Origin of the sequence: Flavobacterium muglaense, from assembly GCF_014305155.1 — a bacterium.
GTDB classification, from domain to species: domain Bacteria; phylum Bacteroidota; class Bacteroidia; order Flavobacteriales; family Flavobacteriaceae; genus Flavobacterium; species Flavobacterium muglaense.
This window is the reverse complement of the sequence record NZ_JACRUK010000024.1, coordinates 1-52,465: the sequence shown is the minus strand read 5'-3', so window position 1 is coordinate 52,465 and position 52,465 is coordinate 1. Positions and strand designations below refer to the sequence as shown.

General features: G+C 34.5%; 40 protein-coding genes and 1 tRNA gene. 18 read left to right on the top strand and 23 right to left on the bottom strand.

Annotation, left to right across the window (positions count from 1 at the left end; genetic code table 11):
* Positions 1-71: 71 nt before the first annotated feature.
* Positions 72-917 (bottom strand): AraC family transcriptional regulator, encoded by an 846-nt coding sequence (locus H8R24_RS10865; protein WP_187018899.1) that lies wholly within the window; start codon positions 915-917, stop codon positions 72-74.
* A gap of 180 nt (positions 918-1,097) precedes the next feature.
* Between H8R24_RS10865 and H8R24_RS10860 the strand changes: the two genes are divergently transcribed.
* The 8 genes from H8R24_RS10860 to H8R24_RS10825 all read left to right on the top strand — a co-directional run bounded on the left by H8R24_RS10860 (position 1,098) and on the right by H8R24_RS10825 (position 14,516).
* Entirely contained in the window at positions 1,098-2,012 is a 915-nt protein-coding gene (locus H8R24_RS10860) for a dihydrodipicolinate synthase family protein (RefSeq protein WP_187018898.1), read from the top strand.
* A 73-nt stretch (positions 2,013-2,085) separates the two neighbouring features.
* Entirely contained in the window at positions 2,086-3,660 is a 1,575-nt protein-coding gene (locus tag H8R24_RS10855; protein ID WP_187018896.1) for an aldehyde dehydrogenase (NADP(+)), read from the top strand.
* Positions 3,661-3,674: 14 nt separating this feature from the next.
* Complete coding sequence (locus H8R24_RS10850; RefSeq protein WP_187018894.1) at positions 3,675-4,685, top strand: 4-hydroxyproline epimerase; 1,011 nt, start codon at positions 3,675-3,677, stop codon at positions 4,683-4,685.
* Positions 4,686-4,761: 76 nt separating this feature from the next.
* Positions 4,762-5,997 carry an NAD(P)/FAD-dependent oxidoreductase gene (locus H8R24_RS10845; protein WP_187018892.1) on the top strand — a complete coding sequence of 412 codons (1,236 nt, stop codon included), beginning with the start codon at positions 4,762-4,764 and terminating at the stop codon, positions 5,995-5,997.
* A 1-nt stretch (position 5,998) separates the two neighbouring features.
* Positions 5,999-7,297: an aminopeptidase P family protein gene (locus H8R24_RS10840; protein WP_225876809.1), complete on the top strand. Its 1,299-nt coding sequence runs from the start codon at positions 5,999-6,001 to the stop codon at positions 7,295-7,297.
* Positions 7,298-7,303: 6 nt separating this feature from the next.
* Positions 7,304-9,463 carry a S9 family peptidase gene (locus tag H8R24_RS10835; protein ID WP_187018890.1) on the top strand — a complete coding sequence of 720 codons (2,160 nt, stop codon included), beginning with the start codon at positions 7,304-7,306 and terminating at the stop codon, positions 9,461-9,463.
* 386 nt (positions 9,464-9,849) lie between these two features.
* The gene (locus H8R24_RS10830; protein ID WP_187018888.1) at positions 9,850-13,044 is read left to right on the top strand and encodes a SusC/RagA family TonB-linked outer membrane protein; all 3,195 of its coding nucleotides are present in this window, start codon (positions 9,850-9,852) and stop codon (positions 13,042-13,044) included.
* Between the two features lie 14 nt (positions 13,045-13,058).
* The gene (locus H8R24_RS10825; RefSeq protein ID WP_187018886.1) at positions 13,059-14,516 is read left to right on the top strand and encodes a SusD/RagB family nutrient-binding outer membrane lipoprotein; all 1,458 of its coding nucleotides are present in this window, start codon (positions 13,059-13,061) and stop codon (positions 14,514-14,516) included.
* A 206-nt stretch (positions 14,517-14,722) separates the two neighbouring features.
* Here H8R24_RS10825 and H8R24_RS10820 read toward each other — a convergent pair whose 3' ends face one another.
* From H8R24_RS10820 to H8R24_RS10810, 3 genes are all read right to left on the bottom strand, one after another.
* On the bottom strand, positions 14,723-15,934 hold the full coding sequence (locus H8R24_RS10820) for a M24 family metallopeptidase (protein ID WP_187018883.1): 1,212 nt from the start codon (positions 15,932-15,934) through the stop codon (positions 14,723-14,725).
* Positions 15,935-16,087: 153 nt separating this feature from the next.
* On the bottom strand, positions 16,088-17,152 hold the full coding sequence (locus H8R24_RS10815; protein WP_187018881.1) for a proline racemase family protein: 1,065 nt from the start codon (positions 17,150-17,152) through the stop codon (positions 16,088-16,090).
* Between the two features lie 10 nt (positions 17,153-17,162).
* Positions 17,163-18,125 carry an ornithine cyclodeaminase family protein gene (locus H8R24_RS10810; RefSeq protein ID WP_187018879.1) on the bottom strand — a complete coding sequence of 321 codons (963 nt, stop codon included), beginning with the start codon at positions 18,123-18,125 and terminating at the stop codon, positions 17,163-17,165.
* Positions 18,126-18,277: 152 nt separating this feature from the next.
* On the opposite strand from H8R24_RS10810, the gene H8R24_RS10805 reads away from it, so the two are divergent.
* On the top strand, positions 18,278-19,555 hold the full coding sequence (locus tag H8R24_RS10805; RefSeq protein WP_187018877.1) for a S28 family serine protease: 1,278 nt from the start codon (positions 18,278-18,280) through the stop codon (positions 19,553-19,555).
* 49 nt (positions 19,556-19,604) lie between these two features.
* On the opposite strand, the gene H8R24_RS10800 is transcribed toward H8R24_RS10805, so the two are convergent.
* The 6 genes from H8R24_RS10800 to H8R24_RS10780 form a co-directional block, all read right to left on the bottom strand.
* The gene (locus H8R24_RS10800) at positions 19,605-20,600 is read right to left on the bottom strand and encodes a metal-dependent hydrolase (protein WP_187018875.1); all 996 of its coding nucleotides are present in this window, start codon (positions 20,598-20,600) and stop codon (positions 19,605-19,607) included.
* 118 nt (positions 20,601-20,718) lie between these two features.
* Positions 20,719-20,792, bottom strand: a tRNA-Arg gene (locus H8R24_RS10795).
* A 110-nt stretch (positions 20,793-20,902) separates the two neighbouring features.
* A complete protein-coding gene (locus H8R24_RS18180; RefSeq protein WP_225876808.1) occupies positions 20,903-21,043 on the bottom strand; it encodes an SsrA-binding protein in 141 nt (46 codons plus the stop codon).
* An 86-nt stretch (positions 21,044-21,129) separates the two neighbouring features.
* Positions 21,130-22,824 carry a M56 family metallopeptidase gene (locus tag H8R24_RS10790; protein ID WP_187018871.1) on the bottom strand — a complete coding sequence of 565 codons (1,695 nt, stop codon included), beginning with the start codon at positions 22,822-22,824 and terminating at the stop codon, positions 21,130-21,132.
* Positions 22,825-22,827: 3 nt separating this feature from the next.
* Entirely contained in the window at positions 22,828-23,187 is a 360-nt protein-coding gene (locus H8R24_RS10785) for a BlaI/MecI/CopY family transcriptional regulator (protein ID WP_187018869.1), read from the bottom strand.
* A 224-nt stretch (positions 23,188-23,411) separates the two neighbouring features.
* Positions 23,412-24,632, bottom strand: a complete 1,221-nt coding sequence (locus H8R24_RS10780; RefSeq protein ID WP_187018867.1) for an MDR family MFS transporter — start codon at positions 24,630-24,632, stop codon at positions 23,412-23,414.
* A 97-nt stretch (positions 24,633-24,729) separates the two neighbouring features.
* On the opposite strand from H8R24_RS10780, the gene H8R24_RS10775 reads away from it, so the two are divergent.
* From H8R24_RS10775 to H8R24_RS10755, 5 genes are all read left to right on the top strand, one after another.
* The gene (locus H8R24_RS10775) at positions 24,730-25,332 is read left to right on the top strand and encodes a DUF1684 domain-containing protein (protein WP_187018865.1); all 603 of its coding nucleotides are present in this window, start codon (positions 24,730-24,732) and stop codon (positions 25,330-25,332) included.
* Entirely contained in the window at positions 25,332-25,994 is a 663-nt protein-coding gene (locus H8R24_RS10770; protein ID WP_187018863.1) for a TatD family hydrolase, read from the top strand. Before H8R24_RS10775 ends, H8R24_RS10770 begins: the two co-directional genes overlap by 1 nt.
* A gap of 56 nt (positions 25,995-26,050) precedes the next feature.
* Positions 26,051-26,761 (top strand): tRNA threonylcarbamoyladenosine dehydratase, encoded by a 711-nt coding sequence (locus H8R24_RS10765; RefSeq protein ID WP_187018861.1) that lies wholly within the window; start codon positions 26,051-26,053, stop codon positions 26,759-26,761.
* 46 nt (positions 26,762-26,807) lie between these two features.
* Positions 26,808-27,467 carry an HAD family hydrolase gene (locus H8R24_RS10760; protein WP_187018860.1) on the top strand — a complete coding sequence of 220 codons (660 nt, stop codon included), beginning with the start codon at positions 26,808-26,810 and terminating at the stop codon, positions 27,465-27,467.
* 74 nt (positions 27,468-27,541) lie between these two features.
* The gene (locus H8R24_RS10755; protein ID WP_187018858.1) at positions 27,542-28,384 is read left to right on the top strand and encodes a DUF2911 domain-containing protein; all 843 of its coding nucleotides are present in this window, start codon (positions 27,542-27,544) and stop codon (positions 28,382-28,384) included.
* Positions 28,385-28,446: 62 nt separating this feature from the next.
* On the opposite strand, the gene H8R24_RS10750 is transcribed toward H8R24_RS10755, so the two are convergent.
* The 12 genes from H8R24_RS10750 to H8R24_RS10695 all read right to left on the bottom strand — a co-directional run bounded on the left by H8R24_RS10750 (position 28,447) and on the right by H8R24_RS10695 (position 41,354).
* Positions 28,447-30,174 (bottom strand): sodium:solute symporter, encoded by a 1,728-nt coding sequence (locus H8R24_RS10750; protein ID WP_187018856.1) that lies wholly within the window; start codon positions 30,172-30,174, stop codon positions 28,447-28,449.
* 124 nt (positions 30,175-30,298) lie between these two features.
* On the bottom strand, positions 30,299-32,821 hold the full coding sequence (locus H8R24_RS10745; protein WP_187018855.1) for a PIG-L family deacetylase: 2,523 nt from the start codon (positions 32,819-32,821) through the stop codon (positions 30,299-30,301).
* A 147-nt stretch (positions 32,822-32,968) separates the two neighbouring features.
* On the bottom strand, positions 32,969-33,535 hold the full coding sequence (locus tag H8R24_RS10740; RefSeq protein WP_187018853.1) for a hypothetical protein: 567 nt from the start codon (positions 33,533-33,535) through the stop codon (positions 32,969-32,971).
* Positions 33,536-33,696: 161 nt separating this feature from the next.
* On the bottom strand, positions 33,697-34,134 hold the full coding sequence (locus H8R24_RS10735) for a hypothetical protein (protein ID WP_187018851.1): 438 nt from the start codon (positions 34,132-34,134) through the stop codon (positions 33,697-33,699).
* A 147-nt stretch (positions 34,135-34,281) separates the two neighbouring features.
* Positions 34,282-34,590 carry a hypothetical protein gene (locus H8R24_RS10730; protein WP_187018850.1) on the bottom strand — a complete coding sequence of 103 codons (309 nt, stop codon included), beginning with the start codon at positions 34,588-34,590 and terminating at the stop codon, positions 34,282-34,284.
* A 157-nt stretch (positions 34,591-34,747) separates the two neighbouring features.
* Complete coding sequence (locus H8R24_RS10725; RefSeq protein WP_225876807.1) at positions 34,748-36,469, bottom strand: hypothetical protein; 1,722 nt, start codon at positions 36,467-36,469, stop codon at positions 34,748-34,750.
* A gap of 166 nt (positions 36,470-36,635) precedes the next feature.
* A complete protein-coding gene (locus tag H8R24_RS10720; protein ID WP_187018846.1) occupies positions 36,636-37,793 on the bottom strand; it encodes an AI-2E family transporter in 1,158 nt (385 codons plus the stop codon).
* A gap of 157 nt (positions 37,794-37,950) precedes the next feature.
* The gene (locus tag H8R24_RS10715) at positions 37,951-38,481 is read right to left on the bottom strand and encodes a mechanosensitive ion channel domain-containing protein (RefSeq protein WP_187018844.1); all 531 of its coding nucleotides are present in this window, start codon (positions 38,479-38,481) and stop codon (positions 37,951-37,953) included.
* Positions 38,482-38,493: 12 nt separating this feature from the next.
* Complete coding sequence (locus tag H8R24_RS10710; protein ID WP_187018842.1) at positions 38,494-39,078, bottom strand: Maf-like protein; 585 nt, start codon at positions 39,076-39,078, stop codon at positions 38,494-38,496.
* On the bottom strand, positions 39,065-39,997 hold the full coding sequence (locus H8R24_RS10705) for a geranylgeranylglycerol-phosphate geranylgeranyltransferase (RefSeq protein ID WP_187018840.1): 933 nt from the start codon (positions 39,995-39,997) through the stop codon (positions 39,065-39,067). The genes H8R24_RS10710 and H8R24_RS10705 overlap by 14 nt, the downstream gene beginning before the upstream one ends.
* A 72-nt stretch (positions 39,998-40,069) precedes the next feature.
* On the bottom strand, positions 40,070-40,597 hold the full coding sequence (locus H8R24_RS10700) for a KdsC family phosphatase (protein ID WP_187018839.1): 528 nt from the start codon (positions 40,595-40,597) through the stop codon (positions 40,070-40,072).
* A complete protein-coding gene (locus H8R24_RS10695; protein WP_187018837.1) occupies positions 40,581-41,354 on the bottom strand; it encodes a Rossmann-like and DUF2520 domain-containing protein in 774 nt (257 codons plus the stop codon). The genes H8R24_RS10700 and H8R24_RS10695 overlap by 17 nt, the downstream gene beginning before the upstream one ends.
* Before the next feature lie 198 nt (positions 41,355-41,552).
* On the opposite strand from H8R24_RS10695, the gene ccsA reads away from it, so the two are divergent.
* The 4 genes from ccsA (at position 41,553) to H8R24_RS10675 (ending at position 51,080) form a co-directional block, all read left to right on the top strand.
* Positions 41,553-44,744: a cytochrome c biogenesis protein CcsA gene (ccsA, locus tag H8R24_RS10690; protein WP_187018835.1), complete on the top strand. Its 3,192-nt coding sequence runs from the start codon at positions 41,553-41,555 to the stop codon at positions 44,742-44,744.
* Between the two features lie 228 nt (positions 44,745-44,972).
* Complete coding sequence (locus tag H8R24_RS10685; protein WP_187018833.1) at positions 44,973-45,446, top strand: T9SS type A sorting domain-containing protein; 474 nt, start codon at positions 44,973-44,975, stop codon at positions 45,444-45,446.
* 214 nt (positions 45,447-45,660) lie between these two features.
* The gene (locus H8R24_RS10680) at positions 45,661-48,276 is read left to right on the top strand and encodes a hypothetical protein (RefSeq protein WP_187018831.1); all 2,616 of its coding nucleotides are present in this window, start codon (positions 45,661-45,663) and stop codon (positions 48,274-48,276) included.
* 71 nt (positions 48,277-48,347) lie between these two features.
* Complete coding sequence (locus H8R24_RS10675; RefSeq protein ID WP_187018830.1) at positions 48,348-51,080, top strand: right-handed parallel beta-helix repeat-containing protein; 2,733 nt, start codon at positions 48,348-48,350, stop codon at positions 51,078-51,080.
* A 127-nt stretch (positions 51,081-51,207) separates the two neighbouring features.
* Here the strand turns inward: H8R24_RS10675 and H8R24_RS10670 are convergent, their stop codons facing one another.
* Complete coding sequence (locus H8R24_RS10670; protein WP_187018828.1) at positions 51,208-52,152, bottom strand: tRNA dihydrouridine synthase; 945 nt, start codon at positions 52,150-52,152, stop codon at positions 51,208-51,210.
* Between the last annotated feature and the right edge of the window lie 313 nt (positions 52,153-52,465).

Here is a 52,465-nt window from a genome sequence, read left to right as displayed (position 1 = left end):
TGAAAGTGATTATTTGGTGAAATTAAATCCAGTTATATGAAAATTGAGAATACTTTTTCAGCAAGCCCTAATTAGAGGTTTAATTTTTTGTATTGTAATGGGGAAGTATGTTTTAATTCCTTAAATTTCCGATTGAAATTAGAGATATTATTAAAGCCGCATAATTCGGCAATTTCTAAAACAGAAAGCTCATTATCATCAGCTAATAATTTAGAAGCTCGTTCAATACGTACCTCTATGAGAAACTGAAAAAACGACTTATTTGTTCGAACTTTAAAATAGCGGCAAAAAGCATTTTTAGTCATACTTGCAATTGATGAAATTTCGTCCAATGTGATGTTTTTATGAAAGTTAGCCATTACATGTTCAAACACATTTTGCATTCTATTGCTTTCGTTATCAGTAATTTTTTTTTCATATAAATAATGAGAGAGCGGCTCTTTCTCGTTGTTAGAAAGCCATTTTATAATGGTTAAAAACAAAATAAAACGCTCATAGTTATCAACTTTTTTTAATTTTTTAAATGATTTAGTAATTTTTTTTGGAGCATTACGTAATATGTAACCATTTTTGCTACTATTAATAAATGGCTGAATACTTTTAAAAGTGCTCAAAGTAAAAAAATCTTGTCCAAATGAATTCATTGTAAAGAATATCGTCTGCATTATTGAAGTTTCATTCTCACGTACATCACTTCTAAAAACATGGGGTAAATTACTACCAATTAGCAAAATGTCTCCTTTTTTATAATTTGAAATAGTATCCCCAGCAAAGATAGCACCTTCTCCTTTTTCTATAAAACTGATTTGGATATCCTCATGTTGATGTAGTTTGTCGTAAAACATGATTTCTATATCTTCTTGATATATAAGAGGTTCTTCTCCAGATTTAGGAATTTTAAAAGGAAAAATTTTCATGTTACTTTGATTAATTACATTACAAATGTATTCAAATTACCTTCAAAAGCGGTATTATATTAATCTGTTTTTTCAATATGTACAGTATATAGGGTAATATAGTATTAATTTTGGGTAATTTATTAGCTAGATAATTTCATTTATATAAATAATTTTGATCCGTAATTAAAATATTATATTATGAGTATTCAATGGAAAGGTGTAATGCCAGCAGTTACTACAAAATTTACTGCGGATGATAAGTTAGACTTCAATATGTTTGAGGTTAATATAAAAGCACAATTAGAAGCTGGTGTTGAAGGTATTATTTTAGGAGGGACATTAGGTGAGGCTAGTACATTATTAGAAGAAGAAAAAAGAGAGCTGGTTAAAGGTACGGTGAGTATGGTGAACGGACAAGTACCCATTATTATGAATATAGCTGAACAGACTACTCGCGGAGCAATTTTAGCTGCTAATAAAGCGGAACAAGATGGAGCAAAAGGTTTGATGATGTTGCCTCCAATGCGATACAATGCATCTGATTATGAAACTGTTGTTTACTTTTCAGAAGTAGCGAAAAATACTTCGCTTCCTATTATGATTTACAACAATCCCGTTGATTATAAAATTGAGGTTACACTGGATATGTTTGAAGAATTATTGAAATACGATACCATTCAAGCGGTAAAAGAATCTACAAGAGATATATCGAATGTGACTCGAATGATTAATCGTTTTGGGGATCGTTTGAAGATTTTGTCTGGTGTAGATACTTTAGCTTTAGAGAGTATATTAATGGGGTCAGACGGATGGGTTTCTGGTTTAGTAGATGCTTTTCCAGCTGAAACCGTAGCCATTTACAAATTAGCGAAAGCTGGAAGAATCGAGGAAGCACTAAAAATATACAGATGGTTTTTACCATTGTTAGAATTGGATATAAACGCCTTCTTGGTTCAAAATATCAAATTAGCAGAAGTTGCAACCGGAATTGGAACAGAGCATGTACGTGCGCCAAGATTACCACTTCGAGGTGCTGAAAGAGAAAGAGTTTTGTCAATCATTACGGAAGGTTTACGAACAAGACCAACATTGCCAGACTATAAAAATTTATAATTGTATACTCACAAGATTGCCTTTACAGTTTTTATTTAGAGTTGTAAAGTGTTCATCTTTAAAAACAATAAACATGATTACAGGAAAAAATTATATAGGAAGCCAACTAAAAGCTAGCGGATCAAAAACCTTTAAAACGTTCAACCCACAATTGAATGAGGAAAATCCGTGGGTTTTTACAGAAGCTACTCCGGATGAAATTGATGAAACAGTTGCTTTGGCGAACAATGCCTATAAAGTATATAAAAACTGTACAGGTACGGAAAAAGCAGCTTTTCTAAATGCCATAGCCGATGAAATAATGGCACTAGGTGACGAATTGTTAGCCGTATATTGTGCTGAGTCTGGTTTCCCAAAAGGTAGAGCCGAAGGAGAAAGAGGGCGCACGATTTTGCAATTACGCTCTTTTGCCGATATGGTAGCTGAAGGAAATTGGGTAGAAGCAACAATAGACACCGCTTTACCAGAAAGGCAGCCCATTCCTAAAATTGATTTGCGTAAAATGTTAGTTCCTTTTGGTCCCGTAGTAGTTTTTGGAGCTAGTAACTTTCCTTTTGCTTATTCCACAGCAGGAGGTGATACCGCATCGGCATTAGCGGCTGGTTGTCCAGTAATTGTAAAGAGTCACTCTATGCATGTTGGAACCGGGGAGATGGTAGCATCGGCAGTGATTAAAGCAGCACAAAAAACAAATATGCCAGAAGGGGTGTTTTCTAACCTGAATGGTGGTGGTGTAGTTGTAGGAGGTAGTCTTGTGAGACATCCCTTAGTAAAAGGAGTTGGTTTTACAGGAAGTATTAAAGGAGGGAGAGCCTTGTTTGATTTGGCTTCACAACGCCCAGAACCAATTCCTGTTTTTGCTGAAATGGGAAGTATCAATCCTGTAGTTTTATTGCCTCAGGCGATAGAACAAAAAAGTGCTTCTTGGGCAACTGCTTATGCGGGTTCCATCACTTTAGGAACTGGTCAGTTTTGTACTAATCCAGGATTGCTTTTAGGAATAAAGAGTGATGCTTTGAGTAGTTTTGTAACGCAATTATCTGAAGAGATTGAGAAAATTTCTCCGTCTTGTATGCTGCATCCTACGATTTTAAAAAATTTTACTAACGGCAAAAAGGAATTACAACAGCAGGATGGAGTTAGGACTGTTGCTGAAATTAAATCGGAAATAGCACCTAATTATGCTGCACAAACAGTGTTAGTTGTAAATGGGAAAACATTTTTAGAAAACACAAGGCTTCATCAAGAAGTATTTGGGCCTTTTTCACTCATTGTTGAATGTGAGAATGAAGCGGAACTTATTGCTATAATAGAAAAATTAGAAGGGCAATTAACAGGAACTATCATTGCAGAGGAAGCTGAAATCATAAATTATACTGGTGTGATAGCTGCTTTACAAAATAGAGTAGGACGATTGATTTTTAACGGCGTGCCAACGGGTGCCGAAGTGTGTCCTTCAATGTTGCACGGTGGACCGTATCCTGCTTCATCTGATTCTCGATTTACAGCAGTTGGAATTCATGCAGTAAAACGATGGGTACGACCAGTAAGTTATCAAAATTGGCCCAATGCATTATTACCAGCCGAATTGCAAGATGATAACCCATTAGGGATTTCAAGATTAGTAAATAACAAACAAACAATCTAATTCATCTATAAAGTATGTCAAAGAAAACTTTTTTTTGCGTAGATGCACACACTTGTGGGAATCCAGTAAGGGTTGTTGCTGGAGGTGGTCCTAACCTTGTTGGGGCCAACATGAGTGAGAAGAGACAACATTTTCTTGCTGAATTCGATTGGATACGTAAAGGATTAATGTTTGAGCCTCGTGGTCACGATATGATGAGCGGTAGTATCTTGTATCCGCCTAGTAATCCAGAGAATGATTTTGGGATTTTATTTATAGAAACATCAGGCTGTTTACCTATGTGTGGTCATGGAACTATTGGAACCATTACTATTGCTATCGAAGAAGGTTTGGTAACCCCAAAAATCCCAGGGAAAATAAAAATGGAAGCACCGGCAGGATTGGTGAATATTGAGTACCAACAAACGGGGCAAAAGGTTGATTGGGTACGTTTGACTAATGTGAAATCATATCTCGCTGCAGAAGGATTGACTATCGAATGTCCTGAGTTGGGCGAAATTACTTTTGATGTGGCTTATGGCGGAAATTATTATGCAATTGTAGATCCACAACAGAATTTTTCTGGGATTCAAGATTTTACGGCAAGTAAAATTATTCAATTCAGTCAAGAGGTACGAAAGTTGATCAACCAAAAATACCCGGATTATTTTATCCATCCTGAAAACGACACCATCCGAGATGTAACCCATATGTTGTGGACTGGTGAGCCATTAGATCCTACATCATCAGGACGAAATGCTGTTTTTTATGGAGACAAAGCGATTGATCGTTCGCCATGCGGAACAGGGACTTCTGCTAGAATGGCACAATTACATGCCAAAGGGAAATTAAAAATGGGTGAAGATTTTATTCACGAAAGCTATATCGGTAGCAAGTTTATTGGTCGAGTAGTCGAAGAAACAACAATTGGAGAAATACCTGCAATTGTGCCCAGTATTCAAGGTTGGGCAAAAGTATACGGTTACAACAATATCATAATTGATGAAATCGATGATCCTTATGCACATGGTTTTCAAGTTTTATAGATAACATAATAAATATATATAAATTCATTGATGAGTCTTAGTCCGACTTGTCAATGAATTTTCTAATTCAATTTCAATGAAAAGAGTAAGTATTGTTGGTGGAGGTATTATAGGATTGTGTTCGGCCTATTATCTTGCTAAAGAGGGATATGAAGTAACCGTTTTTGATCAATCGGCTATGGATGATGGCTGTTCTTATGGTAATGCAGGAATGATTGTTCCTTCTCACATCATTCCGTTAGCGCAACCTGGAATGATTGCCCAAGGGATGAAGTGGATGTTTGATAGCCAAAGTCCGTTTTATGTAAAACCGAGACTGAATTCTGACTTGATTAAATGGGGACTTCAATTTTATAAACATGCAAATGCAAACCATGTTGAAAAAGCAATGCCTGCTTTGCGTGATTTATCGCTATTGAGTAAAGAACTGTATCAAGATTTTGCCAAAGAAAACGATTCTTTTTTTTATGAAGAAAAAGGGCTACTGATGTTGTATAAAACGGATAAAGTTGCTGATGAAATGTTTCATGAAGCCAAAGAAGCAGAACGTTTAGGTTTAGAAGTTGATTATCTAACCAGAGCCGAAGTTGCTGGATTAGAAAAAGGTACAAAAACGGATGTCTTGGGCGGAATACATTATAAAAGTGATGCCCATTTGTATCCTCAAAAATTCATGAAATTCCTCAAAAAAGAATTACAACGGTTAAAAGTTGAAATTCATTTGAATACTACTGTTCAAGATTTCATTTTTGATAAAAATAGTATTGTAAAAATCGTTACTGATAAAGGTTCGTTTGCAACAGATGAGGTAGTTTTGGCTGCAGGAGCATGGAGCCCGACTTTGGCTAAAAAATTAAATATTTCAATTTCAATTTTGCCCGGTAAAGGTTATAGTTTTACTTTAAAAGATAAAGACCATAAACCTTCGATCCCGACTATTTTATGCGAAGGAAAAGTAGCGGTAACACCGATGAATAATGATATTCGTTTTGGAGGAACTATGGAAATAACCCATACTGGAGATACAAAAATAAACCAAAACAGATTGCAGGGAATCGTAAATAGCATTAACGAATTTTATCCCGAAATGGAAGTTGGAATGCCTAAAGTAGAAGAAACGTGGTTTGGATTTAGACCTTGTACGCCTTCTGGAATGCCAATAATCACTAGAGATAAAAAAGTAGTAAATTTGACCTTCGCAACAGGTCACGCTATGATGGGTCTAAGTCTTGCACCCGCAACAGGGAAAATTATTACCGAAATTATTTCAGGTAAAAAGATTTCTGTAGATACTAAAATGTTCCAATTATAAAATGATGAGATACGAGCCAATTCCAGTTTCTTTATTCGCAAATAACCGAAAACGTTTCATTGCAAAAATGAGCAGTAACAGTTTGGCGATTTTAACTTCAAATGATGTAATGCCTAATAACGCGGATGATGTTATGGGTTTTGCACAAAATAATGATTTGTTTTATTTAACAGGAATTGAACAGGACGAAACTATTTTGGTGCTTTATCCAGATGCTTTTAAAGAAGAAAATCGAGCTATTTTATTTGTAAAAGAAGTTAACGAACAAACTTTAATTTGGGAAGGTGATTTTTTGACCAAGGAGCAAGTTACAGCTATTTCTGGAATTAGAAATGTAAAATGGACACACGAATTCGAAAAGACAATTCAGCTTTTTGCCTTTGAATCAGATGCGATTTATTTAGGACATAATGAACACATCAAAAGAGTAACTTCGGAAATGAGTACACGACAAGATCGGATGATTCAATGGTGTAAAGAAAAATACCCCTTGCACCAGTACGAGCGCGTTGCAAAAATCACTCGGGATTTACGCCCCATAAAATCAGAGGAAGAAGTGGCTTTGATTCAGCAAGCAATTGCAATTAGTGTCAAAGGTTTTAAGGGATTATTAAATGCGGTAAAACCTAATAAAAAAGAATACGAATTAGAGGCGGAGTTGGCTTATGAATATATTAAAAATGGAGGAACACGTCATGCGTTCAAACCTATTATAGCTTCTGGCAAAAACGCCTGCGCACTGCATTATAATACAAATGATGCTGTTTGTAAAGTCGGGGAAATGATTTTGGTAGATTTTGGTGTTTGTTATGCTAATTACAATTCGGATACCACACGTTGTGTCCCGGTTAACGGAAAATTCAGTCCTCGCCAAAGAGAAGTCTATGAGTCCGTTTTACACTGTTTAAAAGAAGGTTCTAAATTATTAAAACCAGGCGTTTTATCGAAAGAGTACGAACTAAAAATGGCTAAATTAGTTGAGGAAGAATTGATTAAGTTAGGATTGATTACGCTGGAAGAAATTGCCAATCAAGACCCTGATAATTCGGCGTACAAAAAATATTTCATGCATGGAACGGCACACTATTTAGGGCTAGATGTTCATGATGTTGGTTTATACTCAAGACCTTTTGAAAAAGGAATGGTACTTACTTGTGAACCCGGAATTTATATTCGGGAAGAAGGAATAGGTTGCCGATTAGAGAATGATTACCTTTTGACAGAAAATGGGAACATCAATTTATCAGCAGCAATGCCAATTGAAATTGACGAAATAGAACAGCTAATTAATTCCAAATAACCAATTATGAAAAAACATTTTTTACTATTACTTCTTATTTGTTCGAGTGTTTTTGCTCAAAAAAACATTGATATTAACCGATTAAATTGGTTGCCTAATTCTCATTCGTTTTGGGTAAATGAGCAAGATAATATTGTTGTTTATGATATCGATAAATTAGATCAAAACAAGACAGTTCTTACCAAAGAGCAATTAAAAAATGCCGGTTTCGAAGGAAAAATCGAAAAATTGGTTTGGAATGAAAATAAGACAAAAGCACTGGTTTACACCAATTCCCAAAAAGTATGGAGAGCTAATACCAAAGGGGATTATTGGTTTTTTGATTTAAAAACTGGAAAGGGAAAACAACTAGGAATAACCTTAGAAAAATCCTCATTAATGTTTGCTAAATTTTCCAGTGATAATGAAAATGTGGCTTATGTTTCCCAACATAATATTTATCTTGAAAATCTAGACTCAGGAAAAATAACGCCTTTGACAAAAGACGGAACAGATAAGGTTATCAATGGTACTTTTGATTGGGTTTATGAGGAGGAGCTGGCTGCACGTGATGGATTTAGATGGAGTCCTGACGGAAAAAGTATTGCTTTTTGGCGCGTAGACGCTTCCGAAACAAAGTTCCATTTAATGATTAATAATACGGATTCTCTTTACCCTTTTACTGTTCCTGTTGAATATCCAAAAGCTGGAGAGAAGCCTTCTTCGGTTAAAATTGGAATTGTTGACATTAATTCATTAAAAACAAATTGGCTCAATATTCCGGGAGAACCTGATAATAATTATTTGGTTCGCATGGAATGGGTTGCCAACCAAGAGGTAATGGTGGTGCAACTCAATAGAAATCAAAATCAAGTTTCCATATACAATTGCAATACGCAATCCGGTAAAGCAAATCTAATTTATCAAGAGAAGTCAGATACTTGGATTGATGTTTTTGATATTTCTTCAGGGGAATATGATGGTTTTCCGTGTCATTTTGTCGATAACGGAAAGGCTTTTTTATGGAGTTCTGATGCCGATGGTTGGATGCATATTTATAAAATTAGCAGTGATGGGAAAAAGAAAGAATTAATTACAACAGAGAAATTCGATGCTTATTTTAAAGCATATAATGATCAAACGAAGTCAATTTATTACATCGCAAGTCCTAAAGATGCTACGCAACGTTATTTGTATGAGACGAATTTGAATTCTAAAAAAACGAAGCGTGTAACTCCAGAAGAATTTGAAGGAACTAATACGTATCAATTTTCTACAGATGGAGCTTACGCAAAACATACTAATTCGAACATCAATCGTAGTTTTAATACTCGTTTAGTTTCATTATCCAATCATAAAAAAATCCTACCTGAAGAAGCAGATTCTTTTTCGGTACCCAAGCGTAATTTTTCATTACAAAAATTTAAAGTCACGACTGTTGACGGTGTTGAAATGGATGGAATTATGGCAAAACCATTAGATTTTGATCCAACTAAAAAATACCCATTATTTTTTTATGTCTATGGAGAACCCATGTCATCTGTTGCCAATGATATGCCTTATTTTAATGGTTTTATCGATTTGTTGATTCCAAAGGGATATATTGGTATTGCAATGGATAACCGAGGAACTCCAGTCCTAAAAGGAACAAAATGGAGGAAATCGATTTATAAGAATATTGGAATCATTAATACTCGCGACCAAGCGATGGCTGCAAAAGAAATTTTGAAATGGAATTTTATTGATACCGATAGAGTTGCTGTCCACGGATGGAGCGGTGGAGGAGCAGTAACCTTAAATTTAATGTTTCAATACCCAGAAATATACAAAACGGGTGTAGCTATAGCGGCGGTTACAGACCAACATTTTTATGATAATATATATACCGAAAGATACATGGGATTGCCTGACGAAAATGAGGCTGCATACATTCAGGCTTCCCCTGTGACACATGCTAAAAACCTAACAGGAAATTTACTGTACATTCATGGAACAGGTGACGATAATGTGCATTATAAAAATGCCGAAGTATTGATAAATGAATTAATCAAATATGATAAAATGTTTGATTTGATGGTTTATCCAAATCGGTCGCACAGTATTTATGAAGGTGAAGGTACCAGAAAACATTTGATTGATACTTTCTTGAATTTTATTGAAATCAAATGCCCTTCAGGAGCTAGATAAAAATAAGTTTGTAAATGCTTTAATGTTTAGAGAGGGTTTCTGTAATAGAAATCCTCTTTTTTATTTGATAATATAGAATATATATATAGGCATACTTATTAAATAGAATACCAGTAAGAATTTAATATATGTGACAAAAAAACTATAGTAAAATAACGTCTACTCATGTTACGAAGGCTATTGGTGGATTAAATCTACATTTTTTTTAGAGCTAAACGCAGTAGTAGTGACAAGATACTTGTAATGAATTTTTTTTTAATAGCTATTTTTATTAATAACAATCTAAGTATTATGCGCTAATATAATCAAAGTTTTAGGTAATATAATACAATATATGTTGGTACTAAAAACGGATCTTTACATAACTAATTTTTAAAACCATATACATGAAATTTAAGTTTTTTAGAAAGAAAATTGCGATATTCTTGTTTTTACTTGTAGCGCAACTAACATTTGCTCAAGAAAGAGTAATTACTGGAATTGTTTCGGACAATGTAGGTATGCCTTTACCAGGTGTAAGTGTATTAGTTAAAGGAACTAAAACAGGAACGCAAACAGATTTTGACGGAAAGTATACCATAAAGGCAGCTTCAAGTCAAATACTTATTTTTAGCTACATTGGGATGAAGTCTCAAGAGTTAAAAGCGACATCTACATCTCAAAGTGTTAAGTTGCAAAGTTCAGCTTTGGAGCTTGACGGTGTAGTTGTGACAGCTTTAGGTATAAAAAGAGAAAAAAAATCTCTTGGATATGCCACACAAGAAGTAAAAGGAGATGACTTAACAAAAGTAAACTCTGGAAACGTTGCCAATTCAATCTCTGGTAAAGTAGCGGGTGTAGAAATACGCAGAAATGGTAATATGGGAGGATCTACTAACGTAGTAATTCGTGGTCCAAAATCTATTACTGAAAATACTCAGGCTCTTTGGGTAGTAGATGGTATTCCATTAAATAATGACAACTCAAATTCTGCTGGACAAAAAACAGGAAGAGGTGGTTTTGATTATGGAAATGCCGCTTCCGATATTAATCCAGATGATATTGAAACAATCAACGTGCTAAAAGGAGCCGCAGCATCTGCTCTATATGGATCAAGAGCGGGTAACGGTGTAATTATTGTTACAACAAAAAAAGGAAAAAAAGGAAAAGGACTCGGTGTTACAATAAGTTCAGGTATCACAACGGGTACTGTAGATAAAGCTACACTTCCTGAATACCAAAACCAATATGGTGGTGGTGATTTTCAAGGTTTTGGAGGAAATATAGATTTAGGGGAAGGTTCTTACCCAACAATATTGAGCGAAGATGCTTCATGGGGACTTCCATTTGATCAAAACAAGTTGGTTTACAACTGGAACTCGTACTATCCTTCGTTATCAACTTACGGAAAACCAACTGCATGGGTAGCTGGAAAAAACACTCCTAATTCCTTTTTTAAGCCTAGTACTACATACAATAACAGTTTAGCCATAACTGGGAGTAATGAAAATGGAAATTTCAGATTTGGTTATACTAAATTTGATCAAACGGGTATAATGCCGAATAGTAGCTTAAAGAAAGACAATTTCAACTTTTCAGCTAGCTATAAAGTTAACAGTAAAACAGAAATTACTGCTACATCAAATTACATTAAAACAGATGGTTTAGGTTTAAACTTCACTGGTTACAATGGGAATATCTTAACCAGTTTTAGACAATGGTGGCACACTGATGTTGACATTAAAGAACAAGAACAAGCGTACTTGTCAACTGGAAGGAACATTACATGGAACCCAAGGTCTTCGTCAAACACAGAACCATTATACTGGGATAACCCTTATTTTTCACGTTACAAAAACTTTAATAATTTTAACAGAGATCGTTTCTATGGGAATTTTTCACTAAACTCAGAAATTACGAATTGGTTATCTGTAACAGGTAAAGGAGCAGTAGATAATTATGCAGAAATTCAGGAAGAAAGAGTAGCAGTTGGATCTAATCAAAATTCAGCTACCGCTAGATATACAAGATTTGACAAATCATTTAGAGAAATAAATCTTGACTTAATACTTAATTTTAAGGCGAATATTGGTTCTGATTTGAAGTTCAGAGGATTAATCGGTGGTAACTCTAGAAGAAATCAAACACGAGCAATCTTTTCTTCTACTAGTGGAGGTCTTTTAATCCCAGAATTGTATGCACTTTCAAACTCTATCAGTAATATTGAAAACCCTACTGAAATTGCACAAAAAACAGGTGTAAATAGTGTCTATGCAAGTGCGTCATTTGATTATAAAGACACCTACTTTTTAGAAGGTACTTATAGAACTGATGAGTCTTCAACATTGCCTGCAAACAACAGTAAGTTCTCCTATCCTTCTATTACAGGAACTTATATATTTAGTAAGCATGTAAATGCTTCTTGGTTAGACTTTGGTAAACTTAGACTTAACTATGCAGAGACAGGGAATGATGCTAGATTTGGAGTAATAAAATCAGTTTATAGTAAAAATACTAACTTCGGTGGCAACCCTTTGTTTTCAAATGAAGACATATTGAAAAACGCGAACTTAAAAAGCGAAAGAATTATTGGCCAGGAAGCTGGATTAGAATTACAATTCCTGAAAAAACGTATTGGTCTCGAGGTTTCTGTATATAAATCTACAACAAAGGACTTGATTATGGATGTTACCACTGGTGCTGATTTTGGGTATACTGGTACTACTGTAAATGCAGGTGAACTTGAAAATAAAGGAATTGAAGTAAGTCTTAACCTTGTTCCTTTGAAGACTGAAAACTTCTCATGGACAACTAGAATAAACTGGAATAAGAATACTAGTTTAGTAAAATCGCTAGCTGTAGGCTTACCACAAGTAGTAATAGGAACATTCAATACAGGTACTAGCTTGACAGCAATTCCAGGACAGCCGCTTGGAGTAATCAAGGGAACAGGTTACAAATACCTAAATGGAGAAAGAGTAGTATTGCCAAACGGTAATTACGACAAAGTTTCTAATTCAATTATCGGTAATGTTTCTCCAGACTGGACAGGAGGAATCAATAATATTTTCAATTATAAAAATATAACTTTTAGTTTCTTAATTGATATTAAAAAAGGTGGAGATGTATTCTCACTTGATCAGTCTTACGGACAAAATTCTGGACTATATGCCAATACTGTAGGAACAAATGAATTAGGATTCCCTATCCGTAATACACTTGCAAATAATGGAGGACAAATTCTCCCAGGTGTGCAAGCAGATGGTAGTAAAAACACAGTTAGAGCAGAAGTAACGACGGCGGTAGGGGAATCAAACCTTGGCTACAGATCATTCCCTGCACAAGCTTTTGTATATGATGCTTCATATGTAAAATTGAGAGAGGTTTCTTTGAGCTATGTTTTACCATCTAAATTTTTAGTTGGTACTTTTATAAACAATGTAACTTTTGCAGCAAATGGGAGTAATTTATGGATAATCAGCAAAAAATTACCATATGCAGATCCTGAAGCTGGTTTCTCTTCTGGAAATTTTCAAGGTTTCCAAACAGGTGTTATGCCTACAACTAGAGAAATTAGTTTTAATGTAAAAGTTCAATTCTAAAAAAAAAAAGAAAAATGAAAAGATTAAAACACCCTATATTACTAGCTTTTTTAGCATTATCCTTGAATTCTTGTGAAAATCTAGAAGACCTAAACGTAAATCCAAAAGCGTATGAAACTACCGTTCCTGAGGCTCTAATGAGTAGCGCACAAGAGCAATATGCTATTTTTTTAAATACAAGTAGTGTAAACGACAACAATTTTAGATTGTACGCACAACAGTGGTCAGAAATTAACTATCCTGATGAATCAAGATACGACATGGTCACACGAAATTTAGGAAATGCTAATTGGGTTCGTCTTTACAGAGACGTTCTAAAGGATTTAGTTGACGCACAAGTTAAAATTGCCGCAAGTTCAGCATTGGGAACAGTAGAAATAGCAAAAAAGCAAAACAAAATTGCAATTTTGGAGATACAAATCGTACAAGCATACCAAAGCCTTGTTGATCTTTATGGAAATGTCCCATATTCTGAGGCATTAGACAAAAACAATATGACACCTAAATATGACGATGCTTTAACTATTTACAAAGATTTAGCAACACGTTTAAAAAGCTCAATCAGTAAATTAGACACATCAGTGGGTAGTTTTGGTTCAGCAGATTTGATTTATGGAGGGAATACTGCAAATTGGAAAAAATACGGAAATTCAATCCAAATTAGACTTGGTATGCAATTATCTGATGTAGAACCAGCTCTTGCCAAAACTTTAGTTGAAACCGCTTATTCTTCTGGTGCGATGACAAGTAATGCGGATAATGCGATATTTAAATACCAATCAGCAAGCCCGCACTTTAACCCTAATTACGAAAATTTTAAAAGTAGAAATGATTTTGCTCCATCTAAACCATTTGTAGATGCGTTAAACACGCTAAATGACCCTAGAAGAGACTTCTTATTTGATGCTTCTACTAAAATTAGTGGTGGTTACCTTGGTGCGCCTTATGGTTTTAAAACAGATGCACTTACCGTATCTGCGTTTAATCCAGATATAAAAAGAATAAATTTCGAAGGAGTTCTTTTTGATTATGCAGAAACTTCTTTCTTACTTGCCGATGCAGCAAACAGAACATTTTCTGTTGGGACAACTGCTGCTGTACATTACACTAACGGTATAACAGCTAGTATGAAATTCTGCAAAGTGGCAGATGCTGATATCGCAACTTATCTTTTACAACCTAGCGTGGCATTTGCAACAGCGACAGGAAGTAATTCCAAAGAAAGAATCGCATATCAAATGTGGATTGCTTATTACAATAGAGGTTTAGAAGCGTGGACAGCATACAGAAGACTAGATTTCCCTAATCTAGTTGCTCCATCAACTGCTGTACCAGAAGCTGCTGGAAAAGTTCCGGTAAGACTTATATATTCTCACCTTGCTTCGTCAAATAATGGAGTAAACTATACCGCTGCGTCAGATGCAATAGGTGGAGATAAAATGACAACAAAAATATTCTGGGACAAATTTTAATTTTGGATTGGTTTTTTTGCCCAGTTAAACGGAATCCTTTGGGATTCCGTTTCTTTTTGTTTCAATTTCAAAATCGAATATTTTAGACAGGATAATAGTAACCTTAAATTCTCCAAGGGGGATTGTTTATAAGATTAAAAAAAAGAGGGAAACGACACAGTCGTTTCCCTCTTTTAAGTTATGAAATAGTTTGAAAAATGGTCTATTTAGTAACCAAACGGATTATCAATACTCTCCATGGGAGTTGTAAACCATTTTGGACCTTGAGGAGTCATATAGAAGTGATCTTCATGTCGAATTCCAAACTGTCCTGGTATGCAAATCATAGGCTCATTGCTAATAACCATACCTTCTTGTAAAACGGTTTTATTCCCTCTCACAAGGTAAGGATGTTCGTGAATGTCTAAGCCTGTTCCATGACCTACACGATGAGGTAATCCCGGAATTTCATAATCAGGGCTTAAACCAGCTTCTTTTAAATTTTTTCTAGCGGCATCATCAACAGATCCACAAGTTGCTCCTAATTGAGCGGCATCGAAAGCCGCTTTTTGAGTCGCTTTTTCTAAATTCCAAATTTTACGGTGTGCTTCGGTTGGAGTTCCATAAACATATGTTCGGGTAATGTCTGATAAATAGCCTTCTAAACGACAACCCGTATCAATCAAAACAATATCGTTGTCTTTTAAATCTTGAGGGGTAGTTACACCATGCGGGTATTGTGAATCATCCGAAAATAAAACGATGCAAAAATAAGAACCAGCTGTAGCTCCTGCTTTAATGTGAGCCTCATTTATAAATTCGGTTACTTCTTTTACACTAATTCCTGGGCGTAAAATACGTGCGGCTGCTTTTTGCACAACCATAGTAATTTCTTTAGCTTGCTGGATGATTGCAATTTCATTTACTGATTTTTGAATGCGACAGCCTGTTGTGATTGGTTGCCCATTTACAAATTCATAATTTGGATTCGCTTTGGTTACACCATCTATTAAAAAATAATTTGCTGATTCATCCAAGGCTATTGTTCCAGAATGGATGTTTTTATTTCGCAGTATTTTGCCAAATAAATCATAGGGAGATTCGTGTTCCTCCCAGCAATTTAGATTTCCTTCTACTTGCATGAATTTTTTGAAGGTTCCATCTTCAAATTTTGGAACAATATATTCCAAAGTTCCATCCTGAAATAATACAGCACCGACCATTCTTTCGGATGGATTCCATTTGGTTCCTGTAAAATAGTATAAGTTGGTTCCCGCATTAAGGTAGAGTGCTTTGTAGTTTGCGGCCTCCATCAATGCAACTGCTTTTTTGATGCGTGCTTGATATTCTTCTGGTTGAATGGGCTTTACATTCAACGTCATGTTTTGTATTTTTTCTAATTCTATTGCTGCGGTAGACCCGCCAACTCCTATTGTCATGGTTGTAAATTTGAATATTATTTTTTTCTATTGGTTTTTTAAAAATGCAGGGTCAAAATAGTCCTGGTGATTTTTAAAATTTAAATTTCGCTTTCGCCAAAGTGAACTTGATTTTTAATATGAACAATAATACATATAGCATCTATGTAAAGATTAGCGTAAAATAAAACCGTTTTTCATTGGGTCTTCTGGATCAATAACAAATGTATTCATTCCCGTTATATGGGCAGTTCCTTCTACTTGCGGGATGACCGCTTTAAAAGGACCGTAATCTTTTTCGAAAATTAGTGAACAATTAAAAACACTATTTGTGATACTTTCAATGGTTAGTGTTTCCTTGTAATCAATATTACTTCTGGTTCTTTCGATGGCAATTCTGCCCGAAACTCCTGAGCCAGTCGGAGAACGGTCTACTTCTCCTTCAGCAAAAATGCATACATTCCTACTGTGGTTTTTGGGATCGTGGGGTTCATCTATGAAAATGATTCCATATAGAAAGCTCAAATCTTCCTCGAATGGATGTAAAATCTCTAGATCATAGAGTATTATAGCCTGTTTTATATGCATACCAGTTTGAATTAGTGATCTATATTCATCTGAACTTAATCTCAAATTTAAATTGTTTTTACGTAAGTCTACATAAGCATAAAATGCACCCCCATAAGCCAAATCATAAGTTATTTCTCCAAGACCAGGAACATCCACAACTCTGTCTAAGCCTACTACAAAACTGGGTACACAATGAAATTTAACGCCGTAAACTTCACCATTTTTAATATTGACAAAGGAGTTGATGCGACCACAAGGAGCATCAATTTTTAGTACGTTTTCACCCTCAGAAACGGAAATCCAATTCATTTTTGCGGACAAAGTACTTATTGCTATAATAGCATGACCGCACATGGTGCTGTATCCTTCATTGTGCAGAAATAGGATACCAAAATCAGCATCCTCACTATTAGGCGGAAGCAAAACACAACCATACATATCTGCATGACCACGAGGCTCAAACATCAAGGTAGTGCGCAAATAATCGTAGTTTTCTTTGATTTCGCGACGGCATTCTAAAATGGAGTTTCCTTTTAGCTTTGGGAAACCATCAAGTATCACTCGTAACGGTTCGCCACCAGTATGCATGTCGATTGTTTTGATTGTCATCCAGTTTTCAGGAACAGAAAAAGAAGTGTTTTTTAGAATGTTTTGGTAAGTTGATGTCATAATAAGTGAATTATTTTGATGAAATAAATTCTTGATAAAAATGGGAGGCCGCCACTAAATCTTCAAGCGCATGCCCAACTGATTTGAAATAAGTGATTTCGTTTTCAGAAATTCTTCCTTTTTTGCTGTCTGAGCACAATTCGAATAAATCCGCTTTTATATCCTCTTTGGTGATAACATTTGTGTTAAGCGGAATCAAAATGTCGCCACTTTCTTTTAATCCGCCTTGGTAGGTATCTATAAAAACACTCGATTTTAGAATCGCTTCGTCATCAGCTTCACGCATGTCTTTTTTATAAGCGCCCACTAAATCCAGATGTTGTCCTTCTTGCAAATCTTTTCCAAAAACAAGTGGAGTAGGAGATAAAGTGGCACATGAAATAATAGCCACTTTTTGAATGGCATCTTCTATGTTTTCGACTGTTTCACAACTAAAAGGAAAATCTTTTAAACCATCACAAACCGCTTGTGCTTTAGCGTTATTTCTGCCCCATACATATACTTTCTTAATAGGACGTACACTGGAATGAGCTTGAATTAAACTGATTGCCAAAGCTCCTGTTCCAATCATTAACAAAGAATCTGAATTCTCTCTAGAGAGATAACTACTAGCTAAGGCAGATGTTGCAGCGGTTCTTTTTGCAGTCATTGATTTGGCATCCAAGATTGCTTTGATGTTTCCTTTGTGCGCATCCATATAGATATAAGTACCTTGAATAGCAGGTAAATCATATTTCCCGTTATTTGGACTCACAGTAACAATTTTCACACCCAAATCATTCCCTGGATTAAAAGCAGGCATTAATAATAAAGTAGAATCTTTATCTTCTTCTGGGTTTTTGTAGTCATGATGATGACGCATTGGAACTTCAATTTTAGTATTTGAAAAACCTATGCGCAAGGCTTCAATTAAGCTTTTGAAATTGCAATTAGTATCAATAAAGTGATCAGAAATAAGTTGAATTGTTTTCATTTTTTACAAATTTGGAATAAAGTAAATCAATATTTTTGACATTGTTTTATTTTACCATAAAACAGATAAAATAACATAAATCAAGGGTAATATAGTATCGGTTAAAGAGCTTTATTGGCTGTAATTTTAAAAAATAAATCAAACCTCATAAAATGAAAAAAGTCCGAAGTGTACTGTTGTTGCTTTTTGTTTTCCTAAGCACTTGTTATAGTTCTGCTCAAACAACATCAGATTTATCCCAAAAATTAACCGAATTATTTCCAAAAGCTGAAATTACGGATATAAAAAATTTAGAAGGCTATTCTGAATCCTTTCAGATAATTTTGGAAGAACCATTAGATCACAAGCATCCCGATAAAGGAACTTTTAAACATTATATTTACTTGTCCCATATTGATTTTAATAGTCCGATGGTGATTGAAACGCACGGCTATAATACAGGAAATAGTAAAAGTGAAGTGAGTACGTTATTGAACGCAAATCAAGTTGCGGTCGAATATCGTTTTTATGGGAAGTCACGTCCTAACCCGATTCCTTGGGAATATTTGACCAATGATCAAGCGATTGCGGATTACCATAGTATTGTGACTAAACTGAAACAGTTATACACTGGAAAATGGATTTCGACTGGAATTAGTAAAGGAGGAGAAACGGCTTTAATTTATAAATCGAAATATCCAAACGATGTTGATGTAGTAATGCCTTATGTTGCTCCGTTGATTAATTCTCTGGAAGATCCACGGACAATACAGCATACAAGAACTATTGGGACAGCAGAATGCAGAGCAAAAATTTCGACATTTCAGCGAGCAGTTTTGCAGAATAGAGTTTCGGTTCTAAAAGAATTCGAGGAATATGCCCATAAAAATAAAATGAATTTTACCGAAGTTCCTTTTGCGGAAGCTTTAGAATATGCCGTTTTAGAATTTCCTTTTTCTTTTTGGCAATGGGGAGGAAAGTGTGATACAATTCCCTCAGAAACAGCATCGGCTAAAGAATTGTTTGATTATTTGAACGGTATTGTTGGGGTAGGGACTTACAACGATAAGATGTATTTTAATTATTTGCCTTCTTATTATCAACATCTAAGCGAATTGGGGTATTATGGTTTTGATTTTTCAGCTGTTGCTGATTTGCTGCAAATTGTGAAAAGTACTTCAAATGATCGTTTTGCGCCAAAAGAGGTAAAGATTAGATACAATTCAAAATACATAAAAAAAGTGCGTAGCTATGTAGAGAAAAAAGGAAATCACATTTTATATATCTATGGAGGTTATGATACTTGGTACTCTTGTGCGCCAACACCAAAGCCAAAATTAGATGCCCTAAAAATGGTACTTCCAGAAGGCAGCCATTCCACAAGAGTGAAAAATTTCCCTGAAAAAGAGCAAGCATTGATAATGGAAACTTTGAATAGATGGCTGAATTAGATAATTTAATTACCCCAAAAAGGGTTGAGATAAGGAATTTATAAACTCCTTAGTTTCCTTTTATACGGTTAGCGATTTTTAAAAGTAATCGCTTTCCGTCTCTTTTACTTTTGTGAACTTCAACGGCTTTTAATTCAGATTCTTTGGCAATAAATTTATAGTTAAAAGCAAATTGTGGGTTTTGTGGGTTGTCGTTTAATAGTCCAAAACGCAAATCATTGAAGAATAAAGAGTTGTTTTTTTGAGTTAGGATATACCATCCTTCGCTCGCTTTTTTCAGTTTTTCAAAGTCAGAATTTCCATTTAACTGCAAGTCTAAATTTTTATTTTTGTCGTAAGAAGTAAATGTAATTGGCTGGCTGTCCAATAAGGAATAGTCGGCCAATAAATAACTGTTTGTCGTAGCTACGTTGGCATTCCATAAAATGATATTGAAAGCAGTAGGTTTAACAATAATCTCAGAATATTGAATTCCTTGATTATACAATGCTTTTTCAAATTGGTTTAAAGCATATAGTTTTATAAAACACGATACAAGCAGATAAAAACTGCTGATGAACAAGCCCCTGATGATGTATTTCTTGCGAAGTACAACATCTTTTGTTTTCCAAACCATAAGCAATGCAATGACAAGCGGGATAGTATATAAGGGATCGATAACAAAAATTGTTTTTAGTGCAAACCGATAGTCTAAAGGCCATAAAATTTGTGTGCCCCAAGAGGTAAACATATCTAATAGTACATGGGTAAAAAAGCACCAAAAAACCATGTTAGAGGCGCGAAGATAGCTGATTTTACCTTTTTCTATTTTTGAAATAATCCAACCTAAAACAGGGGATAATAATCCAAACAGAAAAAGCGAATGACTGATGCCTCGGTGAATTAAGACTGCATCTACAGGATCTAAAAATAGACCAACTAGAACATCTAAGTCGGGAATTGTACCTAGAATTGAACCGTATAAAACGGTTTTGTTTTTAAGTTTTTTGCCAGCGCATACTTCAGCAACGGCAATTCCTAAAGCTATTTGAGTAAAAGAGTCCATAAAACAAAAGTAACGGAAATCAAATAATATCTAGTGGGAACTAGTGTGAATCTTGATTTAAAATGTAAAATTCTTCATTATAATCCATAAAAAAACCCCAACAGATGTTGGGGTTTTGTGACCTTGACTGGATTCAAACCAGTAACCTCTTGAGCCGTAATCAAGTGCGCTATTCAGTTGCGCCACAAGGCCATTTTTGCAGTCGTTGTAATAACGTTGTTGCGGGTGCAAAGATAGAGATAATTTAGAGTTTTGCAAGTCTCTTTTGAAAAAAAATCAAAAAAAAACGAAAGTTTTTCACACTATCCTAGCGCTCTTGTAGTTACGTAATAGCGAAATCCTATAATTGCCATTTGCCACTTTTTGGCTGTGGCTAAATCTAACCTTTGTTTGGTAAAGCTAGGCAATAGTAACTTGTTAATTTGGGCTACAATTTTAAACATATAGAGTTTTATTTTTTTTCAAAGATATAAAAAAAAGACGGTCTTGATTAAGGACCGCCTTTTAGGAGTGTTTTTATAGCTTTGATTTAATTATTGTTTTGATCTTCTATAGCCTGTTTTCGATCTTCTATTGCTTGCTTGCGATCTTGGATAGCTTGAGTTCGATCTCTTTTGGCTTGTTTCAAATCTTCTGAAGCTTGTGTTTTTTCATCTAATTCAGTTTTTGTTACGATCTTAACTGTATTCCCATTTTTAGTAGACTTATTAACATCCATCCTTTTTATTGCATTAGGATCAATTTTTTCAACTTCTTCTTTAGTAGCTATTTTTCCATTAATGTAATAAGTAGCTTCTCCAAGTATACCATCTGTTTCACTTTGTACTATTTTGATAGTGCGCGTTGTTTTATTAATATTATTATTTTGAAGTTCAATTTCGTCTTGACTTTGTTGTATTTTGTTATGACTCTTTATTTGTGATTGAGGGATACTAGGGTTAGTATTTGTAGTGCTGCTAATAATCGTTTCAGAATTAGTTGTAGTGGTGGTTGTGCTTGTTTCGGTTCCTTTTGATGCGGTTATATCTTCATTTTCAATTGGGTATTCTTCCTCTTCTGAGTAAAACCCAATTTCGATTTTACCATCATCATATTTTTTTGATACAAAACGTACTGGACTAATTGGTTTATTTCCTTTTTGCTCATTAATGCCTTTGGTTCCCTTTTTATCATTAAAAGATAATTTTATAGCTGTTATTTCACCTTTGGCATTGCGTTTAATATTAGAGAATACTAAATCAACATCCTGAGATTTTTTTAAGAGTGTCGCTAAATTTTCAAGATCTAAATCGGTAGCGTCTTTATCAATGATGTGGTCAATTATTTGTGTACTCACATTGGTTGCTATATTTTTTTTCTCTTGCGCAACAACTTCTATTTGAAATGATAGTACAAACGCAACAAGCGCTGGAACAACTAATAAATACTTCCAATAATTCCTTTTTTTTGATTGATTTTTGTTTAACATAACGATTCGTTTTTTGATTAATGATTGATAAAAATGATTGGTAATGGCAACACAATTCTCTTGTGTTGTTATTTTTAAAAGTGTGATTTGGTACGCTTTTTTGTCGGTTATCTTTTTGGTAGCCTCACTATCGGCAATGAATTCTAAGTTTTGTAAAACCGATTTTTTGTACAACCAAACAAACGGATTGAACCAAAAAACAATACAAAACGCTCTAGAAACTAGTACGTCAAGTGTATGATTTTGATCACTATGCACTTTTTCATGCTCTAGGATATTCTCTAATTCGGTTGCTGTATATAGCGCCGAATTGTATACAATCGTGTTGAAGTACGAAAAAGGAGCTAGATTTTCTTTGGTGTCAACCAATTTGTAATCCGCTTGACGCTGTGTTGATTTCCCTTTTAATAATAGCTTTAAACTGTAAAAATCATAGAGGAATTTAACAGCCAAAACCAGTATGCCAATACCATAAACGGAGGCCAAAATAAACGGAAAATAATCCATCAATGTCTTTTGCTCTATAACAGTGGTCACCGGAAGCGCAGTCCAGTCCATTGTCGTTGTTACTGGTTCAACCCAAACCACCTTGGTGTAAACCAGCAATGGCAAAAGCAATGCAGTACCTAAACCGGATAGTAAAAACCAACGGTTAGCGGTAAAAAAAGTTTCTTTGCGTAATAGAACATGGTAGCTTATAAAAAACAAAGCCAGTAATCCACTTGATTTCACGAGGTAAATAAATATCGCTTCCATAGCCTATTTTTTGTTTTCAATCATTTCCAGAATCTCACGCAACTCAGCCGCCGAAATCTTTTCTTCTTTGGCAAAAAACGACACCATATTTTTATACGAACTATTAAAATAATGGTCAATTGCCGTGTGCATGAATTTTTTTCGGTACTCCTCAATCGCCACGATAGGGTAGTATTGATGTGTTTTCCCAAAAGCATTATATCCCACATATCCCTTCTCCTCAAGATTTCTAATAATCGTCGATAAAGTGTTGTAATGTGGCGGATCTACGGTGATTTCTTCCATAACCTCTTTCACAAAAGCCTTTTTTAGCTTCCATAAAATGTGCATGATTTCTTCTTCTTTGTTGGTCAATTTTTGCATAGCATGATTTTTATTTGGGCGTTTGCCACTCTCGATAGTTATCGGGATTGGAGGATTAGGACACTACTAGCCTTAACGCAAATCAAACTTACAACTATATTTTTAGTTTTACAACTAATTAAATAGTTTTACAACTATTTTTATAGTTATAAATGGTAAATACTTTATAATCAGCTTTTTTTAATGGGTTTTTAAAAGTAGGAGTGAAGTTATAGAAAGAAGAATTACACTGGTTCGGATTCTAATTGTAATAATTTCTGAATCCACATACAGCAAAAGGCCGCTACTACACCTAAGGTTCCCATGACAAACCAGTTGGCTTGGTAGCCATAATCGGCTATGATGCCTAATCCGGCTTTTGAGCTTATAATATGAGCAAGACTAAAACTCATCGTATATAAGGCCATATAGCGACCTTCGTGACCTTTGGGTGCTCTACTCATGGCAAAAGTATTGGAAAACGGAAACGCAAATATTTCGCCTATCGAAATGAAGATCATACTAATGACTAGCATTCCTGCCCAAAAATTAATCAATAAGGTGTAAAAGCTAAACCCCATCATCAAAGCTCCCCAAAAGATAACTTTAAGTTTTGCCACTTGCTTACGTTCAAAATAACTAACGATTGGCATCTCTAAGGCAAAAATAAGCAAACCATTTAAGGTCATTAATAATCCGGTTTGAAATTCACTTAAACCAAATTGCTCACTGTGATATAAAGGTAAGGCGGTAAATAATTGGAAAAAAATCATGGCAGTAACAAAGCTCACAAACAAAAAGATCCAAAAAACTTTGTCTTTAAAAACCGAAGCTACTTCTAGAATGCTGTTGTGCGGATCTTGATGCGATGTTTTCTTTTTTTCTTTGACTAATAAAGCAAATATTAAAATAGCTACGACACATGAACCTCCATCTACCCAAAACAACCCTTGATATCCTATTCCCATGATGATTAATCCTCCTAAGGCTGGTCCAGCTGCAAATCCTAAGTTAACTGCAAGTCGTACTAAAGTCAACGAACGGGTTCTATTTTCAGGCTTTGCGTAAGCGCCCAAAGACACAAACATAGCCGGTCTAAACATATCGGCCAAGGTCATGATGCTAAACATCCCCAAACACAATCCCCAGAAACTGGTGATGTATTGCAATACAAAGAAGAATATTCCCGAGCTAAACAAACTAAAAACCATCACTTTATAAAACCCAATTTTATCAGATAGTTTACCGCCAAGCCAAGAGCCTAGCATAGAACCTAGACCAAAGGCCACCATAATCCAGCCCACTTCTCCGTACGTAAAATGCAAGTCTTCTTTTAAATATTTAGATAAAAAAGGCAAAACCATGGTTCCTGCTCTGTTGATAAAAGTGATTAAGGTAAGTATCCAGATTTCTCTTGAAAATCCTTTAAAATTATTTAAGTAGCGTTGAAAAGCGTTTATTAACATTAGGTTATAGTTATTTAACACAAAGGTAGAAAACTTTGTAAGGCAGCAGCTTTGTCTCTTTGTAACTTTTAAACTATTTTTGCTAAAATTATAAAAAATGAAAAATTATTTCACAATATTATTCGTATTCCTTTTTGTTTTTGGGTACAGCCAAGAAAAATTTAATCAAAGAGCCGTTGTAAAGTTTCAACACGAGCTCAATAGTGAATATGCTGATGCAAAAACGAGTCCGTTGATGGAACAGGATTTGGCCGCTTTTAAAAGCCTAGACTATTTCCCAGCTAACGAAAGCTTTTTTGTGGTTGCTCAATTTAAAAGAACTCCAAAAGAGAAACCTTTTAAAATGCAAACTTCTACAGATAGAAAACCAGTTTACGTGAAATATGGTGAAGCAACTTTTACACTCAACGGAAAATCATTTACACTCAATTTATATCGAAGCATTGAATTATCAAAACAAGCAAAATACAAAGACGATTTGTTCTTGCCTTTTTCTGATTTGACTTCCGGTAATGAATCCTATATAGGAGGACGATACATCGATTTAAAAATACCGAAGGAAAACACAATTGCAATTGATTTTAATACCGCTTACAACCCGTATTGCGCGTACAATCATAGGTATTCATGTCCTAAGGTGCCTTTGGAAAACGATTTGAATATCGAAGTGAAAGCTGGAGTTAAAAAATTTCACGACTAATGAAATACTTTAATTTCCATATTCACAAAGCCACAAATAATCCAGAGGTATTGGAGTTAATCAATCAATACCCACAGGAATTTGATGGCACGATTCCGTTTTATTCTATCGGAATTCATCCTTGGTATATTGTAGAGGAGCGTATTGAAAGTGATTTGGCAATAATCGAAAGTAAATTACAAGATCCTAAATGCTTGGCCGTGGGCGAATGCGGACTCGATAAAAGGAGTGAAATAGGTATGGAATTGCAACAACTGGTTTTTGAAAAACAATTGCTTTTGGCACAAAAATACAATAAACCCGTTGTGATTCATTGTGTGGCGGCTTTTCAAGAAGTATTGGAAACCAAAAAACGTTTGCAAATCGCGGTTCCAATGATTATTCATGGATTTTCTAAAAAAATACAAGTAGTTAAGCCATTGATTGATCATGGTTTTTATATTTCGTTTGGGAAATATTTATTGCGCAACCCAGAATTAGAAACCGTTTTTAATTCGATTCCGGAAGATCGTTTTTTTTTAGAAACAGATACTGTAGCCGAAACGATTGAGGAAGTGTATGACTTGGCGGCAAAGTATAAAGGGCAAACAATTAGCCAAGTCCAACAAACAATTTCGAATAATTTTCAAGCAGTTTTTAAATTAGACTTGGATTCAAAATAACACATATATATAGGAAGAAGTTTTCAAGAACTTTAAACAATTAAACAAAAAAAGCAATGGCAGAGTGGACAGAGAGAGCAGAACTTTTATTTAAAAAAGAAGGATTAAACAAATTACAAAACGCAAATGTGCTTGTGGTAGGACTTGGTGGAGTAGGATCATTTGCCGCCGAATTTTTAGCAAGAGCAGGAGTGAGTAAAATGACTATTGTTGATGGTGATGTTGTTGATATTACTAATATTAACCGTCAGTTACCAGCCTTGCATTCTACAGTAGGACAACCTAAAATTACGATAGTTGGAGATCGATTGATGGATATTAATCCAGAACTGCAATTAACACGCGTTCAAGAATTTCTTTCGCCAGAGCGCGCTTTTGAAATTGTATCTGAAGAGTTTGATTATGTTTTAGACTGCATTGACAGCGTGACACCAAAACTAAATTTGATTATTGCGGCCAAACGCAAGCGTGTGAAAATTATTTCGAGTATGGGTGCCGGTGGAAAAATGGAAGCTGCCAAAGTAAAAGTAGCCGATATCAACAATACCGAAAATTGTTTCCTTGCCAAAACGATTCGCCGCCGATTGAAAGAACATAAAATTGACAAACTAAAAGTGGTGTTCTCATCAGAGATTCAAGACGATCAAAGTTTAAAAATGACTGATGGTTCTAATTATAAAAAATCGTTTTACGGTACAAACAGCTATATGCCAGGATTATTTGGTCTATACGCTGCCGAAACGGTGATTCGTTATTTACTGAAATAGTAGACTAATGTTCTATCAAATTAGAACAAAATTTAAAAAAAATAAGATGATACAAACTGTAATTTTTGACATGGATGGTGTAATTGTAGACACAGAGCCGGTGCACCGCTATGCTTATTTTCAGCAATTTAGTGAACTAGGGATTGATGTTACTGAGGAGATGTTTACATCGTTTACAGGAACTTCAACACGCAATACGTTTCAAAGAGTGAAAGATATTTTTCAGCTTGAGCATGATGTAGAAGCGATGATAGAGCGTAAGCGAACCATTTTTAACGATGCATTCGATAATAAAAAAGATTTAGAGCTTTTGCCAGGAGTAGAGGATTTAATAAAGGATTTTCATCAAAAGGGAATGCAATTGATTCTAGCTTCATCGGCATCTAAGGTAACTATAGAACGTGTTTTTAACCGTTTTAAACTGCATGATTATTTTACGCATAAAGTAAGTGGCGAGGATTTTCCTAAATCGAAACCGCATCCTGCTATTTTTGAGTTTGCTGCTACATTATCAATTGCTCCAAAAGAAAACTGCATTATTATTGAGGATAGTACGAATGGAATTAAAGCCGCCAAAGCCGCTGGAATATTTTGTGTAGCCTACAATAGTTTCCACTCGAAAGACCAAGATTTATCGGAGGCAGATCTGGTTATCAATCATTTTAATGAGATTAATTTTGAAGTGGTTGCACAATACAAAAGTTGAATTAAGGAATAATTAACATTTATACATACTTGAATTTGTAAATTTGAGGATAATATATTAAACCAATAAAAGATATGAAAAAATTACTGATCGCATTAGCCATTTTTATTACGCAATTTACAATTGAAGCGCAGGTACAAACCCCACAACAAAGTCCAAAAGCAACGTTGAATCAAATGGTTGGATTGACTGATGTTGAGATTGTATATTCTAGACCTTCGGCTCGTGGAAGAGCTGTTTTTGGTAATTTAGTTCCTTTTGGTAAACTATGGAGAACGGGTGCCAATGAAAATACTACAGTATCATTTAGTGATGATGTTGTAATTGATGGAAAAACCTTGAAAAAAGGAAAATATGCTTTGTACACTGTTCCTAGTAGTCAAAGTTGGGAAGTGATTTTTTATACTGCAACAAACAACTGGGGAACACCAGAAGAATTCAATGAAGCAAATGTAGCTTTAAGAACAACGGTAAAAGAAGAGTCATTGCCTAAAAGAACAGAGACATTTACTATAGGCTTAAACGGCTTAGATACTAACTTTGGATATTTAGAAATGTATTGGGAAAACTCTTATGCAGCTTTAAAGTTTGAAGTTCCTACTCAAAAAATAGCAACTGCAAGTATCGAAAAAGCATTAGCAGGGCCAAGTTCAGCAGACTATTTTGCTTCGGCTCAATACCTTTTTCAATCGAATGGTGATGTTGCAAAGTCTAGAGCGTATATGGACAAAGCATTAGAATTAAGCGCTGAAAAGCCTTTTTATTACTTGCGTTTAAAATCACTGATTCAAGCAAAACAAGGAGATAAAAAAGGAGCTATTGAAACTGCTAAATTATCGTTAGCAGCATCAGAAAAAGCTGGCAATCAAGATTACGTTAAAATGAACAAAGACAGTATCTCAGAATGGGGGAAATAAAATTCCGTTTTGATTTCAAATAAAAATCCCGTTTCACATTGATTGTGAAACGGGATTTTTGTTTATGCAAGAATTTCTTCTTTGTCTTTTCTAAATAGCGTTGCTTGCATGATCAAGGACAGAATGATCGTTAACATTGCTCCAAGGAAGTTGAGCCATAAATAGCCTAGTTTTTCCTCGCCACTAGGGTAGATGTGAATGGCAAAATAATAGATAAAAAAGATGGCACTCTGGCTAATTAAAGCACTGAAAAAAATGGCTTTTGCTTTTACGTATTTAATATAGAACCCCACAAGGAATATACCAAGTACGGTACCGTAGAATAGCGATCCTATTATGTTTACCATTTGGATTAAATTGTCAAATAGGTTCGCTACAGTAGCAAACACGATGGCTATAATCCCCCATAATACGGTAAAAAACTTAGTAGCATTCAAATAATGCTTATCTGATTTTTCTTCTTTTAGATTTCTCTTATAAATATCAATAGCTGTTGTAGATGCCAGTGCATTTAGTCCCGAAGCCGTAGATGACATCGCTGCTGAGATGATAACAGCTAATAATAGTCCGATTAGGCCTTTAGGGAGGTAATTAAGGATAAAATGAAAGAAGACGTAATCCTTGTCATTGGTTTCACTTTTGGGATCGGCTTTTAGAATGATTTCTTTGGCGCGTTCTCTTAAATCTTTTTCTTTAGATGATAAGGTAACGAGTTCTTTTCTAAGAATAGGGTTGTCATAATCTTGATTCAGCTGATCAATGTATAGCAAATTGATGACTTTTTTATCCTCGGATAATGCTTCGAGTTGTTTCTCTAAGCCGTGATATTCGTCTTTGTATTTTGATTTTTCGATCGTTACTTTGTTGTTCGGATTGAAGTTTAAAGGAACAGGATTGAATTGGAAAAAAACAAAAACCATTACTCCAGTTAAAAGAATGAAGAACTGCATAGGTACTTTTAAAAGTCCGTTCATGATCAATCCCATCTGACTTTCACGTACTGATTTTCCAGATAAATAACGTCCAACCTGTGATTGATCTGTACCAAAATAAGCCAAGGCTAAGAAAAAACCACCGGTTATTCCGCTCCAAAACGTATATTTTTCTTCTGGATCAGTAGAGAAATTCACGATATTCATTTTATCATTTGCGCCAGCGATATGCAGGGCATTGCTAAAAGTCATTTCGTTTGGTAAAAAATGCAAAATCAGGAAAAAAGTAATAAACATCCCCGACATGATCACAAACATTTGTTGTTTTTGAGTTACGTTTACTGCTTTTGTACCACCTGAGTAGGTGTATATAATTACCAGAGCACCAATAGCGATGGTCATATAAGTAAGGTTCCATCCTAATATAGCCGACAAAATAATAGCTGGTGCATAAATTGTTAATCCAGTTCCAAGACCTCTTTGAAACAAGAAAAGTATTGCGGCAAGGGAACGGGTTTTTAAATCAAATCTTTTTTCGAGGTATTCATAAGCTGTGTACACTTTGTACTTATGGTAAATAGGTATAAAGGTCAAAGAAATCACGACCATAGCAATAGGTAAACCAAAATAGAATTGGATAAAACCCATTCCGTCATGGTACGCTTGTCCCGGAGTTGATAGAAAAGTAATGGCACTGGCTTGGGTAGCCATGACCGAAAGTCCTACCATATACCATGGTGTTTCATTTCCACCCAGGATAAAATCCTCAACGTTTTTACTTCCTTTAGTTTTCCAAGCCCCATATATTACAATAAAGAGCAAGGTTACAATTAGTACAATCCAGTCGAATAGTTGCATATTTTTAAGAGTATAATTTCATTATTATATAAAAGATCAAAATATAAATGGCATTTGCGACAAGCACCCAGGTATAATTTTTTTTCCATTTTTTTACTTTTTTTGTTTCCATAGTACTATGATTTTATTTTTGTTCGGGAAGTATTTTTGGGTTTTTCAACGAGATCATATTTGATATTAATCGGTATGCTCCTGATACGCCCGCAGGTAATTCTCTAAAAAAGCTAAGTCCTGTATAAATATAGTATCCTTTTCCGTAGGGAGCAACAAGTACGGCTCCATCTTTTGAGGATTCGCCTTGATCATGTGATGACAAGATAGGAGTGAAGGCTGTATCGTATTCACTAGGATAGTATAATCCTTGTTCTTGTGTCCAATCTTCAAAGTCGGTTGTAGTTATTTTATTAGGGTAGTTCAAGATGCGATGATCGGGTGCTAGGAATTTTACTTTTGCATTTTCTTCGGTCACACGATCGCGAGAAATTTTTAATGGAAAAGGGGCAATAGCTACATCCGCAATCAAATCAGGCGTGTTGTATTGTACCAGCATTGTTTTTCCGTCTTTTACAAAATCAAAGAGTATTTTTTGCTTATTAGCAAGCACTTGAACGGTATTGTAAGCGCGTATTCCAGTAATAACGACATCAAAAAGTTCTAGTTTTTTAGCGGATATTTCTTCAGGATTTAATAGAATAACAGTGTAGCCCATTTGAGTTAAACTCGAAGGAACTTCATCACCAGCCCCCATAATGTAGGCTATTTTTAGGTTTTCTATTTTTAAGTCCATTTTGATGAATTTAGATTCTGCAGGTGCTAGAACTTGTTGCTTAGTAATGTGATTGTAGTCAATAACTACTTGATCAGTATCATATGCTTTATTGTCAATGGTAGCAATGCTTTTGGCTGTAACTTCAGAAGGTTCTTTGGGTGGACTTACGTCAAAATAGACTGTTTTTTCGCTCCCTTTTTTGTCTAATACAAACGGAATAGACGCTGGAGTAACGATCCAGTTTTTGGGTAATTCTAGTCGTAAATCACCTTTAATATTGTCTTTTCCAGCTTTAACTTTAACCGCTACTGCCTTAGGGTTCGCATTGTTAAAAAGGGCAACTTTATTGATAATGCTAGTAGTAACCTCAGGAACGATATCGAGATAATTGTACATTTCGCCTTTTACATTGTCATTGTATTTGTAGACAACTGTGCGGTCAAATGGGATTTCGACTCCATTGATCGCAACATTGAAAACCACTTTTACTTCACGTATAACATCTGGAATACCGATGTTTTTTTGATCATTTACGGCATACATACCTACTGTTCCTTTTTCTTTGAGCCAGTAGGGCTGGGTGTAATCAATGTTTACAGGTAATTGCAAACTTAGATTGATGTTTTCTACATTATTGTTTTTTAAATCTTTGTTTTGAGCTGTTGATTTTTGTTCAGGTAAAGTTAGCACGCTAACTAACTGCATCGGTACAGCGCTTCTATTAACAGCTTCCAGTTTAAGACTGATTGTACTTCCAGGCGTTGCTTCCTGCTCTTGCGCTACAGCTTCAAGGTACAAACCAGAGCAAGCTGCTATAATTTTTTTAAGTTCCTCTGTTTTTACTGTTTTCCAATGATTTTTGTCTAAAGTTTGAATCATTTGATAGACTTTAACTAAGTTTGGTACACTAGCCGAAGGATTAGAAAAGTTATAAGAAGCCACAATAGTTGTTAGTAGATCACCAATAGGTTTACCACCTTTTACACGGTTCCAGCTAGTATCGATCCCTTCAAAGATATTGGTGTTGTCTTTTAAAGGTTCGCCATTTATGAGCTCCAGATATTCGGTGTCCTCACCTCGGCTTCCTGTACTTCCAAAACCTTGTGATTGGTGACTACTTCTACTCAAAGCAGCGATTTCTTGGTTTGATTTCCCTAAATTTTGATAATAAACCCCTGTTTGAATGGTGGCTAGTTTGGATTTATTTGCGGCGTCAAATTTTTCTTTGCTACCATAAAACCACCAAGATGTATTAAAAAATTGGCGTTTGGCCTGCCATGGATCTACAAGTTTTAACTGATCTGGAAATACAGACGGATCGTTCGTTTTAGTAAAACTTTCGGTGCTTAACATGGCCGATGAAGTATGATGACCGTGGGTAGTCCCCGGTGAGCGGTGATCAAAGCGATTGATAATGACATCCGGTTGAAATTTTCTAATAGCCCATACTACATCCGAAAGCACTTTTTCTTTGTCCCATATTTGTAAAGTCTCATCAGGGTTCTTGGAGAAACCAAAATCATTAGCCCTAGAAAAAAACTGTTCACCACCATCTATTTTTCTAGCTTCGATCAATTCTTGTGTGCGTATAACTCCTAATAATTCGCGCAGTTGTGGCCCAATTAAATTTTGACCTCCATCGCCACGAGTTAGTGAAAGATAACCTGTTCGAGCCTTAGTATCATTCGATAAATACGAAATTAGTCGTGTGTTTTCATCATCAGGATGTGCGGCTATATACAGCACTGAACCCAGGAAATTGAGTTTTTCAATTTGATTGTATATTTCAACCGAGCTTGGTTTTTGAGGTTTTTGTGCTAAAAGTATTTGAAATAAAAAGAGAAAGAGTAGGGATAAAATAGATTTATTTGGAATCATTTTCTGGAAATTAATTTACAATAAGCTCAAATGTAACAATAATAAATTTTTCATTTTATTGTTTTTTAGTTTTCTTAACCAAAAATTAGGATACAAAAAAAATAGAGCATCGGTTAAGATGCTCTATTTTTAAGATCAATGTTAGGTTTAATCTCTTCTATTGTTTCGGTTATTGTTGGCTTTTTCATGTCCACTTCCACGTTTTTCATTTTTACTATACTGTCTGTTTTTATAGTTGTTTGACTTTCTATTACTTTCTTTATAGCTTCTATTTTGGACATATCTTCGATCTTGATTGTAGTTACGGTTTCCAGATCTTCTGTTATTATCCGTTCTATAACCGATTGCTCTTTGGCGTTCAAATCGATGTCCTTTATTGTATTTCGTTTTATGGTTATGAAAATGCGCATAAGGTCTATTTCCGTGGTAACCATTTAGAACAACTTTATAACCGTTGTACAGGTTATAATTTCGATACTGTCTTGGTAAGTAACGAGATCTAATCCATCTTCCGTTGCCAAAATAAACAAACAAAGAGGCACGAATATCATAGTAGGCTTGTACTTCTGGTAAATAGTAAAAATCAACATTTGAGTATCCTGATGGTCCCCAAGCAGGAGCTCTTCCTATATTGACATTCACAGATACTTGGGCTTGTGTAGTACTCGATAAGAGCAATATAATCCCTACAGCGATTAGTTTTAAAGTTTTCATATTTTCTATATTTTTAATTAATATTTGTTGCAGTGTGTAGATCCTTACTACTGTAAAACCAACAACTGTGCCACAATGATTTTGGAAAGGTTTAATTGGATTTTAAAAAAAAGAAGAGGCTGTCTTTTCGGACAGCCTCTTCATGTTATTAGGAAAGGAAATTAATGTTTATTCTTTCCATGTGATTTTTCTTTATTTCCTTTATTTCCATTATCATGTTTGTTTCCTATTGATTTTTGAGGTTTACCTTTATACCCTTTGTAATATTTCACTTTGTGTTGCTTGTAATAGGTATAAGGTGTTCTTCCATGATAATCGTTTAGCACTACTTTATAACCATTGTATAAATCATAGTTTCTATACTGTCCGGGTAAATTTCTAGATCTAATCCATCGACCGTTTCCAAAATAAATAAATTGAGAAGCTTGTATATCATAATAGGATTGAACATCAGGAATGTAATAGTAGTCAACATTGGCATATCCTGCTGGACCCCATGATGGCGGACTTCCTATATTTACGTTTACTGATACTTGAGCTTGAGTTGCGCTTGTTACCAAAAAGAATATTCCAATGGCAATTAATTTTATTGTTTTCATTTTTTCTGTTTTTAATGTTGCATTTTTACTACGGATTGCTAAAACCAACTATGGTGTCAAAACCGTTGTGTTAACAGTAATTTAAGGAAATTACTAGTCGAACAAATTAAGTGTGTTCGTATTTTTTCACTGTTTATGATAAAACTATTATAATAATAAAATTAATAATAGAATGATGATAATAATGGCTCCTACTGATAGGTATATGCCGTGTCCACTTGATTTTAAGTTTTGCTTTATGGCTCGAACTTCTTTTCTGAGCTCTTTTTTTTCAGATGATTTTAGGGATGATTTATCCATGTCCTTTATTTCTTCTAAACGGTCTAGCATGGTTTGAACTTCTGCAGGAACTTCTTTAGTAGTTGTAGTAGCATGTTTGTCGGCTGCATATGCAGTGGTAGTAGTAACACTGAATGATAAAAGAATCATGATGCAATAAAAGTGTAGTTTTTTCATTTTTTTAGTTTTTTAAGTTTACTTTTTTTCTTAGTATAAAGGTAGTACTAAACTCAAAAATAAGATTGTGTAATTAGTGGTATAGATTGTAACATTCACACTTAAACACAAAGTGATTTAAATCATAAGTTTTTGTAAGTAAGGTGTATAGTGTTTTTTATTTAAAAGAGACTGTCTTTGGTTTAGCCAATTCGAAATTTTGAAAGCCAAAATCAGTAGTTTGAAAGGCATTAGTTCTAAAAACATTATCGCCTTCAAAGGGAATAGTAGGATAGTAGGAAATAGAAAATTGAAAAGCGCTAAAGACTAAGAAATCATTACTAATAATTACTCCAGCGCTAATTTTAGAGTATCCTTTGTTTTTTTGAGTAGAGCTTAAACTGTTTCCTAGAATAGCAATCGTGTAGTTTAAATAGGGATTAATCCTAAAACCTCCTATATCTTTGGGAGCGTAGGATTGTGTTTGTAAAGTAAGGATCATTTTATTGGTACCATAAATAGGACTATTGAATCCAGGGAGCCCAAAGTTTTCGTTTATGGTAAGCTGGTCAGCAGTAGTATTCATGCGGTTGATCCCTACAAGAAGTTGTGGTTTGATGAATTGCCTTATTTTCCAATTACCAATTCTCATTAAATGCGTAAAATAATTGGCCTGAAAAGAGATCGCAGTTTGCTCGGTTTTAGACTGGTTAAAGAAGGTTCCTAATTCTAAATTGGTACTTAAAAATCCCCATTTGTAATAGTTACCAAACGAAATTTGCCCACCTAGATAAGCACGCCAATCCTTGTTTTTGTACTGATATCCCGTTGTAATACCAAAAATTTGTCCAACAGGGACATCTTCGATAATTCCGTTTTTAAAAATATATTGGTCTTCAACGAACTCTCTATTATTGATTCCGATTCCTAGCAATATTGTTTTTTCATTCGAATAATAATGCAGTGGATCGTAAGCAACAGTTGGGCTTTCGATATAATTACGTGCTGTAAAGCCTGTTGTCAAAACTAGATTGGTTGTTTTATTGTTGATAGTGTCATCTTTGGAAATATTCATGGCTTTCCCCAGCCAAAAATCATGACTGCTGTATTTAAAATTTTGCTTAGCATATAATAAATCTAGCCCTTGAATAGTATCTCTTCTAAAAAGTTGTTCTAGAGCAATACCTCCAGCCCATTTTGTCAATGGCGAATAAAAAGGACGTTCGATTTCTATTTTTTTTGAATAGTTATTATCCAAGTCAATTTGGTAATTTAGACGTGTTTTAATAAATGTATTTTTGAAATTGGGAACAGTGTAGGCGAGCTCATTGGCATTTTTCCCATCGCTAAAGCGGTTTGTAAAGCGATAATCTAAGCGATGTCCAGAACCCAAAAAGTTGTTTTCATTGAGACCAGCTGCCACTCGCGATTCGGTTATTTCAAATTTAGGTACAGAACTCCATGAATCTAGCACACGTACATATACATCAACCGAATCATTGCCCTTGCCCACAAGTCGTTCAGTAATATTTACTCTATTCACAAAACGCTGTGCTCTTAAAATACGTTCCGATTCTTGAATTTCGAAGGCATCATAAGGTTTGTTTTTCTTGAATAGTAGCGCGTTTTTAACGGCGAATTCCTTCGTTTTTAGGTGTAAAGTATTACCGGCTCTTTCAGACCATTTAGAGGGAGTTTGCAAGGTATCTTTATCCGAGTAACCAAAGGGGTCAAGTGTAACAATTTTGATAGTACGGATGATTTTTCCATCAATACCTTCTAGGTGTTTTTGGATGGGTTCAGTTTTGGTACTTCTAACTTTCGAGGGTCTAAATATGACGCGATGCAGTAATTTAGTTATCGGATGCTTCTTAGAATAGGTTTGTATTTTTGTATACATAGCAGCACTATCTTTTTCCGTTTTTTTAATTTGGGAGAAAGAATTTTGATAGCTAATAACTAGCAAAAAAAATAGGACCATTCTATGTTTTGTACCCATTAATACATATTTAATTTAAGAAAGTAAATGTGGGTGTAACCGGCGTATTTGAAATGGTACCGAAGTCTTATTCAGCATTATTTTCATCGATTGTGTCATTTTCATTTGAAATGATAGGGTCTGATGAGACTTCAGTTTCAGCCTGCTGCTGTTCCCAGACTACATTTTTGGGTAAGTTATCGCTCATTAAATAGCCCCAAGGTTTTAATGACTCGATTTGATCAAAAATAATTTTTAGAATTGCCAAAATAGGAATAGCTAAAAACATTCCCGAAACGCCAGCTACCGCTCCGCCAATTATAATTCCTATGATCGATACAATGGCATTTATTTGTACTTTGGTATTGATGATTAAAGGAACGAGAATGTTATTGTCAATCAATTGAACGATAACATTCACTCCAATGACACCCACAATAATGGAAAGATCAGGCGTACCAGTTAAGGAAGCCAAAAAGGTTAAAACACCGGCAATTAAAATACCGATATACGGGATTAGGTTTAGTATTCCTGTAATGATACCTAATAAAATATAGTATTGCACACCAATAAAATAGAGTCCGATGCTGGTCAATATTGATACAACTATCATTTCTATAATCAGCCCAATAATATAATTTTGAATCGCTTCTTTTATTTGAATCAAAATAACGGACAAGGTATTGTGAAATTCTACACGAATTAATTGTATTAAAAACTGAACAAAATGCTTTCTATACAGTAAAATTAAAAAGATATAGATAGGAATTAGTGCAAGGTTCATGATGATATCAGTAACAGAAAGCAAGGTAGTGCCAATGCTTTCTTTTCCTTTTTTTACAGAGTTTTCAGTAACATCTTCTAAGTATTTTTTTTGTTCCCATAGGCTTACTTTAAAGTTGGTTCTAATATAGCCCTGAATGTCCGAGACGAAAATATTGATGTTTTTTCTAATCCCTTCAAAATCACTAGCAATATCACTAATTTGATAGGATATAAATGCTAATATCGCCATGATAGACAAAACGAAAAATAGGACAGTAATGGATACAGCTATGGCATTAGGCAGACGCATTTTTGAATTCAAAAAAGACGCTATTGGCAGTAAAAGAACAGCAAAAAGAAAGGCAAGCAAAACAGGGATTATGATACTTTCTCCAATAAAAAAGATGTAACCAATACTGATAATGCTTAGCAGTGTACAACTAAGGCGGATATAAAAAGGATATTGTACGGTGTTTTTCATACTTCAAATGGATTAAAAATAAACAATAAATGGCACTGTAATTTCTTAAATGTCCCACAAGCAAATGTGATGTTTTTTGTACAACTTACGATTATAGGTTTGATTTATTTTTTTATAGAATTGCCATATTTTATAGCAAATAATGGGGGATACTTTTTTAATCTGTAAAATCAATGTCTTCAAAGTGAGTTTTCATGATCGAAATTCCTTTTTGAAAAAGAAGGTTGTTAGGATAAATGATGATTTCTCCTTCTTTGGTGATCAGTGCAACATGAAAAGCTCTGATATCTTCAATTTCGGCAATAATTGGAAAATCTTTGTCATGAATGCGAATTACATCTCCAATTTTAAAAGGGAAAGAAAAAAACAAAATAATACCCGATGTGATATTACTTAATATAGACCATTGGGCAAACATCGCAACTCCTACAATTGTAGTAATGGATGAAACAGCAATAATGATATCCTTCGCCTGTACACCCCAAATTAAGGTTAGGGCAATGATCGCGAGAATAGTCGAGAGCAGGTTGATGTATTTTATCACCAGATTGGTGCGATGCTCAATGCGGTGCGTAATGGCAGCAAAACGACGTACCAACTTAGAAACTAAAATGCGCATCATAAAGTACACAAATAAAAGAATTCCAGTTTCAATTACTTCTCTTATAAAATCATTAAAAAAAGTCATAGCTAGGTGTTTTTAGGCTAAGTTACTCAAATATTCGTATACTTTATCAACGGGCATCCCCATTACATTGGCATACGAACCTTCAATTTTTGACACGCCTATAAAACCAATCCATTCTTGAATTCCATAAGCTCCTGCTTTATCATAAGGTTTGTAGTGATCAATGTAGTACAAGATAGCTTCGTCAGTGATGGCGTTAAAGGTTACTTTGGTCGTTTCTGTGATCACGTCTGTTTTGGCATTGGTCTTAAAACATACCGATGTGATTACTTCATGAGTATCATTAGACAAGGATTTTAAAATAGTAAATGCATCATCTTTATCCTTTGGCTTACCTAATGCTTTATTGTTATGCCAAACAATGGTATCGCTCGTGATTAAGATTTCATTGTCGGCTAATTCGCCATCAAAAGCAGTTGCTTTTAATTGTGCTAAATAGTCGGTAATTTGACCTGATTGCAATTCTAGAGGGAAAACCTCTTCAATTTCTTTTAATCGAATTTCAAAATCCAATTCTAAATCTTTGAAAAATTGTTGTCTTCTAGGAGAACCTGATGCGAGTATCAGCTTGTATTTATGCAGTTTATGTTGCAGCATTGTATTTTATATTTAGTGTAATAATTAATATAGACAAAATTCCAAAAAACAGGATCCACTTTAAAAGTGCACTCAGTTTTTTAAAATCATCTTTAGTAGTAGCGGTCCAAGTTTTGACTGTAAAAAAGATAATGGGCGCAAGAATAAATACTAAGGCATAAAAAGCTGTTATAAACAAATTATTAGCCATGAAATAATTGTTGATGTAATAAAGCAAAGCGATACAGGGAACGAAGCTCAATGCAAATACAAGTTTGGTGGTCATAGAGATCCCTAATACGATAGGCAGAGTTCTCATTCCTTGGCTATAATCGCCATCATAATCTTCTAAGTCTTTAATGATTTCTCGAATAAAATTAATGAAGAAAGCAAATATGGCATAATCAAGAATGATCGAAAAAAACACAGCTATAACTGGTTTATTAGAAGGGGTTACAACAGGATATAAGTCAAAAACACCAATGATTAAAATGCTAAAAGACAGTAATAATGCGACTAGAATATTGCCAATTACCATAATTTGTTTTAAGCTGGTAGCATAAATATAGAGTAGGGTAGCGATTAAAATAAAAACAACTGCAAATCCCGGTTTTTGAATGGAGTTTGAGATGTAAAAACCAATGGCTACACCCGAAACATTGAGCGCAACATACATATTATATGCTGCCGTTTCCGAAATAGTTTTACCTACAATTACGGCGTTTGGTTTGTTAGTAATATCAGTATCTTGATCAAAAATATTATTGATCACATAGCCTGCGGCTGCAATTAGAACGGTGCTTAATACGAGTAAGAAGTATTGCCAATCAGCTAGAGCCAAAGGGATATTTTGCAATTTCAAAAAACCATATCTAAAAACCATTTGCATAAAAGCAAGCATTAACAAGTTTTGAAATCGTATCAGTTTTAGAAAATTCATAGTTGTAGGTGTGGAATCAGATTGTTTTTATTCGAATTTATTTCAAATGCGTATCACAAAGTCAAACACGAATTAATCGTGTTGTCCATCAAAATAAGCCATCCATTTTCCTTGTACTTTCATCACTTGTTCAATGACATCACGAGCGGCTCCTTTTCCTCCATTTTTATGGGAGATGTAAGTCGAAATTGTTTTAATTTCTGGACTAGCGTCTTGAGGACAAGTAGGCAATCCTACTAATTTCATTACATGATAGTCAGGGATATCATCACCCATGTACAATACTTGCTCAGGGTTAATGTTGTATAATTCAGTATATTCTTTAAAAGTTTCTACTTTATCTGGTGTGCCTAAATGAATGTCTGTAATCCCTAAGTTGCGCAAGCGTACGCGAACACCTTCATTGCTTCCCCCTGATATAATACATACATTATAGCCACTTTCTACGGCTGCTTTCATGGCATAACCGTCACGAATATTCATGGTTCTTAATATTTCACCTTCGGTAGTTACAAATACAGAACTATCAGTAAGTACGCCATCAACATCAAATATAAATGTTGTAATATCATTCATTAATTCTTTATAACTTTTTGCCATTTTCTTGTATAGATTGTGTTAGTATTTTATAAATTTTAAGTTGATTTTCGTCCGTTAGCAAGTTTTCATGTGCAAGGATCGTGTTTTTATCGTCTCGTTTTGCAGGACCAGTTTGCGCTGCTGCAGGAGATAAACTGCTTATTTTTTGAGCGGTTTCCTCAATTAATGGTGCCAAGATTTCAAAAGGGACTTGATGTTCGTTGCAAATATCACTCCCTATTTGGTACAAATGATTGGTAAAATTATTCACAAAAACGGCTGCAACATGCAAGGCTTTTCGTTGCTCAGAATTAATAGGGAAAACTTTACCCGATATGAATTGCGCTACTTTTTCAAGTAATTTATAGTCAGTTGCCGTTTCGCTTTCCAAGCAAATTGGAATGGTTTTAAAATCGATTTCCTTGTTTTTAGTAAAAGTTTGCAAGGGGTAAAAAACTCCTCTTCGATTACTATTGTTTAATTTTCCCAAAGGAAAACTACCAGAACAGTGCACTACTAAACGATTTTTAAAAGGCAGTTGATTTGAAACAGCAGCAATTGCATCATCAGAAACGGCAATAATGTATAGGTCAGCATGGACTAATTGATTGTAATTAGTGGCAATTTTGGAAGATTCGATCAATCCATTTAAAGATGCCGCTTTGCGCGAAAAAACCTGAACCAAGTCGATTGGGTCTCCATTTTTTTGAGATTTTAAAAGTGCGTTTATCAAATGTTGCGCTACATTTCCAGAACCAATTATAATAACTTTAACCATTTGGCAAAATTAGCATTTTTTTTTAAAGACCATGCAACTATTCTGTGGATACATTTTGAACAAAAAAACCATAAAATACAATTGTTTACTTGCGATTAAAAGCCTTAATTTTTGATTAAATTAACAATTGTACAAATAAACAAGTCAACAATTTTAAGTACTTTTGTCGGACTTTTATAAAATCGTAATTCTTTACAAATGAATAAAAAATTATTCTCCTTTTTGTTTTCTACTCGACTTATGGCACTCCTTTTTATCTCATTTGCAATAGCAATGGGTGCAGGGACTTTCATCGAAAGTAAATACAATACAGATACAGCTCGAATTTTAATTTACAACAGTTGGTGGTTTGAGGTAATAATGGTGTTTTTTATGATCAATTTCATTGGAAATATAAAACGCTATCAATTATTGAAAAAAGAAAAATGGGCAACTTTAATGCTGCATTTAGCGTTTATATTTATTTTGTTAGGAGCTTTCGTAACTCGTTATATCAGCTATGAAGGAATGATGCCCATACGCGAAGGAGCGGCAGAAAATCAATTTTATTCCGATAAAACATTCCTTACCGTTTTTGTAGATGGTGAGTATAAAGGGGAAATGAAACGCCGTGTTTTTGAACAACCATTATTGTTATCGCCGGTTACTAATAATCATTTTTCAATTTCAGATAAATTTGCAGATACGCCATTTGAGGTAGAATATGAAAATTATATCATGGGGGCTAAGGAATATGTAAAACCAGATCCCAAAGGCGTTCAATACCTAAAATTAGTAGAAGCTGGTGATGGAGGTCGTGAAGAGCATTTCTTGAAATCAGGAGAGGTTCAAAATATTCACAATGTACTTTTTGCACTTAATAAACCTACTGAGGGCGCTATAAATATCAATACAACTGGCGCTGAATTTACGATTCAAACACCATTTGAAGGTAATTTTATGCGAATGGCTGATAAGCTTCAGGGTACAGTTACTAAGGATATTGTGCAACCATTAATGATGCGTTCGCTTTACAGCATTGGTGAAAAACGTTTTGTTTTTCCTGATCAACCAGTAAAAGGAGTAATTGCTTATGAGTCGAATAATGATTTTAAAGCAAAAACGCATGATGATGCTTTAGTAATAAAAGTAAAAGCCGAAGGACAAGAGAAAGAAGTTACCATTACAGGATCAAAAGGAAAAATAGGTGAGGCCAAAACAGTTAGAATTGGCGCTATCGATTATAGCTTTTTCTACGGTAGCAAAGCGTATGTATTGCCTTTTAAAGTAAAATTAAATGATTTTATCGCTCAAAAATATCCAGGAACAGAGAAAAGTTATTCCTCGTTTGAAAGTAAGGTAACTGTACAAGATAGTACAGGAAACTTTGACGCTAGAATTTTTATGAATAATGTACTAGATCATAGAGGTTATCGTTTCTTTCAATCCTCATTTGATCCAGATGAGAAAGGAACAGTTTTATCTGTAAACCATGATTTCTGGGGAACAGGAATTACCTATGCAGGATACTTTATGTTGTTTTTTGCAATGATGGCTATCATGTTTACAAAGCATTCTCGTTTTACAGATTTAAAAAGAAAATTAGAAGTGGTAAAAACTAAAAAATCGAAACTGCTTACTATTCTTGTATTGATGATAAGTATGAGTGGTTTTTCACAGGCACACAATCATGATCATGATGCAAACGGAAATCATGCAGATCATGCAGAGGGAACTGCACACACCAGAGTGGCACCTACTGAAAAACAATTGGATTCATTGTTAAATAAATTCAAGGTTAAAGAAGAGCATGCGGCTAAATTTGGACGTTTAGTGATTCAGGATGCTGGCGGAAGAATGAAACCCGTAAACACTTTCTCATCCGAGTTATTAAGAAAGGTGAGTCATTCTAACTCTTATAAAGGAATGAATCCGGATCAAGTTTTCTTATCCATGTCGCAATATGCACAATTGTGGATTGAGATTCCCTTAATCTATTTAAGAGAAGGAAATGATAGTATTCGTAAAATAATAGGAGTAGATTCAAAAATTGTTAATGCTCCGTTTATAGCTTTCTTTGACGAAAAAGGAAATTATAAATTATCTCCTTATTTAGATGCTGCTTACAAGGCAGCAAATCCCAATCAGTTTGAAAAAGACTTTATTGAGACCGACAAGAAAGTAAATTTAATGGAATCGGCCTTGAGCGGAAGAATATTAAAGATTTTTCCAATCCCTAATGATCCTACAAATAAATGGGTTTCATCATTAGAGCTAGGCGAAGCAGGATTAAAAGGGATGGATTCTACGTATACTAAGAGCGTTTTGCCTTTGTATTTTGGCTCTTTAAATAACGCTTCGGTATCAGGTAACTATAAAAATGCGGATGATTTAGTCGAAAGTTTAAATGGTTTTCAGAAAAAATTTGGAGCCAAAGTAAGGCCAAGTGAGGATAAAATTGATTTAGAAATTATGTATAATAAATACGACATACTTCCTAAATTGTTTTTTTGTTATGCTCTAGGTGGAATTTTCATGTTGATATTTACGTTGTTCAGTATTTTCTTTGATAAAAAGTTTTTACGGGTTACTGTAAATGGTTTTCATATTCTTATAGGTGTCTTTTTTGCTTTGCATACCATAGCATTAATTGCCCGTTGGTATATTTCAGGTCATGCACCATGGAGTAATGCGTATGAGGCTATAATATATGTTGCTTGGGCAACCATGTTTTTTGGATTGGCATTTGACAGAAAATCTAAATTGACGGTAGCTTCTGCTTCTTTCGTTACTTCAATGATTTTTATGGCAGCGTATGCTAACTGGTTAGACCCAGAAATTGCTAATCTGCAACCTGTACTTAATTCATACTGGTTAATGATTCACGTAGCTGTTATTGTGGCCAGCTACGGACCATTTGCATTAGGAATGATTCTAGGATTTGTTTCTTTATTACTGATCTTTTTTACCAATGAAAAGAACAAGGCTAAGATGGATTTAAATATTCAAGAAATTACCTATATCAATGAAATGGCATTGACAATCGGTCTAATTATGCTTACTATAGGGAACTTCTTAGGAGGTCAATGGGCCAACGAAAGTTGGGGTCGTTACTGGGGATGGGACCCAAAAGAGACTTGGGCATTGATCAGCATCATGGTTTATGCGTTTGTAATTCATGCCCGTTTTGTACCAGCGTTAAGAGGGAAATGGATTTTTAACCTGATGAGTATGTTTGCTTTTGTATCGATCTTATTTACGTATTATGGAGTGAACTTTCATTTAGTAGGTTTGCATTCCTACGCTAGCGGAGAAGCACATTCATTAAGTTGGATTTGGTATTCACTAGGAAGCATCAGTTTTATAGGAGCTATGGCCTACCCAAAATACCGAAAATACTATAAAAAATAATAGCTAATTTTTGCTAAGATAAAAGAGAAGGTCCAACTGTTATGTTGGGCCTTTTTTTTGCTTTAGAGCTAAATAGTGCAATATTTACAATGTTTTTTTGGTAAGAAAAAAACACATCAACTAGTTTAATCATGTATTTAATCGATTATTTTTGCTTTTAATCTTGTTTTGTGATAAATCTTGTTTACTTTTAAAATATCAATTAGTATTAATTTAAGAGTATTCAGGATGAAATATTTGTTGTTGTTTTTCTGGTCGTCTGTTTTTTATGGACAGGTACTGCACCATGAAATGATTGCCACGCAGGGCGAATCAAAAACCTTAGACAATGGGCTGGTTATTAGTCAAACAATAGGGCAGCAGAGTACTATAGGTAATTATAGTAAAGAGTTTACAGTAATGCAAGGGTTTCAACAAAGTCTATGGAGTAGCTATATTGCTAGTAATGCACTGGACTTGATCGCGACTAAGACTTATCCTAATCCCTGTATCACCACAATTAGTTTTGAGTTTTCTAAGACTATCTCAACTATGATTACAGTTCATGTTTTTGATTTAGGTGGACGACTAGTTTTTAGTGGAGAGAAAAAAGCGGATGAAGCAATACTAAGCGTTGATTTATCACAGTTGATACCCTCACCATATTTAGTCCATTTATACACTGATACCTTCAGCTATTATACAAAAATTATAAAACTATGATAAAAAATTACGCTTCCTTTCTGTTTACATTTCGACATTTTTTTTACTTTTTTCAGCTTATAGATAGTTATGATTCTTTCATAATAAATAGACTCTTATACATTAAAGAGTAAAATATTGATGCTCCAAATGTGGGGTTATCAAGCTGTTTTAGGAACATGAAGTTCCATTAGTATCCATTTATTTTTTTGATTTTTAACTAATTTCTTACAATATGAAAAAATTATACATCATTTTACTATTCTTTGTAATGGCTAGTAATTATGCACAAACAAAGGGCATTACGTACCAAGCTGTAATTATGAATACGCAAGGAAACCAGTCGGCTGCAGCAGGAACGCGCAATGTTCCTTTGGCGAATCAAAGTATTTGTATGCTTTTCAAATTTGTAGATGAATTTTCGGATGTTGAATATCAGGAAACAATTCAAACCCAAACAGATCAATTTGGGATGGTTAATTTAATCATAGGATCAGGAAATCAAACGGGAGGCTATGCAAGTTCTTTTAAAACAATAGTTTGGAACTCTTTGAATAAAAATTTAGTAGTAAGCATCAACGCCCAAGGCAGTTGTTCTACTTACGTAGAGATTAGCAATCAGCCGTTTCATTATGTTCCTTTTTCATTATTTGCTCAAAATGCCGAAAATATCAATGGTGTCGTTGCTATAGAAAATGGAGGAACCAATGCGACTACTGTGATAGACGCGAGAACTAACTTGGAAGTTAACAACGTAGATAATACCACAGATTTAGAAAAACCGATTAGTAAATTAGCTCAATTATCGTTGGATACTAAAGAAATTCTTGCGAATAAGAGTGTAGATGTTGCTGTTGATGGAGCCTCAAATACAAAATATCCAACAGTCAAAGCGGTTAAAGATTACGTAGATGCACAAGAGAACACAATTGCATTAACAACTGAAATTAACAATAGAATTGCTGCGGATTTGACTAAAGCCAATCTAGCTTCGCCCACTTTCACAGGAACAGTGGCGGGGATTGATAAAACAATGGTAGGATTATCTAATGTAGATAACACAGCTGATGCTGATAAACCAGTTTCTGCGGCAACGCAAACGGCATTAGACTTAAAAGTCGATAAAGCAGTAGGCAAAGGATTGTCATCAGAAGATTATTCGACAGTAGAAAAAACGAAATTAGCAGCCATTACGGGAACTAATACTGGAGACCAAGATTTGAGTGGTTATGCTACTAACACAGATTTAGCTTCAAAAGTAGATAAAGTGGCTGGTAAAGGTTTGTCCACAGAAGATTATTCGACAGTAGAAAAAACGAAATTAGCAGCCATTACGGGAACTAATACCGGAGACCAAGATTTGAGTGGTTTTGCAACCAACTATAATTTAGATTTAAAAGCCAATCTAGCTTCACCCACTTTTACAGGAACAGTAGCGGGGATTGATAAAACGATGGTAGGATTACCTAATGTAGATAACACAGCTGATGCTGATAAACCAGTTTCTGCGTACACGCAAACGGCTTTAGACTTAAAAGTAGATAAAGTAGTAGGCAAAGGATTATCATCAGAAGATTATTCGATAGTAGAAAAAACGAAATTAGCAGCTATTACGGGCACTAATACCGGGGATCAAGATTTAAGCGGTTATGCCACAAATACCAATTTGGATTTAAAAGTTGATAAAGAGGGAGACAAAGGATTGTCAACAGAAGATTATTCGACAGTAGAAAAAACGAAATTAGCAGCCATTACGGGAACTAATACCGGAGACCAGGATTTAAGCGGTTATGCCACGAATAGCAATTTGGATTTAAAAGCCAATCTAGCTTCACCCACTTTTACAGGAACAGTAACAGCGACATCTTTTAAAGTTGAAGACGGAACAGCTTCTCAGTTTTTGAAAGCAGATGGGACTCTCGATGGTTCTACTTATTTAACTTCAACTGCAGGAACAAATTTTGTTGACTTAACATTCAATCAAACGATCTCAGGTGAAAAAACATTTAACAATGATATTACTGCGAATGGTCTTACTATAGGGAAAGGTTTAGGACAAAATGATCAAAATACAGCTGTTGGTTCAGGAGCTTTAGGTTCTAGTAATGCTGATGGAACTCGTAACACTGCAATAGGTTTTTTTGCGATGAAAGAGTACATAGGAACTTCTTTTGACAACAATACAGCTGTAGGATATTTTAATATGATTGGGCTAACGACTGGTGGTGGTAATACATCAATAGGAGCCGAAACTATGTTTCATATAGCATCAGGAAATAACAATACAGGAATTGGAAATCAATCATTGATTGATATTGAAGGAGATAATAATGTAGGAGTTGGTAAGCGCGCTGGAGATGGATTAGTTTCAGGATCTAATAATACCTTTTTAGGTACAGATTCTAGAACGACATCTATAGGAAGTTCTATATCAAATGCTACTGCAATAGGTTACGGAGCTATTGTAGAAACAGATAATACTATTCAGTTAGGGAATACAGATGTCAATTTAATAAATACGAGTGCTAATGTAGCTGCTGCTTCTTATATAAAATTAGGAGGAACTTCCTCTCAATATTTAATGGCTGATGGAAGTGTCTTAGCTGTCCAAGTTTCTGCTGTTGAAATAGCAGATGAGTTTTCTGCTACTGCTGAGCAAACTGATTTTAATTTATCAAAAGCACCATCAGGGAACTGTAAAGTTAAAATGTTTGTGAATGGAATAAGAGTTAGTAATGCATCATATAGTTGGGCGGGTACTGTTTTGACTTATAATTCTATAAATAATGGTGGTTATGATTTATCGCTAAATGACAGAATTCAGTTTGACTATTACACTGAAACACCATAAACAATTGATTACAATAAATAACATTGTGTAGAATCAGTATAAAATAATTAGTACCATTAAATACAATAGGGATGTATAAAATTATAAAATTAATAATAGCATTGTTTGTTATTACAAATGCTTACTCTGCTGTTCCGAATAATGTAACCGTTACAAATTTGAGCGATGATGGAAGTATTGGTAGTTTAAGATGGGCCATAAGTTCAGCAAATGCGGATATAGATATAAATCAGATTGATTTTAGTCCGGGTTTAACTGGAACGATTACATTGACTTCTAATTTGCCTACTATTACAAGTAATTTAACTATTATAGGGCCGGGAGTCCTAGATTTAACCTTATCTGGGAATGATTTATATAAAATGTTTGTTGTAAATAATGGTTCAGCTTTGACGATATCAGGAATTACTTTTACAGCTAATGCCTCTTTTAGTGGTTCGATTTTTAGAGCAGACAACAATAATTCATCTATAACTGCGACCGCAATTAATGTTGTGAACAATACTAGATCATATGCTTTCTATACTAATAACCCTTCGACAATAACGATCTCTAATGCTACATTTACAAATAATAGTGGTACATTATTTGGGAGTGACTATGGTTCTGCTCCAAATACTACATCTGATATTGTAACTGATTACACCAACAGAATCACTGTTACTGGCTCTACATTCGCTAGCAATACAGGTATCATTTTTCAAACTCAAAGATATGTTAAAATTGATGATTGTATTTTTACTGACAATACACAACCGATAGGTTATTTTTATGGGGTAAATAGGTACCAGGTATTAAATTCTACTTTTACAAATAACACTGGCTGGACATTATTTTATTTTAGCAGTTGGATAGGGGATACTCCTTCTTTTGGGGCAGGTACTTTATCAGCAAACAACACCCTTTTTGAAGGAAACACTTTTACTGGAAATACAGGTACTGTTATTAATCCTGGAGGCAGTGATAAATATGATAGTAAAACAACTATTACTAACAATGTTTTTAGCAATAATGGAACTAGTTATACAGGAACACCAGCAGTAGTAAGCAATAATACTTTAGATAACTTTATCTCATCTGTCACCCACGCTGTAGTAGAAAGTACGTTAATCGTTACCATGCGTAGACCAGTTTTTAATACAAATACTGGAAGTGGTACCCTAGAAGTGAGTGATTTTGATTTAGAGTTAACAGGCGGTAATGCTACCCTAATCTCTTCAACGCCTACTAGTATTAGTGTTGATGGGAATGTTTATACTTTAGGAATTCCGATTTCAGGTGAAATTTCGGGAGCAGAAATGATAACTGTTAAGCCTGTTATCAATTCTATTTATGATGGTTCCTTTAATGTTGCTGGAACAACGCAGCAAAATAATAGTATTAATCTAAAATTTTTAGATGATGATGCCGATGGCGTTTCTAATTTTTTAGATCTCTGTCCCAACACCTCAGCTGGTGTCCGAGTTTATCCCTATAATGGTTGTGAGGATACTACTTATCCCTTTATAACTTACTTTAATTATGGATCAACTTTAAAATATCCTTCTAATTTCGTTTCAACTACCGATCATACTTTATACTATACTAGTTATGATAGCAATTGGAATTCTTCAATAGGCAAGTTGACTCCTGAAAAAGTAATTTCGACCTTATTTACTCCAATAAATGGTTATGTTCAAAGTTTGACCACAGACACTTACAATAATTTATACTTTGTTCATTATGATTTCGATACCAGCTTATATGAAATAAGGAAAATTACTCCAGATGGAACAACATCAGTACTACTAACTACTAATGATGAGTATTTGCAAAATTTGACAACAGACATATTAGGTAATATATATGTTGTACAAAATAACAATTCAAGCAATTTACGAGAACTAAAAAAAATCACTATTGATGGAACAGTGACCATTTTAGCTAGCGATACTGAAGGCTATTTTCAAAATTTAATAGGGGATGCTTTTGGTACTATGTATTTTGTTAATACTAATTATAATACTAATTCAAGGATTATAAAAAAAATTGCTACTGACGGTAGCATTACTGAACTCTACACTACAAATGAATATATTGAAAACCTGAAAATAGATACTCTAGGCAATTTATACTTTGTGAACTATAATCCAACTAACAATTCGTACGATCTAAAAAAGTTGATATCGACAGGAACAATATCAAATCTGTATGTTTATGGTAGCAATATATATCCTCAAAGTTTAGCAGTAGATGCCATGAACAATTTATACTTTGTGATATATAATGGTAATACAGGTCAACAACAAATTAATTCGATAACTCCAGAGGGGATTATTGTTTCCTATGGCGAATTTACAGGAAATGAATTATACAATGATAGAAACGGAACTATCTATTTTAATGACAATGAGAGTCGAAAAATAATAGGAACCAAATCAGTGCAACTGACACCTATGCTATCTAACTTTGATGCTATGACCAAGTATTATTTTGATGGTTCGTTCCAAATTGTATCTCCTAGTACAGATAGTGCAGGAAACTTTACTTTTGTTAGTAGTAATACTGATGTAGCAACAATTAGTGGTACTACAGTTACGATAGTTGGCGCAGGTTTGACTACAATAACGGCTACTCAGGCTAGTGATGCTTTGTATTTAACAAATTCTATAAGTGCAGACTTAACTGTATCTACAACTACAGTTGTTACAAAAAATGGTAAGACATCTAATTCAAACTTGAATTATGTTAATAAAAATGGAGCAGTAGGAAGCAGTAACGGACTGGGTGTTAATGGTGAATCAAAAAAGACTAAATCCAATTAGAATTTGATGCTCAATTTTGAATAGAATACAATATCCAATAAAATATAAAAATGAAGTAAGAATTTCTTTCAATAATAAAAGGTTCAACTAGTACTAGTTGAACCTTTTAAGTTTTTTTAGAGATACACTATCCCGCCTTGATAATCTCAGCCACCGCAGCTTCGTAATTCCGAATGCTATTGGCTTTCTTTATTTTTTTGTGCACCTTATGTGGATTTGAAAAAATAACCGAAAAGTACTCCCATAAATGGTGCATTTTCAGCAAAATATGAGTCGTTCCTGATAAAGATTCACTGTAGCCAGCATATAAGGTTTCGTGGAATTCACTAAACAATTCCATTTTGTTTTTAGGATATTCAGTCGTATTGCTTTTAATCATGCTAGGCAAAAAAGGATCAGCAATCAAACCACGACCGATCATCCAGTGGTCAATAGTAGGGAAACGAGCTTGCATCTCATGAAACTTAGCTACTGATGTGATGTCACCATTGTAATATAGTTTTACTTTGCTTTGATCTATACAAGTTTGAAAAGCATCTAGATGTACACCACCTTTGTACAATTGTTTTCCTAGTCGTGCATGTATAGCTACATTTTTCACAGCATATTTTTCTAAAATAGGCAATACATCTAGGATTTCCTCTGTAGTTTCATACCCTAAGCGCATTTTCATCGAAACGATAATATCCGATTCGTTTTGCACTTTATGTAAAATCTGTTCGATTTTTTCGGTGTTCTTAATTAATCCAGATCCCATACCGCATTTAGTAACCATAGGGTAAGGACAACCTAAATTCCAGTTTAACTCCTTATAGCCTAATTCCTGAACATATTTAGAAACAAACAAAAATTCATCGGCATCATTGGTAATAATTTGCGGAATAACTTCTAACGATGAATTGTTCTCGGGCAATAAATCACGCTGATAAGAAGACTTAATAACGAGTTTTCCGTTCAAGCGAATGTAGGGTGCATAAAAAGTATCAATTCCGCCAAAAATTTTGTTCTGTGCATTTCTAAAACGGAAATCTGTAAATCCTTGTAAAGGAGAGGAAAGTAGGGTATAGCTCATCTAATATTTAAAAATGCAAATATAAGATACTTTAGAGAGTTATGGTTTCATTTAACAATAATGTTATTTAAAGCGGTTTTAAGTATTTTTAAGGAAGTAGTATAGCGACTATAAAGCATAAAAAAAACCAGACTTTCTAATGAAAATCTGGTTTGATCATTATTATATGTTTTAACCTATTGGTGTATTTAGTATAAAATATAGTAATCTCCTAAATATAAAATGGAACCACATAGTAATACCAAACGCATTTATTGTATAGACCAAATATTGTCTAAAAAAACATAGCTATAACCACAGATACTCATGACCT

Excerpts from the sequence above, each read along its gene's own strand:
- H8R24_RS10865 (WP_187018899.1), bottom strand. The coding sequence starts at position 917 with ATGAAAATTTTTCCTTTTAAAATTCCTAAATCTGGAGAAGAACCTCTT.
- H8R24_RS10860 (WP_187018898.1), top strand. The coding sequence starts at position 1,098 with ATGAGTATTCAATGGAAAGGTGTAATGCCAGCAGTTACTACAAAATTT.
- H8R24_RS10855 (WP_187018896.1), top strand. The coding sequence starts at position 2,086 with ATGATTACAGGAAAAAATTATATAGGAAGCCAACTAAAAGCTAGCGGA.
- H8R24_RS10850 (WP_187018894.1), top strand. The coding sequence starts at position 3,675 with ATGTCAAAGAAAACTTTTTTTTGCGTAGATGCACACACTTGTGGGAAT.
- H8R24_RS10845 (WP_187018892.1), top strand. The coding sequence starts at position 4,762 with ATGAAAAGAGTAAGTATTGTTGGTGGAGGTATTATAGGATTGTGTTCG.
- H8R24_RS10840 (WP_225876809.1), top strand. The coding sequence starts at position 5,999 with ATGATGAGATACGAGCCAATTCCAGTTTCTTTATTCGCAAATAACCGA.
- H8R24_RS10835 (WP_187018890.1), top strand. The coding sequence starts at position 7,304 with ATGAAAAAACATTTTTTACTATTACTTCTTATTTGTTCGAGTGTTTTT.
- H8R24_RS10830 (WP_187018888.1), top strand. The coding sequence starts at position 9,850 with ATGAAATTTAAGTTTTTTAGAAAGAAAATTGCGATATTCTTGTTTTTA.
- H8R24_RS10825 (WP_187018886.1), top strand. The coding sequence starts at position 13,059 with ATGAAAAGATTAAAACACCCTATATTACTAGCTTTTTTAGCATTATCC.
- H8R24_RS10820 (WP_187018883.1), bottom strand. The coding sequence starts at position 15,934 with ATGACAATAGGAGTTGGCGGGTCTACCGCAGCAATAGAATTAGAAAAA.
- H8R24_RS10815 (WP_187018881.1), bottom strand. The coding sequence starts at position 17,152 with ATGACATCAACTTACCAAAACATTCTAAAAAACACTTCTTTTTCTGTT.
- H8R24_RS10810 (WP_187018879.1), bottom strand. The coding sequence starts at position 18,125 with ATGAAAACAATTCAACTTATTTCTGATCACTTTATTGATACTAATTGC.
- H8R24_RS10805 (WP_187018877.1), top strand. The coding sequence starts at position 18,278 with ATGAAAAAAGTCCGAAGTGTACTGTTGTTGCTTTTTGTTTTCCTAAGC.
- H8R24_RS10800 (WP_187018875.1), bottom strand. The coding sequence starts at position 20,600 with ATGGACTCTTTTACTCAAATAGCTTTAGGAATTGCCGTTGCTGAAGTA.
- H8R24_RS18180 (WP_225876808.1), bottom strand. The coding sequence starts at position 21,043 with ATGTTTAAAATTGTAGCCCAAATTAACAAGTTACTATTGCCTAGCTTT.
- H8R24_RS10790 (WP_187018871.1), bottom strand. The coding sequence starts at position 22,824 with ATGGAAGCGATATTTATTTACCTCGTGAAATCAAGTGGATTACTGGCT.
- H8R24_RS10785 (WP_187018869.1), bottom strand. The coding sequence starts at position 23,187 with ATGCAAAAATTGACCAACAAAGAAGAAGAAATCATGCACATTTTATGG.
- H8R24_RS10780 (WP_187018867.1), bottom strand. The coding sequence starts at position 24,632 with ATGTTAATAAACGCTTTTCAACGCTACTTAAATAATTTTAAAGGATTT.
- H8R24_RS10775 (WP_187018865.1), top strand. The coding sequence starts at position 24,730 with ATGAAAAATTATTTCACAATATTATTCGTATTCCTTTTTGTTTTTGGG.
- H8R24_RS10770 (WP_187018863.1), top strand. The coding sequence starts at position 25,332 with ATGAAATACTTTAATTTCCATATTCACAAAGCCACAAATAATCCAGAG.
- H8R24_RS10765 (WP_187018861.1), top strand. The coding sequence starts at position 26,051 with ATGGCAGAGTGGACAGAGAGAGCAGAACTTTTATTTAAAAAAGAAGGA.
- H8R24_RS10760 (WP_187018860.1), top strand. The coding sequence starts at position 26,808 with ATGATACAAACTGTAATTTTTGACATGGATGGTGTAATTGTAGACACA.
- H8R24_RS10755 (WP_187018858.1), top strand. The coding sequence starts at position 27,542 with ATGAAAAAATTACTGATCGCATTAGCCATTTTTATTACGCAATTTACA.
- H8R24_RS10750 (WP_187018856.1), bottom strand. The coding sequence starts at position 30,174 with ATGCAACTATTCGACTGGATTGTACTAATTGTAACCTTGCTCTTTATT.
- H8R24_RS10745 (WP_187018855.1), bottom strand. The coding sequence starts at position 32,821 with ATGATTCCAAATAAATCTATTTTATCCCTACTCTTTCTCTTTTTATTT.
- H8R24_RS10740 (WP_187018853.1), bottom strand. The coding sequence starts at position 33,535 with ATGAAAACTTTAAAACTAATCGCTGTAGGGATTATATTGCTCTTATCG.
- H8R24_RS10735 (WP_187018851.1), bottom strand. The coding sequence starts at position 34,134 with ATGAAAACAATAAAATTAATTGCCATTGGAATATTCTTTTTGGTAACA.
- H8R24_RS10730 (WP_187018850.1), bottom strand. The coding sequence starts at position 34,590 with ATGAAAAAACTACACTTTTATTGCATCATGATTCTTTTATCATTCAGT.
- H8R24_RS10725 (WP_225876807.1), bottom strand. The coding sequence starts at position 36,469 with ATGTATACAAAAATACAAACCTATTCTAAGAAGCATCCGATAACTAAA.
- H8R24_RS10720 (WP_187018846.1), bottom strand. The coding sequence starts at position 37,793 with ATGAAAAACACCGTACAATATCCTTTTTATATCCGCCTTAGTTGTACA.
- H8R24_RS10715 (WP_187018844.1), bottom strand. The coding sequence starts at position 38,481 with ATGACTTTTTTTAATGATTTTATAAGAGAAGTAATTGAAACTGGAATT.
- H8R24_RS10710 (WP_187018842.1), bottom strand. The coding sequence starts at position 39,078 with ATGCTGCAACATAAACTGCATAAATACAAGCTGATACTCGCATCAGGT.
- H8R24_RS10705 (WP_187018840.1), bottom strand. The coding sequence starts at position 39,997 with ATGAATTTTCTAAAACTGATACGATTTCAAAACTTGTTAATGCTTGCT.
- H8R24_RS10700 (WP_187018839.1), bottom strand. The coding sequence starts at position 40,597 with ATGGCAAAAAGTTATAAAGAATTAATGAATGATATTACAACATTTATA.
- H8R24_RS10695 (WP_187018837.1), bottom strand. The coding sequence starts at position 41,354 with ATGGTTAAAGTTATTATAATTGGTTCTGGAAATGTAGCGCAACATTTG.
- ccsA (WP_187018835.1), top strand. The coding sequence starts at position 41,553 with ATGAATAAAAAATTATTCTCCTTTTTGTTTTCTACTCGACTTATGGCA.
- H8R24_RS10685 (WP_187018833.1), top strand. The coding sequence starts at position 44,973 with ATGAAATATTTGTTGTTGTTTTTCTGGTCGTCTGTTTTTTATGGACAG.
- H8R24_RS10680 (WP_187018831.1), top strand. The coding sequence starts at position 45,661 with ATGAAAAAATTATACATCATTTTACTATTCTTTGTAATGGCTAGTAAT.
- H8R24_RS10675 (WP_187018830.1), top strand. The coding sequence starts at position 48,348 with ATGTATAAAATTATAAAATTAATAATAGCATTGTTTGTTATTACAAAT.
- H8R24_RS10670 (WP_187018828.1), bottom strand. The coding sequence starts at position 52,152 with ATGAGCTATACCCTACTTTCCTCTCCTTTACAAGGATTTACAGATTTC.